Origin of the sequence: Marivita cryptomonadis, assembly GCF_002115725.1 — a bacterium.
GTDB lineage: Bacteria > Pseudomonadota > Alphaproteobacteria > Rhodobacterales > Rhodobacteraceae > Marivita > Marivita cryptomonadis.
Genome location: NZ_JFKD01000022.1, coordinates 1 through 55,769 on the forward strand (window position 1 = coordinate 1; position 55,769 = coordinate 55,769).

52 protein-coding genes, 1 tRNA gene, 1 other RNA gene and 1 pseudogene are annotated in these 55,769 nt (G+C 60.0%); 18 read left to right on the top strand and 37 right to left on the bottom strand.

The genetic code is table 11. The annotated features are described in order from the left end of the window. Positions 1 to 60: 60 nt before the first annotated feature. From MCRY_RS18805 to MCRY_RS18890, 18 genes are all read right to left on the bottom strand, one after another. Positions 61 to 150 (bottom strand) — tRNA-Ser (locus MCRY_RS18805). Positions 151 to 219: 69 nt separating this feature from the next. After that, entirely contained in the window at positions 220 to 594 is a 375-nt protein-coding gene (locus MCRY_RS18810; protein WP_085632746.1) for a hypothetical protein, read from the bottom strand. Then, complete coding sequence (locus tag MCRY_RS18815) at positions 594 to 1,322, bottom strand: alanyl-tRNA editing protein (protein WP_085632748.1); 729 nt, start codon at positions 1,320 to 1,322, stop codon at positions 594 to 596. The genes MCRY_RS18810 and MCRY_RS18815 overlap by 1 nt, the downstream gene beginning before the upstream one ends. Continuing rightward, a complete protein-coding gene (locus tag MCRY_RS18820; protein ID WP_085632750.1) occupies positions 1,319 to 3,682 on the bottom strand; it encodes a DUF3772 domain-containing protein in 2,364 nt (787 codons plus the stop codon). The genes MCRY_RS18815 and MCRY_RS18820 overlap by 4 nt, the downstream gene beginning before the upstream one ends. Then, the gene (locus tag MCRY_RS18825) at positions 3,679 to 4,713 is read right to left on the bottom strand and encodes a cysteine synthase A (protein ID WP_085632752.1); all 1,035 of its coding nucleotides are present in this window, start codon (positions 4,711 to 4,713) and stop codon (positions 3,679 to 3,681) included. The genes MCRY_RS18820 and MCRY_RS18825 overlap by 4 nt, the downstream gene beginning before the upstream one ends. Before the next feature lie 53 nt (positions 4,714 to 4,766). Continuing rightward, complete coding sequence (locus tag MCRY_RS18830; RefSeq protein WP_085632754.1) at positions 4,767 to 5,903, bottom strand: NUDIX domain-containing protein; 1,137 nt, start codon at positions 5,901 to 5,903, stop codon at positions 4,767 to 4,769. A gap of 6 nt (positions 5,904 to 5,909) precedes the next feature. Further along, the gene (locus MCRY_RS18835; RefSeq protein ID WP_085632756.1) at positions 5,910 to 6,350 is read right to left on the bottom strand and encodes a TrgA family protein; all 441 of its coding nucleotides are present in this window, start codon (positions 6,348 to 6,350) and stop codon (positions 5,910 to 5,912) included. Position 6,351: 1 nt separating this feature from the next. Continuing rightward, positions 6,352 to 7,560, bottom strand: a complete 1,209-nt coding sequence (locus MCRY_RS18840; RefSeq protein ID WP_085632758.1) for an SAM-dependent methyltransferase — start codon at positions 7,558 to 7,560, stop codon at positions 6,352 to 6,354. Between the two features lie 176 nt (positions 7,561 to 7,736). After that, on the bottom strand, positions 7,737 to 9,152 hold the full coding sequence (locus MCRY_RS18845; protein ID WP_085632760.1) for a cryptochrome/photolyase family protein: 1,416 nt from the start codon (positions 9,150 to 9,152) through the stop codon (positions 7,737 to 7,739). Between the two features lie 132 nt (positions 9,153 to 9,284). Beyond that, a complete protein-coding gene (locus MCRY_RS18850; protein WP_085632762.1) occupies positions 9,285 to 10,484 on the bottom strand; it encodes an aminotransferase class V-fold PLP-dependent enzyme in 1,200 nt (399 codons plus the stop codon). A 117-nt stretch (positions 10,485 to 10,601) separates the two neighbouring features. Next, complete coding sequence (locus MCRY_RS18855) at positions 10,602 to 12,245, bottom strand: BCCT family transporter (RefSeq protein ID WP_085632764.1); 1,644 nt, start codon at positions 12,243 to 12,245, stop codon at positions 10,602 to 10,604. A 79-nt stretch (positions 12,246 to 12,324) separates the two neighbouring features. Beyond that, positions 12,325 to 12,738 carry a universal stress protein gene (locus MCRY_RS18860; RefSeq protein ID WP_085632766.1) on the bottom strand — a complete coding sequence of 138 codons (414 nt, stop codon included), beginning with the start codon at positions 12,736 to 12,738 and terminating at the stop codon, positions 12,325 to 12,327. A 290-nt stretch (positions 12,739 to 13,028) separates the two neighbouring features. Then, positions 13,029 to 14,909, bottom strand: a complete 1,881-nt coding sequence (locus tag MCRY_RS18865) for a BCCT family transporter (RefSeq protein ID WP_085632768.1) — start codon at positions 14,907 to 14,909, stop codon at positions 13,029 to 13,031. Positions 14,910 to 15,087: 178 nt separating this feature from the next. After that, positions 15,088 to 16,077, bottom strand: coding sequence for an acryloyl-CoA reductase (gene acuI / locus MCRY_RS18870; protein WP_085632770.1), 990 nt, complete (start codon positions 16,075 to 16,077; stop codon positions 15,088 to 15,090). Positions 16,078 to 16,158: 81 nt separating this feature from the next. Then, positions 16,159 to 17,262, bottom strand: a complete 1,104-nt coding sequence (locus MCRY_RS18875; RefSeq protein ID WP_085632772.1) for a dimethylsulfoniopropionate demethylase — start codon at positions 17,260 to 17,262, stop codon at positions 16,159 to 16,161. 80 nt (positions 17,263 to 17,342) lie between these two features. Next, positions 17,343 to 17,861, bottom strand: coding sequence for a DinB family protein (locus tag MCRY_RS18880; RefSeq protein WP_338087189.1), 519 nt, complete (start codon positions 17,859 to 17,861; stop codon positions 17,343 to 17,345). 1 nt (position 17,862) lies between these two features. Further along, a complete protein-coding gene (locus tag MCRY_RS18885; protein WP_085632774.1) occupies positions 17,863 to 18,546 on the bottom strand; it encodes a DUF1326 domain-containing protein in 684 nt (227 codons plus the stop codon). A 12-nt stretch (positions 18,547 to 18,558) separates the two neighbouring features. Next, positions 18,559 to 19,314, bottom strand: a complete 756-nt coding sequence (locus MCRY_RS18890; RefSeq protein ID WP_238939443.1) for a DUF2182 domain-containing protein — start codon at positions 19,312 to 19,314, stop codon at positions 18,559 to 18,561. A gap of 70 nt (positions 19,315 to 19,384) precedes the next feature. Between MCRY_RS18890 and MCRY_RS18895 the strand changes: the two genes are divergently transcribed. Beyond that, positions 19,385 to 20,110, top strand: a complete 726-nt coding sequence (locus tag MCRY_RS18895; RefSeq protein WP_085632776.1) for a FadR/GntR family transcriptional regulator — start codon at positions 19,385 to 19,387, stop codon at positions 20,108 to 20,110. Positions 20,111 to 20,224: 114 nt separating this feature from the next. On the opposite strand, the gene MCRY_RS18900 is transcribed toward MCRY_RS18895, so the two are convergent. Next, the gene (locus MCRY_RS18900; RefSeq protein ID WP_085632778.1) at positions 20,225 to 20,977 is read right to left on the bottom strand and encodes a cytochrome c biogenesis CcdA family protein; all 753 of its coding nucleotides are present in this window, start codon (positions 20,975 to 20,977) and stop codon (positions 20,225 to 20,227) included. A 114-nt stretch (positions 20,978 to 21,091) separates the two neighbouring features. Between MCRY_RS18900 and MCRY_RS18905 the strand changes: the two genes are divergently transcribed. Then, positions 21,092 to 21,313, top strand: a complete 222-nt coding sequence (locus tag MCRY_RS18905) for a sulfurtransferase TusA family protein (RefSeq protein ID WP_085632780.1) — start codon at positions 21,092 to 21,094, stop codon at positions 21,311 to 21,313. Between the two features lie 64 nt (positions 21,314 to 21,377). On the opposite strand, the gene MCRY_RS18910 is transcribed toward MCRY_RS18905, so the two are convergent. Continuing rightward, on the bottom strand, positions 21,378 to 24,248 hold the full coding sequence (locus MCRY_RS18910; RefSeq protein ID WP_085632834.1) for an Rne/Rng family ribonuclease: 2,871 nt from the start codon (positions 24,246 to 24,248) through the stop codon (positions 21,378 to 21,380). Positions 24,249 to 24,703: 455 nt separating this feature from the next. On the opposite strand from MCRY_RS18910, the gene MCRY_RS18915 reads away from it, so the two are divergent. The 4 genes from MCRY_RS18915 to MCRY_RS18930 all read left to right on the top strand — a co-directional run bounded on the left by MCRY_RS18915 (position 24,704) and on the right by MCRY_RS18930 (position 27,625). Further along, a complete protein-coding gene (locus MCRY_RS18915) occupies positions 24,704 to 25,171 on the top strand; it encodes a YbaK/EbsC family protein (protein ID WP_085632782.1) in 468 nt (155 codons plus the stop codon). A gap of 108 nt (positions 25,172 to 25,279) precedes the next feature. Beyond that, positions 25,280 to 25,699 (top strand): DUF2852 domain-containing protein, encoded by a 420-nt coding sequence (locus MCRY_RS18920; protein ID WP_085632784.1) that lies wholly within the window; start codon positions 25,280 to 25,282, stop codon positions 25,697 to 25,699. Positions 25,700 to 25,772: 73 nt separating this feature from the next. Then, positions 25,773 to 26,222 (top strand): RDD family protein, encoded by a 450-nt coding sequence (locus MCRY_RS18925; protein WP_085632786.1) that lies wholly within the window; start codon positions 25,773 to 25,775, stop codon positions 26,220 to 26,222. Positions 26,223 to 26,407: 185 nt separating this feature from the next. Beyond that, positions 26,408 to 27,625, top strand: coding sequence for an aminopeptidase P family protein (locus tag MCRY_RS18930; RefSeq protein ID WP_085632789.1), 1,218 nt, complete (start codon positions 26,408 to 26,410; stop codon positions 27,623 to 27,625). Between the two features lie 42 nt (positions 27,626 to 27,667). Here MCRY_RS18930 and MCRY_RS18935 read toward each other — a convergent pair whose 3' ends face one another. The 8 genes from MCRY_RS18935 to ssrA form a co-directional block, all read right to left on the bottom strand. Continuing rightward, positions 27,668 to 27,901 carry a ribbon-helix-helix domain-containing protein gene (locus tag MCRY_RS18935; RefSeq protein WP_085632790.1) on the bottom strand — a complete coding sequence of 78 codons (234 nt, stop codon included), beginning with the start codon at positions 27,899 to 27,901 and terminating at the stop codon, positions 27,668 to 27,670. Then, positions 27,898 to 28,071 (bottom strand): DUF4169 family protein, encoded by a 174-nt coding sequence (locus tag MCRY_RS18940; protein WP_085632836.1) that lies wholly within the window; start codon positions 28,069 to 28,071, stop codon positions 27,898 to 27,900. The genes MCRY_RS18935 and MCRY_RS18940 overlap by 4 nt, the downstream gene beginning before the upstream one ends. Before the next feature lie 44 nt (positions 28,072 to 28,115). Beyond that, positions 28,116 to 28,883: a class I SAM-dependent methyltransferase gene (locus tag MCRY_RS18945; protein WP_171046158.1), complete on the bottom strand. Its 768-nt coding sequence runs from the start codon at positions 28,881 to 28,883 to the stop codon at positions 28,116 to 28,118. Between the two features lie 92 nt (positions 28,884 to 28,975). Then, positions 28,976 to 29,575: a ferric reductase-like transmembrane domain-containing protein gene (locus MCRY_RS18950; RefSeq protein ID WP_085632794.1), complete on the bottom strand. Its 600-nt coding sequence runs from the start codon at positions 29,573 to 29,575 to the stop codon at positions 28,976 to 28,978. A 169-nt stretch (positions 29,576 to 29,744) separates the two neighbouring features. Next, positions 29,745 to 31,139, bottom strand: coding sequence for a class II fumarate hydratase (fumC, locus tag MCRY_RS18955; protein WP_085632795.1), 1,395 nt, complete (start codon positions 31,137 to 31,139; stop codon positions 29,745 to 29,747). Positions 31,140 to 31,217: 78 nt separating this feature from the next. Continuing rightward, a complete protein-coding gene (locus MCRY_RS18960; protein ID WP_085632838.1) occupies positions 31,218 to 31,718 on the bottom strand; it encodes an SspB family protein in 501 nt (166 codons plus the stop codon). Positions 31,719 to 31,813: 95 nt separating this feature from the next. Then, positions 31,814 to 32,470 carry a DUF1194 domain-containing protein gene (locus MCRY_RS18965; protein ID WP_085632797.1) on the bottom strand — a complete coding sequence of 219 codons (657 nt, stop codon included), beginning with the start codon at positions 32,468 to 32,470 and terminating at the stop codon, positions 31,814 to 31,816. A 386-nt stretch (positions 32,471 to 32,856) separates the two neighbouring features. Further along, positions 32,857 to 33,209: a transfer-messenger RNA gene (gene ssrA / locus MCRY_RS18970) on the bottom strand. A 58-nt stretch (positions 33,210 to 33,267) separates the two neighbouring features. Here ssrA and MCRY_RS18975 point away from each other — a divergent pair. Continuing rightward, positions 33,268 to 33,870 (top strand): HD domain-containing protein, encoded by a 603-nt coding sequence (locus MCRY_RS18975; RefSeq protein WP_171046157.1) that lies wholly within the window; start codon positions 33,268 to 33,270, stop codon positions 33,868 to 33,870. A gap of 20 nt (positions 33,871 to 33,890) precedes the next feature. On the opposite strand, the gene MCRY_RS18980 is transcribed toward MCRY_RS18975, so the two are convergent. Further along, complete coding sequence (locus MCRY_RS18980; protein WP_085632799.1) at positions 33,891 to 34,508, bottom strand: DUF2306 domain-containing protein; 618 nt, start codon at positions 34,506 to 34,508, stop codon at positions 33,891 to 33,893. A gap of 188 nt (positions 34,509 to 34,696) precedes the next feature. Between MCRY_RS18980 and MCRY_RS18985 the strand changes: the two genes are divergently transcribed. The 3 genes from MCRY_RS18985 (at position 34,697) to MCRY_RS18995 (ending at position 36,450) form a co-directional block, all read left to right on the top strand. Further along, complete coding sequence (locus MCRY_RS18985; protein WP_085632801.1) at positions 34,697 to 35,293, top strand: Crp/Fnr family transcriptional regulator; 597 nt, start codon at positions 34,697 to 34,699, stop codon at positions 35,291 to 35,293. 67 nt (positions 35,294 to 35,360) lie between these two features. After that, on the top strand, positions 35,361 to 35,552 hold the full coding sequence (locus tag MCRY_RS18990; RefSeq protein ID WP_085632803.1) for a YgaP family membrane protein: 192 nt from the start codon (positions 35,361 to 35,363) through the stop codon (positions 35,550 to 35,552). Positions 35,553 to 35,649: 97 nt separating this feature from the next. Beyond that, positions 35,650 to 36,450, top strand: coding sequence for a DUF1194 domain-containing protein (locus MCRY_RS18995; RefSeq protein ID WP_085632805.1), 801 nt, complete (start codon positions 35,650 to 35,652; stop codon positions 36,448 to 36,450). On the opposite strand, the gene MCRY_RS19000 is transcribed toward MCRY_RS18995, so the two are convergent. Next, positions 36,432 to 36,806 (bottom strand): DUF4345 family protein, encoded by a 375-nt coding sequence (locus tag MCRY_RS19000; RefSeq protein WP_085632843.1) that lies wholly within the window; start codon positions 36,804 to 36,806, stop codon positions 36,432 to 36,434. The two genes, MCRY_RS18995 and MCRY_RS19000, sit on opposite strands and share 19 nt — an antisense overlap. Positions 36,807 to 36,928: 122 nt before the next feature. On the opposite strand from MCRY_RS19000, the gene MCRY_RS19005 reads away from it, so the two are divergent. The 3 genes from MCRY_RS19005 to MCRY_RS19015 all read left to right on the top strand — a co-directional run bounded on the left by MCRY_RS19005 (position 36,929) and on the right by MCRY_RS19015 (position 40,551). After that, entirely contained in the window at positions 36,929 to 38,191 is a 1,263-nt protein-coding gene (locus MCRY_RS19005; protein ID WP_085632807.1) for a hypothetical protein, read from the top strand. Beyond that, positions 38,188 to 39,564, top strand: a complete 1,377-nt coding sequence (locus MCRY_RS19010; RefSeq protein WP_085632809.1) for a cytochrome P450 — start codon at positions 38,188 to 38,190, stop codon at positions 39,562 to 39,564. Before MCRY_RS19005 ends, MCRY_RS19010 begins: the two co-directional genes overlap by 4 nt. Before the next feature lie 99 nt (positions 39,565 to 39,663). Continuing rightward, positions 39,664 to 40,551 (top strand): fructose bisphosphate aldolase, encoded by an 888-nt coding sequence (locus MCRY_RS19015; protein ID WP_085632811.1) that lies wholly within the window; start codon positions 39,664 to 39,666, stop codon positions 40,549 to 40,551. 39 nt (positions 40,552 to 40,590) lie between these two features. Here MCRY_RS19015 and MCRY_RS19020 read toward each other — a convergent pair whose 3' ends face one another. The 3 genes from MCRY_RS19020 to MCRY_RS19030 form a co-directional block, all read right to left on the bottom strand. Next, positions 40,591 to 41,709: a DUF418 domain-containing protein gene (locus tag MCRY_RS19020; RefSeq protein ID WP_085632813.1), complete on the bottom strand. Its 1,119-nt coding sequence runs from the start codon at positions 41,707 to 41,709 to the stop codon at positions 40,591 to 40,593. A gap of 53 nt (positions 41,710 to 41,762) precedes the next feature. Then, positions 41,763 to 42,341 carry a DUF924 family protein gene (locus MCRY_RS19025; RefSeq protein WP_085632815.1) on the bottom strand — a complete coding sequence of 193 codons (579 nt, stop codon included), beginning with the start codon at positions 42,339 to 42,341 and terminating at the stop codon, positions 41,763 to 41,765. 128 nt (positions 42,342 to 42,469) lie between these two features. Then, entirely contained in the window at positions 42,470 to 43,768 is a 1,299-nt protein-coding gene (locus tag MCRY_RS19030; protein WP_085632817.1) for an MFS transporter, read from the bottom strand. 343 nt (positions 43,769 to 44,111) lie between these two features. Between MCRY_RS19030 and MCRY_RS19035 the strand changes: the two genes are divergently transcribed. Next, complete coding sequence (locus MCRY_RS19035) at positions 44,112 to 45,773, top strand: thiamine pyrophosphate-dependent enzyme (protein ID WP_085632819.1); 1,662 nt, start codon at positions 44,112 to 44,114, stop codon at positions 45,771 to 45,773. 12 nt (positions 45,774 to 45,785) lie between these two features. Here the strand turns inward: MCRY_RS19035 and queA are convergent, their stop codons facing one another. After that, positions 45,786 to 46,832 (bottom strand): tRNA preQ1(34) S-adenosylmethionine ribosyltransferase-isomerase QueA, encoded by a 1,047-nt coding sequence (queA, locus tag MCRY_RS19040; protein WP_085632821.1) that lies wholly within the window; start codon positions 46,830 to 46,832, stop codon positions 45,786 to 45,788. An 892-nt stretch (positions 46,833 to 47,724) separates the two neighbouring features. Beyond that, on the bottom strand, positions 47,725 to 50,952 hold the full coding sequence (locus tag MCRY_RS19050; protein ID WP_244897937.1) for a DUF3971 domain-containing protein: 3,228 nt from the start codon (positions 50,950 to 50,952) through the stop codon (positions 47,725 to 47,727). A 151-nt stretch (positions 50,953 to 51,103) separates the two neighbouring features. Between MCRY_RS19050 and MCRY_RS19055 the strand changes: the two genes are divergently transcribed. From MCRY_RS19055 to MCRY_RS19070, 4 genes are all read left to right on the top strand, one after another. After that, positions 51,104 to 51,571, top strand: a complete 468-nt coding sequence (locus MCRY_RS19055) for a peroxiredoxin (RefSeq protein ID WP_085632823.1) — start codon at positions 51,104 to 51,106, stop codon at positions 51,569 to 51,571. Positions 51,572 to 51,724: 153 nt separating this feature from the next. After that, positions 51,725 to 52,534: a ferritin-like domain-containing protein gene (locus MCRY_RS19060; protein WP_085632847.1), complete on the top strand. Its 810-nt coding sequence runs from the start codon at positions 51,725 to 51,727 to the stop codon at positions 52,532 to 52,534. Positions 52,535 to 52,748: 214 nt separating this feature from the next. After that, complete coding sequence (locus tag MCRY_RS19065; protein WP_085632825.1) at positions 52,749 to 54,062, top strand: M23 family metallopeptidase; 1,314 nt, start codon at positions 52,749 to 52,751, stop codon at positions 54,060 to 54,062. Then, positions 54,052 to 54,549, top strand: coding sequence for a bactofilin family protein (locus MCRY_RS19070; RefSeq protein WP_085632827.1), 498 nt, complete (start codon positions 54,052 to 54,054; stop codon positions 54,547 to 54,549). The genes MCRY_RS19065 and MCRY_RS19070 overlap by 11 nt, the downstream gene beginning before the upstream one ends. Positions 54,550 to 54,604: 55 nt before the next feature. Here the strand turns inward: MCRY_RS19070 and MCRY_RS19075 are convergent, their stop codons facing one another. Both MCRY_RS19075 and MCRY_RS23430 read right to left on the bottom strand, forming a co-directional pair. After that, complete coding sequence (locus MCRY_RS19075) at positions 54,605 to 55,522, bottom strand: DMT family transporter (protein ID WP_085632829.1); 918 nt, start codon at positions 55,520 to 55,522, stop codon at positions 54,605 to 54,607. A 70-nt stretch (positions 55,523 to 55,592) separates the two neighbouring features. Beyond that, a pseudogene (locus MCRY_RS23430) lies at positions 55,593 to 55,769 on the bottom strand (peptide ABC transporter ATP-binding protein); the annotation flags it as partial.

The window sequence follows — 55,769 nt, forward strand, 5'->3', positions numbered from 1 at the left end:
AAATTTAAATCTAAGCAACTGTGAACAATCCAGAAATCGATCAGCTTACTTAAAGATTTATGGCGGACAGGAAGGGATTCGAACCCTCGAGACGGTCACCCGCCTACGCACTTTCCAGGCGCGCGCCTTCGACCACTCGGCCACCTGTCCGAGGCGGTGTTTAGAAGAAAGCGTTGGGGGGATGCAAGGGCGATTGTTGAGATAGATGGGAAGTTTTGCTCAAACCTTGCGCAGGCGCATCCACAGGCCGAGAAACACCAGCGCGATCACGACCTCCAGTGCGGCGGCTCCTAGAATTGCCGGTCGGGCGACGTTGCTGTGCCATGCCTGCACACCCGTTGCTGCGACGCCGAGGAACGCAAGCGCGCAGATCAGACAGAGCGTGGCAAGAAACGGACCCGGTTCAAGCCTGCGCGCAACGAGCACAAGAGCGCCCAACGCCATCACTGCAGGCGCAAATCGGCGCGCCGGGAAATCCATTCCCGGCACATAGGCCACGGCGTAGAGCTTAAAGTACGTGTCCGGTGCCAACAGCAGCACCACTCCGACACAGACGACGAAACCGCCAACCACCAGAAACGCCACCCGGTGCATCACGCCTCGAGCGCGATGTTCACACGGCGGTTCTGTTTGCCTTTGTTTTCGATCTTGCCGAAGACAACCCGCCCAATCTCGCCGGTGCGGGCCACATGGGTGCCACCGCAGGGTTGCAGGTCGACCTGGTCGCTGCCCTCGCCGATCCGCACCAGACGCACCTGGCCGCTGCCACGCGGGGGCTGCACGGACATGGTTTTGACCAATGATGGGTTGGCATCCAGCTCGGCATCGGTGATCCAGCTGTCGCTCACGATCAGGTCACGGTCGATCAACCGGTTCAGCGCATCTTCAATCGCGTCTCTGTCTTCGGGCGGCTCGGGCATCATAAAGTCCAGCCGCCCACGGCCGGGCCCGATGGCCCCACCGGTGACCGGCAAAGGGATGACCACTGACAACAGATGCAGCGCGGTGTGGACGCGCATGTGTTTGTACCGGCGGTCCCAATCCAGTCTTTGCACCACGTGTGCACCAACCGGAGGCAACCTGGCGGGTTCAGCAGGCACCAGCACGCTTTCGCCCGCAGGCCCCTTGACCGTCGTCGCGACGGCCAGTGACACGCCGTCCCAGTCGATCCATCCGCTGTCGCCCGGTTGGCCACCACCGGTTGGGTAGAACAGCCCCGTATCAAGGATGATCCCGCCCTCGTCGGTATAGCCGGTGACGCGGGCCGCAGCTTCTCGGGCATAGGCATCACTACGATAAAGCGGAGAGACAGTCTCTGTCACGATGTGGGCTCCTCTGGGTCATTGGACGGCGCGGTCGCAGGCCGCGCACCCTGCAGGCTTTCGGGGTTACGCAGCCAGATATCCCGCTGGGCAAAGGGTATTTCGATGCCTTCAGCCTTGAAGGCCTCGGTGATCTGGTGATTGATCTCGGTCCGAACCACAAGGATTTTGGTCACATCCCGCAGGATCATGCGCACGTCGAAATCCAGCGCATCGGCGCCAAATCCTTTGAAATGCACAAAGGGTTCGGGGTTCATCAGGACCATCTCGTGGTTGCGTGCGATCTTGTAAAGAATGTCCTCGACCTTGCGCGTGTCGCTGCCATAGGCGACGCCCACATCCACCACCAGACGACCCAGCGTGTTGCCGCGGGTGTAATTTGTCACCGAGTTCGACACGAGGTCGGCATTCGGGACAATCACCTCGGTCCGGTCGAAGGTTTCGATCCGGGTCGAGCGCACGGAGATATCGCGCACTGTGCCGTGCTGGCCGTTTACCTCGATCCAGTCGCCCTCGGAAATCGGGCGTTCGATCAAAAGGATGATCCCCGACACGAAGTTCTGAACGATGTTCTGAAGCCCGAAACCGATCCCGACGGACAAGGCACCAGCTACAAAGGCCAGCGCCGTGAGGTCGATGCCTGCCGCAGTGATGGCGACAATGACCGACAGGAAAATCCCAAGGTATCCGGTGCCCGATACGATCGCGGTCTGACCGCCTTTGTCGAGCCGCGTTTTCGGCAGCACTGACCCGCGCAAGCCCCCTTGCAACAGGCGGGTCAGAATATAGCCAATGACAAAGACAAAAGCGAAGGTCAGGAAATCGGTGGGCGAAATCCGGGTATCACCGAACGAAAACCCAGCCTGAAACCGCGACCAGAGCTCTGTCAGATCAGCCATCCGCGCGCCCCAGATCAAGGCAAGGACCGGCATTGCGACAAGTGTCAGAATGCTGCCCGACGCGACAGGCAACAGGCTTTGACTTTCATCCAGCGGTGATCCGGTGAACAGATGATACAGATCCCGGATCAGGCGCTGCAGCATCAGCAGCAGCGCAAACAGCCCCAGCGTCAGGATGGTCGGAAAGATCAACGCCTCTGCAATGTTGAAATACCCGATGGCCGACAAGAGCGGCCCGACGACGCCCACCAGCATCGCGCCCTGCCCCGTCAGCCGGGCCAACCGGGACGGAAAGGACAGTTGCGCCACCTCGTCCGCGCCGCCCATCGCGCCCGGTTCGGTCTGCGGACCGGTGTGGCGCAGGATTTGCCCAAGCCGGAACAGGATCAGTCCACACAACAGATGGATCACAAACCCAAGTACAACCTGGGTTTCGTTGGCCAATTCGCCGATCTCGATCAGGTAGGCGAAAAACGTGTTCAAGGCGAGAAGCCAGGACAGCGAGTTCACATAGTAGCGGGCTTCGGTGCGGCGTTGTTGAGACAAGGCAATCGTGTTGATGTCGTCATCACTCGAAAAGGTCTCGGCAGCCAGCCACCGCGCGACCAGCACGACGAACAGCATCAGCGGCAAGACAAAGATGATCTGCGTGCCGCGCGTTCCCAACAAACCGCTCATGTTGAACGCCAGCACAAACAGCAGCAGACCACCAGTCGGCAACAAAAGCCGCAAGAGTGACAGCAACGTGCTCCAGACACCGGTGCCACGGCGTGTCTTGGCCCGCAACCACGACCCAAGCCGGTCGATCAGCTTCGGCGCGCGGAAGACCAGAAGAACCGACATGCCAAACAAAAGCAGGATGACCGGCAATTGATCAAGCAGCGCCTTTCGACGGACCTCGTTTGACCAATTGTCCTTCACTTCGCTGGCGATTTCGTTGAACGGCACAAACAGGCTGGTGACCGCCGGTCCCCACAGCCTTGGGTCCAGAGGCCCGGAATCGCGCTGCAGCAATCGTTCCGTCTCGCGCGACCTGATGATTTCATCTATGGCGTTGATCAGACCATCTGCGCGACTATACGCCTCTTCTGCGCGCAACAGCGGCGCTTGAAGCTGGGTGATCTGGCGCTGCAACTCTTGCCTGCGCTGCGAAATCTCTTCGGGTTCCGAGCCGTCCTCGGGGGCCGGCCCCAACGCCTCGAGCTGCGATTGCAGCGTCGACAGTCGGGGGTCGCCAGCATTCTGCAATCCCAGCAACCGGTCGCGATACGACGACACGTCCGATCTGAGCGCCTCAAGCGCCTCTGTCGACGCGTCCCGCGACTCGATTGCCGTTTCGGCGCGTGACGCCACCTGTTCCCACGCCGTGTAATCCATTGGGGTGGATTGCGCCCAGACTGTCTGAACCGCGAGCAGGAAAAGAAACGTCGCCGTTCTTAGCGCTGCGAAGTGGCGGGTCATTGGTCCTCGAAGACCTTGGGAATATCCAAAGGCGCTGCATCAAGCCATTTTGGCACCGGCAGACCCTTTTCCTTGAGGAAAGCCGGGTTGAACAGCTTTGATTGATAGCGGGTGCCATAGTCGCACAGGATCGTCACGATGGTGTGGCCCGGCCCGAGATCCTTGGCCAGACGCATCGCACCCGCGATGTTGATGCCCGACGACCCGCCGAGGCAAAGGCCTTCTTCGGCCAGCAGATCGAACACGATGGGCAGCGCGTCATGATCAGGGATCTGATAGGCAAAATCGGGTGTGAACCCTTCAAGATTTGCGGTCACGCGCCCCTGCCCGATCCCTTCGGTGATCGAGCCACCTTCGGATTTGAACTCGCCGGTGGTGTAATAGGAATAAAGCGCAGCCCCCATCGGATCAGCCAGACCGATCTTGACGCCCTTGGGTTGCAACACCTCGGCCACACCGGCCAAAGTTCCACCCGAACCGACGGCACAGATGAACCCATCGACCTTGCCATCGGTCTGTTCCCAAATTTCGGGACCGGTGGTTTCGATATGCGCCTGACGGTTCGCAACATTGTCGAACTGGTTAGCCCAGATCACACCCTCGTTGCTGCGCCGCGCCATTTCTTCGGCCAGACGACCGGAATACCGCACGTAATTGTTCGGGTTTTTGTAGGGCGCCGCAGGCACCTCGACCAATTCTGCACCCGCAAGGCGCAGCATGTCTTTCTTTTCCTGACTTTGCGTTTCGGGGATCACGATCACGGTCTTGAACCCCATCGACGCCCCCACCAGCGCAAGGCCGATCCCGGTGTTGCCCGCAGTGCCCTCGACAATTGTGCCGCCCGGTTTCAACGTACCTTTGGCGATCGCATCCTTGATGATGAACAGCGCCGCGCGGTCCTTGACCGATTGGCCCGGGTTCAAGAACTCCGCCTTGCCCAGAATGGTGCACCCGGTCGCTTCGCTGGCCTTGCGCAGCTTGATCAAAGGAGTGTTGCCGACTGCTTCGGCCAGTTCGCCTGCAAAACGCATGGTGCCCCCGTCAGATGTGTTTCCTCAGGGTGTAGGCCCGCCGGAGAAGGAACTCAAGCCGACGCGCGCAATCTGCCACGTTCTGCCCCCAGCCAGTACAGCATCATGATCAACGGCCCCGCGTTGATCTCTCCGCTCTGGACAAGGCCCATCGCCGTCTCGAACGGCAGCACATGACTGCGAATGTCCTCATGCTCGGAGGCGAGGCCACTGCTTGATGCGGTAAATTCAGAAAGATCGACAACGCCCAGAAAACAATGGAAAAATTCCGTCGAATATCCGGGGGACGCATAGACCTGCACCATCGGCTCCAGATCACCCAGCTTCAGCCCACTTTCTTCCAGCGCCTCGCGCCGGGCGGTGTCGGCGGGGTCTTCGCCCGCATCCACAAGCCCCGCGATGGGTTCGAACACCCAAGGCTGCGGATCATCGCGCCACAAGGGGCCAAATCGCAATTGCTCAATCAGCAGAATGTGATCTGTCGCTGGATCGTAGGGCAACACCAGCGCCGCGTCGAACGCAAGAAACGCCTCGCGGGTAACACGCCGGCTTCGCGTGCCATCAAATCTCTTGTGATCGAATTGGAATTCAGCCAGTTCGAAAAAGCCACGATACCCCTCTTCGCGCTTATGGATCGTCACATCCCCGTCGGCTCTGCGAAAGCGCCGCGTGGTCTGGCCTGCATCCCGGCGCGCCATCATCCGCGACCAGTGCCGGGCCATCAGGAAAGGCCGCAGGTTCGAAGCGGTATCGGCATCATACCGCGCGCGCCGCGCCATCACATCGCGTGCAGCCCCCACCGCCATCTCACCCCAGCCTCGCACCCAGTCGGCCAGAACCCAATCCGTTCCACGAATCTGATCTTGCGACATCGGATAAAAACACAGCGCTGTGACAGGATCAAAGTCGGTACGGACCGTCACTTCGCTAAGATGATAGGAAAATGCGCCTTCGTAATATCTTAGCCGCTCTTCTTCATCTTCCGTCACAGCATCTAGAAGGACACCAACAGCGGAGGAGCCGAGGGCTTTCTCGATCATCGGATAGGGTTGGTCCTTGACCCAGAAGACAGCGTGATCGGCAAGTGCACCCGGTCGCAACCGATCTGACAATGCCCCTGATGCGACACCCAGAACCGCTTCGAGCAGCGGAATATGACACAAGGTGCCGTAGAAAAACAGCGTCGACAAAGCGACCTATTTCCAGCTTCGTGCTGCGTATTCGGAAAAGTAGCCAGTCAGCAGCGCTCCGATCAGCAGCGTCGAGATCATCATCGGGTTCATCAGCAAGCCCGCATATTCGATACCGATTTCGAAAATCGCCGAAAACGCCTCGACCGGTCCGTCATACCGCCGCTTCATCGACAGGTTGAACATCTCAAGGCTGGCATGCACGAAGACGCACCAGAAGATCAGTGCCGCCACACCTGTCAGCCCGTTGGCGATGGCATCCTTGGTCCCGCGCCCAGCGCGCGTTCCAACGACGATCCACCCGACAACAGCCCCGATGACCGCGTTGTAGATCGAGAAATTACCGAAATACGTGCTGGCCGGCAAAAGCGTCTTCAAGACTTCCGAGGCCAGATACCCCAAAGCTGCGAGGCAGAGAGCTGCGACGGCTTTGGCGGCTGTGGGCATATTAGCTTGGTCTCGTAATGGTGATCTGCGTCACATCACAGTTTCCGCTATGGAAGGTCGCCGCGCAAGAGGTCAGATAAAAATTCCACATTCTGCGGAAGCGGTCGTCAAAACCCAGACCCGCCACCTGATCCCACTTTTCGTTGAAGGTCTCATGCCAGCGACGCAGCGTCTGGCTATAGCTTTCACCAAACTCGATAGATTGCGCGACCTTGAGCCCCGCCGCTTCGATTTCCTGCCGCAGCACGCCCGGACTGGGCAGCATGCCACCCGGGAAGATATATTTCTGAATGAAATCAACGCCTCGATTGTAAATCTCCCAGCGCGATTCCTCGACCGTGATGATCTGCAATGTCGCGTGTTTGCCGGGTTTCAGGCAGTTTTTCACCGAATTGAAATAGGTTGGCCAGTATTTTTGGCCCACGGCTTCAAACATTTCGATCGACGCGATCCCATCGTACTGGCCTTTTTCATCGCGGTAATCCTGCAACTTGAAAGTCACACGATCCGACAAACCGGCTTTGGCGATCCGGTCCACGGCATACTTGTACTGCTCTTCGCTGATGGTCAGACCGGTGACCTTGAGCCCCCGCTCCTTGGCCGCGTATTCCGCGAAACCGCCCCAGCCACAACCGATTTCCAGCACATGATCGCCAGGCTGCGCACCCATCTGGTCGACCATGCTCTTGTACTTGGCGATCTGCGCCTTTTCGGTGCTTTCTTGACCGGTCTCGAACAAGGCCGAGGAGTACGTCATCGTGTCGTCCAGCCAAAGCGAATAGAAATCGTTGCCCAGATCGTAGTGGTAACTGATGTTCTTCTTCGCCTGCCGTTTGGAGTTTGACTGCATCCAGAAGCGCAATTGTTCATACCAGCGGACGAATGTCATACCGGGAAAGCTGTCGTAGACATCGTTGTTCTCGCCATGCACGAAATCCATGAAGGCCTGCAAATCAGGTGTGCTCCACCAGCCTTCGAGATACGCATCGCTGAACCCCAGATCGCCATCGCGGATCAAGCGGGCAAACAGGTCGTTGTTGTGCACATGCACCTCTGCCACCGCGCCCGGCTCTGCGCCTTCAGCCCGAAAATGCCGCCCGTCGGGCAAGATGAAATCCACACGCCCTTTCCGAAGCCGGTCTGCCATCGCAAACACCTGTGCGAAATAGCGCGGCAAATTGGGTTGGTTTTCGGTCGATGTCAGGATCATGCAGGTCTTCCGCTGTCTGGGTCAGGTGACACTATTCATAGCCGCGCAAGGCAGGCAAGTGTTAACCCTAGGTAGTCCAGCCCTGCCAAAGACAAGATATACCGGACGTTAAGTAACGGATTTTATTCAGCTTGCGATAAATTTACGTAGTCCACCGCAGCCAGGCAGTTACTGCGTCAAAAATCCCGGTTTTCATAGGCTGACAGCGCCCGTTTGCGCCCCACGTCTGGCGCCACGATAGGCTCGGGATACGCATCATCCGGCGACATCGACCACGACCGCGGGATCGCGGCGTAATAGGACAGCGCATCATCGTGCGGTGCGCTGTAGTCTTCCGCCAACCACCGGCTGACATAACCACGATCCTTGTCGAACTTGTCGAGCTGCGTCACCGGGTTGAACACCCGAAAATAGGGCGTCGCATCCGGGCCTGATCCTGCCGACCATTGCCAGCCCATCGCGTTTGACGCCGGATCCCAGTCGATCAGACAGTCTTCAAACCATTTGAGCCCGATCTTCCAATGGCACATCAGGTGCTTGGTCAGATAGCTGGCCACGATCATCCGGCCCCGGTTGTGCATCCGACCCGTCACATACATCTCGCGCATTGCCGCATCGACAAAGCGGATGCCGGTGCGCCCCTGCTTCCAAGCTTTGACCTCGGCGCAGCGTTCATCTTCGTTCCACGGGAACGCCTGCCATTCCTCGCGCCAGTTGTCAGTCAGGATGCGCGGCGTGTGCCACATCAGGTGATAAGCGAACTCGCGCCAGACCAGCTCTTTCAAAAAGGTCTCCGCCCCGGCCTTGCCATCCTGCATCGCACGCTGACCGGCATGCCAGCACTGCGCCGGGCTGATCTCGCCCAAAGCAAGGTTCTCCGACAGGTTCGAAGTTCCGTCTATGCCGGGCAGATCCCGCGTCCGCACGTAGTCCGCCACTTTAGACGCCATAAACGCCCCCAGTCGTGACTGCGCTGCCTGCTCACCAAGCTGCACAAACGGGCGCACCACATCTGCCCCCCGGTCCATCGCGGCCCCTAATGCCCAATCCTCCAACGCCTCGCTCTCGGGCCATGTATCAGTTGCGGGCAAAGACGATGGCGCAGCCAAAGGCGCGTCCACCGACCGATCCCGCACCGATTTCCAGAACGGCGTATAGACCTTGTAAAAGGTCCCCTGCCCAGTCTCGACCGTCCACGGCTCGAACATCAGATGCCCGACATAGCTCTTGGCCTCAACGGCCGCATCCGTCAGCGCCGCCTTCACATCGGTATCCCGCTCGACCGAGTCAGGATCATAAGCGCGCTGCCAATAGACCGCGCCCGCGCCGACCTCCTTGGCCAGTGCCGGGATCACGTCCCGCGCATCGCCCGAGCGCAGGATCAGACGGCTGCCTTTGTCGGCCAGCGCGTCAGCAAAGCACTCCAGCCCCAGCCCCAACCGCCATTTCGGCGCGGCCCCCAGCCCGTCCACAAGATCATCACGCAGGAAAACCGGAATGACCGGACCACCGCGTTGCACCGCCGCCGTCAGTGCCGCGTGATCGCTCAACCGCAGATCGCGCCGGATCCAAACCAGTGTCGGTGATGTCATTGCCCTGCCCTTTGCCGGATTATTTCCGCGCGACCTAGCCGCGCCGCGTCAAAGGTCAAACGCGCGCGATGTCTTCTTCGTTTCACAAATACCCCAAGGGAGTCCGCCAAGGGCGGACGTGGGCAAAGCCCCCTATAGCACCGCGTCTAACGCCTCGATGGCCTTGGCGACCTCGGCCTCCGAGGTGTAATGCACGAAACTCAGCCGCAACACCCCCTTGCCAATGTCCACACCCATCGCCTCGAGCGCGCGGACAGCATAGAAATCACCACCGCCACACATGACCCCGTGCTGCGCCAGTTCGGCCGCCACCTCTTCCCCGGGACGGTTCAGCGCCAAAGCCACTGTGGGCGCACGCACGCTTGCGTCCGAAGGGCCGATCAGCCGCACGGAATTGCGGTCCTTCACCGCATCAAGCAGCGGCTGCAATAGCTTCACCTCATGCGCGCGCATCACATCATGCACACCGCGCGCAGACACCCCATGATGGGTCGCCAATGCGTCCATGTAGTCCGCCATCCCGGCACAGGCCGCCACCTGAGCATGATCCGGCCCCGCAGGGGTAAACCGTTTATACAAGCTACCCGCATTGAAATAATGCCCTTGGTTCGGCAAGAGCTGCCCCAAGGCGCGCCGGATCACCATAATGCCCTGATGAGGCCCGTAGGTCTTGTAGCTTGAAAACAGATAGATATCCGGCCCCAGATCGCCCACATCGACAAACCCATGCGGCGCATAACTGACCCCATCGACGCACACGAAGGCCCCCGCTGCGTGACACATGGAGGTGATATCGAGCACCGGATTGATCTCGCCCACCACGTTCGAGCAATGCGGGAAACAGACCAGCCGCACGGACTCGTCCAACAGGTTTTCCAGATCATCGGTTTCCAGATGCCCGGTCTCGGGGTTCACCGTCCACTCGCGAACCTCGATGCCCTCATCCGCCAACCGCCGCCACGGCCCGGTATTGGCTTCGTGATCCTGATTGGTGACAATGATCGCCTCGCCCGGTTTCATGAACTGTCGGAACGCCTGCGCCAGCACATACGTGTTCTGGGTGGTGGACGGACCAAAGCTCACCTCGTCCGTCTCGACCCCCAACAAGGCCGCCAATCGCGACCGCGCCTCGTCCATCTCTTCTCCGCCCAGACGCGACGCGTCATAGGGCGCATAGGGTTGCACCTTGCGCTCAAGGTAGAACCGCGTCAGCCGGTCGATCACCTGCCGACACGTATATGAGCCACCAGCGTTTTCGAAAAACGCCTGCCCCTCAAGGGCAGGTTGCGAAAACGCGGGGAAATTCGAACGCACAAAGTCGATATCGAGCATGGTCTTGGTATTCCTCGAAAAAAGCACACCGACCTCGGTCGGAAACCGGTGCCACTAGGCCACAAAAAATCCGCCCCGACCAGAGCCGGGGCGGAAGATATCTTGTCGTCGGTCAAATCAACGCGCGCGACGTTCGGCCTGAAGTCCTTTCCAGATCGCAACACACATCGCCAAAAGAACGACAGTGAATGGCAAGCCGGTGGAAATGACCATGGATTGCAACGACTGCAAGCCGCCTGCCGACAGCAAAAGCACGATGGCCACCGCACCCTCGAAGATGCACCAGAACACCCGCTGCGGCACTGGCGCATCGACCTTGCCGCCTGCCGTGATCGTGTCGATCACCAATGACCCCGAATCCGATGAGGTCACGAAGAAAACGATCACAAGGATAATGCCGATAAAGCTGGTGATCGAAGCCAAGGGCAACCCGTCCAACATCTTGAACAGCTTAAGCTCAAGCGGAGCGTCCTGCGCCGCTGTGTAGCCGTCCTGCAAAACCTGCTGGATTGCCACGCCACCAAAGACCGACATCCACAGCACGCAGACCAGCGACGGGATCAACAGCACGCAGATAATAAACTCGCGCACGGTACGGCCCCGGCTGACGCGCGCAATGAACATGCCGACAAACGGCGACCAGCTGATCCACCACGCCCAGTAGAACGAGGTCCAGCCCTGCATGAAGTTGGTATCTTCGCGGCCCACCGGGTTCGATAGCGCCGGCAGATAAGTCAGGTAAGCGGCAAGGTAGTCGACAAAGCCAGTCAGAATGGCCAGCGTCGGACCCGCGAACAACACGAAAAACAGCAGCAAGGCCGCCAGCCCCATATTGATCTCCGACAGCACTTTTACGCCGCCATCAAGGCCCCGCATCACTGAAATCAGCGCCACGGCGGTGATGCCCGAGATCAGGATCACTTCGGTGGTCGATCCGATCGGCACGCCGAACAGCTCGTTCAACCCGGCATTGGCCTGCGTTGCGCCCATGCCCAGCGATGTCGCCAGACCGAACAGCGTAGCGAACACCGCCAAAATGTCGATCACGTGCCCTGGCCAACCCCAAACGCGGTCGCCAAGGATCGGATAAAACGCAGACCGGATCGTCAGCGGCAGACCCTTGTTGTAAGAAAACAGCGCCAGCGCCAAGGCCACGACTGCGTAGATCGCCCAAGGGTGCAGCCCCCAGTGAAAGATCGTCGCCGCAAAGGCCAGCCGCACAGCCGCCTGCTCATCTCCAGCAGCCGCGCCCAAAGGCGCCCAATCTGAGCGCGCGCCGTCTTCGGCAGCCGTCCCGCCAAGGGAAGACGCGAAATGGCTCATCGGCTCGGACACGCCGTAGAACATCAGACCGATGCCCATACCCGCCGCGAACAGCATCGCGAACCAGCCCACATAGGTGTAATCGGGCGTCGCTTCATCGCCGCCCAATCGCACTGACCCGACCGGCAGCACGATAAGCAGCAGGCAGAACAGCACAAAGATGTTGGCGGCGCTGAGAAAGAACCAGTCAAACCCCTGCGTCACGGCGCTGAACATCCAGCTAAACGCCGCCCCCGCCTGCTCTGGCAAGGCGAGTGTGTAGAACACGAACGCAATGATACAGACCCCCGAAACCATGAAGACGGGGTTGTGAATATCAAGCCCGAATGGCCCGATCTGGGTTTCAATATTGTCCTGACCGATTTCGTAATCGGTCTCGATGATCTGGGAAGACCCCTCTGGCTCAGGTATTCCCTGACTTGCTGAAGTATCGGTCATCAACCGTCCCCTTTTGTTGGAATTGTTTTTTTGGCCACCCTGACAAACGCACAATGCTGTCGCGGGTTCCCTGAAAAGCTTAACGAACCACCATGGCCGACACGCTGGCCCGCTTGGCCACGGTGCCGCCATTGGACGGCCAGATATAATCGGTGAGGTTCGGCACATGGCTTGCCATGACCACAAGGTCCGCCCCGGTCTCCTCTATCGCCTTGAGCAAGGTCGGATCAAGATCGGTGGTCGGATCGTGGCTGGTCAGCGCCAGCCCTTCGGCCGCCACACCCCGCGCCCGCCCTTGCTCTGCTGCAAAATCCGCCATCTTCTGCGCGAATTCCTGCGGTGTGTGCGCCACCGATCCCGGAGTCGCAGCTGCCACACCCACATACACCAATGTAGCGCTGTAATGCTGTGCCAGATCCGAGGCACAGCGCAGCGCCCGCTCCAGCTTGTCCACATGCGCCAGATCCACCGGCACCATGATACGATTGAACATCGTGTGTCCCTCCTGCGTGTTGTGCCATCGCGCGCGGCAATGGTCTTTGTGTGTCCGCCAAACATGGCGCGGTCCTTGGCACCAAGCACTCGGACAGACACAACGGGCGTCGGGTTTTCCCACAACGCGACAACACCCTAAAGGAAACCGCCGCCCCGATGCAAACCGAAGCGGCGGAAAATGTCGCTTTTGCAACATTAAAGTGGTCCCAGAACCCCCAACTTTAGCGGGGTTTTCACCGGTTCAACTTGCAAACATGTCGCTTTTGAACCCAACTGGAGCCGCAAAAATCAGGGTTCTGCGACAACCTGATCCGTCGGAATACTGGCACGGGACGCCGCCAGATGCGCCGATGTGGCAGGCACACCCGCTTTCTCTCGGCGACTGTCACGCCAGATCGCCTTGAGCACCGAAATCCCCATCAGCACCATCACAACCGAGAACGGCAAGGCGCCGATCACCATGGCTGTCTGGATCGCACTCAGGCCACCAGCCACGATCAACCCGCCAACGACCAGCGCAAGCGCCGCCCCCCAGAACAGGATATGCGGCCGCGCCTTTGGGCCTTCGTCACCCGCCGCGTTGATCGTATTGATGATCAAAACAGCCGAGTCCGCAGACGTCACCAGATAGGTCAGCAACAGGATTACGACGATCACGGACATGATCCATGCAAGGTTCTCGGACAACATGAAGGCCAGCATCGCAAACAGCTGGTCCGACTGACCTGCCCCCACAATGGCCCCATCAGCGCCGCCATTGAGTTCCAGATCAATCGCAGTGCCACCCACGATGGCAAACCAGACAAAGCACATGAAGGCCGGAATCACGATGGCCCCCAGCACGTATTCCCGAACGGTGCGCCCCTTCGAGATACGCGCAAGGAACACGCCCACGAACGGCGCAAAGGCGATCCACCACGCCCAGTAGAAGATGGACCACGCCCCCTGCCAACCGGACAGACGGCTGTCCGTTGCGGCAGCATAGGTCGCCGCGATGTCAGCTTCCGACAGCGATGCGGCGGCCGCAGGCAAACCTTCGGTAAAGGACTGAAGCGACCCCCACGGGCTGGTGGCAGAGCCATAGACCGTCGCAAGGTCTTCCGGCGACAACGCCTGTGCAGCGGCAGGAACCGAGGCCATGAAGGCGTCCATCGGCACGGGCGACCAGACCGTCAGGATATTGCCGGGGATCGAGATGATGTAATCCCAGATGCCCAGCACCAAGGCTTGCAACCCAAAGAAGGTCGAGCCAAAGACCAGAAAGAAGGCAAGAATGAAGAAACTCAGCCCCATATTGATGTTGGACAACCACTTGATGCCCTTGCCCACGCCAGACAGCGCCGAAAGCGTCGACGCCCCCATGATCACCACCAAGGCGGTAACAATCGCCATGGTCGACATCTTCTGTCCACCGTCCTCGGTGGCGGTATAAAGCCAATCGCCAAAGCCGATCCGCGACAGGCCGGACACGAATTGTTCGACCCCGAAACCCAAGGTCTGCGACACGCCCAGCACCGTTGCCACAACCGCAACCACATCGACCACATGGCCTGTGGTGCCCGACAAGGACCGGCCAAAAATCGGCACCAAGGCCGAGCGAATGGTCAACGGCAAATCACGACGGTACGAGAAATAGGCCAGTGACAGCCCAACGATGGCATAGGCAGCCCATGCGGCAAGCCCCCAATGGGTAAAGGACCAGACATAGGCCTCGCGAACGTTCTCCGCGCTGCTGCCCGCGGTCAGGCCCTGAATGGTGCTTGGATTGCTGCCCCAGTGATACAGCGGCTCTGCCGTGGCAAAGGTCAGCATCCCGATGCCGATACCGGCACCGAACATCATGGAGAACCAAGAAAAATTCGAAAACTCTGGTTTGTCTTCGTGATGCCCCAGCTTCAACCGCCCCGATGCCGGAAGGACCGCAAGGATCAAACAGACCGCGACAAAGAACGCCATCACCACGATATACCAATAATTGAACGTCGCCAGGATCACACTGTTGATCCCTGACAAGACCGCGCCGGACTGTTCGGGAAACGCAACAGCCCAAAGGATCAGCGCGCCGACCAACAGTTTTCCGGTGATGGTGACCAGCTTCGCAAAGCCTTTGTAGAACCCGTCATCTGCCGTCTTGATCGGAAGCTCCATAAGGGGCGGTTTCAATGCCATAAGTTCAGTCCTCCCAAAAATTTCTCATTATTATTAAGCAAAGCCTAGCATGAAGGCCGCTTTACGTCACCCTCCGGCTGGGAAAACCACGGGGCTGGTCATTCCCTTGGGGGGCCGCAAAAGAAAACCGGGGCAGCACAGGCCACCCCGGTCGGTTGGTTCAGCAAGGTTCGAGCGATCAGCCCGCAGCCACGTCGACCACAACACGGCCCTTGACCTGACCTTTGAGAATGTCTGCCCCAAGACCCGGCAAATCAGCAAGCGTCGCCGGTGTCACCATCGCCTCCAGCTTATCCATCGGCAGGTCTTTGGCGATCCGCTGCCATGCCCGTACGCGGTTGTCATAGGGTTGCATGACGCTGTCGATCCCCAACAGGTTCACACCGCGCAGCAGGAACGGGATCACCGTCGCCGGAAGGTTCGCACCGCCTGCCAGACCGACGGCGGCAACAGACGCACCATATTCCATCTGCCCCAATACGCGGGCCAGCATCGCACCCCCCACAGCATCGACACAGCCGCCCCATGTCTCGGCCTCCAACGGCCGCTTGACGGTCTCGTTCAGCTCGTCCCGCGCCACGATCTGTGTCGCACCAAGCGACTCCAGATAGGCGGCTTGCTCAGGCCGACCGGTCACCGCCGCAACCTTGTGACCCAACGCGGCAAGGATCGCCGTCGCCACCGAACCCACGCCACCGGCAGCCCCGGTCACCAGAACCGGCCCCGGCTTGATGCCATGGTCCTCCAGCGCCATCACCGCCAGCATTGCGGTAAACCCGGCAGTGCCCACCGCCATCGCCTGACGTGTATCCAGCCCCTCGGGCAGCGGCACCAGCCAATCGGCCTTCACCCGCGCCTTCTGGGAATACCCGCCCCAATGCGCCTCACCAACACGCCAGCCGGTCAGGACCACCTTGTCACCGGGCTTGTAGCGGTCGTCCTCCGACGCCTCGACCGTTCCGGCAAAGTCGATGCCCGGCACATGCGGATATTTCCGCACCAGCCCGCCACCGGGACCGATGCACAAACCGTCCTTGTAATTCACCGTCGAATACTCGACCGACACTGTCACCTCGGCCTGGGGCAGGTCATCGAGCCCGATCTCTTCCACCGCCGCCAAAGTCTTGCCGCTCTCTTCGTCCTTGCGAACCATCAATGCCTTGAACATGCCTTGCTCCTTTTCATCTTGCCAAAAAAACTCCGGGGAGTGTGAGGGGCTGGCCCCTCACTCCCCAACTCCACAACGCGCTCAGACCCAGAAGGTCTCCCAAACCTGCGCCGCGCGCACCTCGTTCGGCAGCACGACATCAAGGTCGGTGCCCTCGTCCCAATGGGTCATGCGCACCATGCCGATGGCCACGTTGGTGCCAAAATCCGGGCTCCACGCAGCACTTGTGACCTGACCCACCTGCGTGTCCCCCGCCATCAGCGGCCACGGCCTGTCACACGAAGGCACGCGCTCGCCATGAATTTCAATGGCCCGGATCTGCCGGATAGGCCCTTCTTGGGCCACACGCAGCAGCGCATCGCGCCCAACACAGCCGATGGCCGTCTGCGTGTTGCAGAACTTGCCCAACCCGCACTCATGCGGTGTGTTGTTGTCGGTCATATCATTGCCGTAGCTCAGCAATCCACCCTCGATCCGTTCGATCAGGTTGGGACAGCCCGCATGCACGTCCAGATCACGCCCCGCCTCCATCAGCGCGTTCCAAAGCGGCATGCCCAGATCGCTGCCCTCGACATAAATCTCGAACCCGCCCTGACGCGAATAGCCCGACCGCGCCACAGCAAGCGATCGCCCTTGGAAATCCAGCATCTTGTAACGGAAAAACCGGATATCACGCACCTGATCGCCAAACACCCGCGCCATCAGATCGTCCGACTTCGGTCCCTGCACAGCGAGCGGCGACACGTCCGGTTCATCCACCAGCACATCCAACCGGAAGCCATAGGCCAATCCCTTGACCCAGAACAGCAGATCGCTGTCAGCAATCGAAATCCACCAACGGTCTTCGGCCAGCTTGACCGCCACCGGATCGTTCAGCATCCCGCCGGTCTCATCAACAATGGGCACATAGAAACACTGCCCCGGCAGCATCGACCGCAAATCGCGCGGCGTGAGCATCTGCATCAATCGCCCCGCATCAGGACCGCGCAGCTCGACCTGCCGCTCGCAGGCCACGTCCCAGACCTGCACCGCCTCTTTCAGATGGCGGTAGTCTTCCTCGACCGACCGGAACACCGTCGGCAGAAGCATATGATTATAAACCGTAAACGCACTGACCCCGGCGGCTTCGACGCCATCGGAAAACGGGGTCCGCCGCAGTCGACGGGAAGGGGAAATCAGAGCCATGCGCACACCTCATGCACAGAACTCGGGATGGTGGGCGGGGCGATGCGCATCGCGCAAGCGCCGACCAGCAGACCGAAAGGTTACAACCAGGGCCCGTCTTCGGGCATGATGAAAAGATCGGTCACGGGCGCTGTTGCCCCCGCAGCCGTCAGCATCGCGTGGATCTGCCCGCGATGATGGGTCTGGTGATTGAAGAAATGCATGATGCAAAGATCAATCGACTTGACCAGGTCGCACCCCAATGCCCCGGAATACCAGCGAAGATCGCCTTTCAGATCAACGGCGTTCAGCCCTTCAGCCCAACGCAGGATGCGCGCGTCCATCCTGTAGCGGTCTCCGGCCCAGACTGCCGGGGTCGGTGTCAGGTCGACGCTGTCGGAAATCCCGGCCTCTGGCCTTGGTCCGCCATCGAAACGCGACATCCAGATCATGTCGCCCCATAGAAGATGGTTGGCCGTGCTGAAGATCGACCCGAAAAACGCCTTGCGCTCCTTGCGCAGCTCGACTTCGGACAGCGTGTCGAACGCCGCCCGCAGTTGCTTGTTCTGCCACGCGTTGTATCGCGCCATCGTCACGCAATATTCCGGGAAGATCATCATCTTACTTGGGTCCGTGCCAGTCGATCTGGCAAATCTCGGCGCTGCGTCCGTCAAAATCCCAGACCCGGCCATAGGCGCGCACCTTGCCCTTGGTCGCGGTGGCGACGGTGATGTCCGGCCCCATCCAGTACTGCGTGTTCTTGACCACGAGGTCTTCGTCAGCATTGGCCCCACCGACCGGGTGGACAACCCCTTGGATCTTGCGACCCACGGTGATGTGACGGGTCTTGCCCTCGGTCTCGTAGGTGACGGGCTGACGCTCGGCCCCCAGGAATTCGCCCACGAGTATTTGGAACAAACCCGTTGTGCCCTTGGCAGCGCCGCTGAACACCTTGACCAAAGCGTCAAAGGTCGGATCGTCCGCGCGGTCATCGACAAACAGACCGACTTTCCAGTTGCCCCGGCTCATCATGCCCGGGATCTCGATCAACAGGCCGATGTTCAAACCTGACAGGTCGATATCGCCGTAGTGACCGGAATCGATCCGCACCCCGCCCCATGTCTGGCAATGCCCTTCCGTGGGCGGATGCTTGCCAAGACTGATCACACAGGGGCAGAACACCGTACAGTTACAGTTGAGGATCAGCTCCCCCTTGATGGCCCAAGGCTGAATCTCCGGCCCGGGCCGGTCCGTGGCCGGATGGCGGTTGTCCAGCTTCTCCGCCACGTCCAAACGATCACTCATTGCATCTCTCCCTTAAGATCCCAAAAGCGCCACAACGAGGCCGGTCCCGATCAGGACACCCCCCAAAGGCCGGGTGATCCAAGCCCCGGCGCGCAATTTCTCCAACGTCATCACCACCGTCGCGAGCCCCATGAAGCCCAGCGACATCACACCGCCGACAAAGCCCAGCAACATCAGCGCCCAGCAGCATCCAAGGCACACCGCGCCAAGACGCAACCCGTTGCGCCATGCGCCTTCATCCCAATGCGCCATGAAAAACGTGATCGGCATCCGGCACTTGGCCAGACACGCCTCTTTCAAGGCGCTGAATTGGTAAGCCCCGGCCAGCACCAGCAATCCTCCCGACAGCAGCGCCGAGCGGCTGTCGCCGAACGCGCTGACCCAGCCAAGGCTGAAAAGCCCGATCTGCAATCCCGCAGCCAAGGCGGAAAATCCAAGCCAGACCGCCAGATACCCGGCCAGTAGCCCGCCCAGATCGGTCTGGGTCGACCGTCCCAGATCGTCATACGCGGCCAGCGCAGGCAGCGCCGTCGGCGCCATCATCGCCCCCGACATCAGGCCCCACATGACCCAAAGCCGCAAGAAACCGGCCGCGTCCGGTGTCGTGGTGCAAAATGCCTCCCAGAAATCGCCGCCGAACACCCGCGCCATGTCGCGCAAGTCCGCAGGCACCGCCATCAGCGCCAAAATCAACCAGCACAGCAGAACCAGCCCATAAAGCGCAAGCCAATGCGGCGCGCTCATCTGTCTGATCCGGTCTGCCAGCATGCACATTCCTCCACTCAGCCGCGACTCGGGGCTTGCCAAAATAATTGTCAGACATTTAAATGCCTGACAAATGAAAAATGCACAGCCCGAGAAAAGCCTGTCCGCCCAGATCGCGGACGCCATCCGCACCGCGATTGTCGACGGGCGGCTGCTGGTGGGCGACCGCCTGCCCTCCGAGGCGGAACTCGCCGATCAGCACGGCGTGTCCCGCGCAACGGTACGCGAGGCACTGAAACGGCTGGCGGCGCAATCGCTGATCCGCACCGAACGCGGCGCGTTTGGCGGGGCGTTCGTCAATCACCTCTCCTACGAAGGGGCCCGCGCGCAGCAGGTCACGACATCAACGCTTCTTCTGGGCATGAACGCGATCAGCTTTCAGGTTGCGTGCGAGGCGCGCTATGCGTTGGAACGCAGTTGCACGGCCCTTGCTGCAGAACGGCGCACAGAGGCACTTTTGGATGCGATGCGGACCGAGATCGAAACACAATCTGCCCCTGACCTGTCGGACGAGTCGTTCTGCGCCTCGGACGTCGCTTTTCACCGGGCCTTGGTCGATTGCGCAGGCAACGAGGTGCTCAGCTACCATCTGGCAGGCAGCGTCGAGGCGATGCAGCCCTTGATGAACATGACTACTTTCACCGCGCGCAGCCGCGCCGAAATCATCGACCTGCACCGCGCTATTGTGACGGGGCTGGAGCGCCGCGATGTGGCGTCTGTTGACAGCGCGCTTGCGACGCTCGAGGCGTACACGATCACGTTGGGTCAATCGGTGCTCAAGGCCCGCGCCACGCGGTAAACCCTTCAAAGGGTTTCTTCACATCCTTCAAAGGATGTGGCTCTCACCTCTCCATTGCGCGCAATAACATCCTTCAAAGGATGTCCTTCGATCCTTCAAAGCATCGAACCCGCCTCAGCCCAACAAGGCAAGCCCCGGAAAGGTCTCTAACAGCCAGAACGCAAAGGACGTGAACGCCCCCGTGACCAGTGCGATGCCGACGATCACCAACAGACCGCCCATGGCCAGTTCGATCTTGCGCATGTGCTTTTTGATGCGGTTCATCACACCCATCGCACGGGTCAGGAACATCGCTGCCAACAGAAACGGAATGCCCAGCCCCGCCGCATAAACCGCCAGCAGCAACGTGCCCCGCGTCACCGACGCCTCGCTTGCGGCCATTGACAGGATCGCTCCCAGCTGCGGCCCGATACAGGGCGTCCAGCCAAAGGCGAAAGCCAATCCAAGTACATAGGCCCCAAAGGCCGACCCACCCTGTTGACCTGCCTCCAAACGGGCTTCCTGATCCAGAAACGGAATGCGGAACACTCCAAGAAAATGCAGCCCGAAGATGATCACAACCACCCCAGACACCTGCGCCAATTGTGTCTGGTACTGAAGGAACAACGATCCAAAGGCGGAAGCAGTGAACCCCAGCAGGATAAAGATCGTCGACAGGCCAAGCACAAAGAACAACGCCGCGAGAATGCCTTTGCGGCGACCTTCACCGCCCGCTTCGATATCGGCCACACTCACACCTGACATGTATGCCAGATAAGGCGGCACGATGGGCAGCACGCAGGGGCTGAGAAATGACAAAGCCCCCGCCAAAAGTGCGATGCTCATAGCCGGGAAGAGGGCGGCGTCGATGATCTGGAATTCCAACATAGAACCGACATATGCCAAGCCTTGGGCGCTGTCACGCGACGCGGGGTCACATCATCGTGCCATCCTTGCACCCGCACTGTGGACAGCGGCACCAGACAGGCCTAAATCGCGCGTATGAGTGAAGATTTGGATGCCACCGGGCTGCTGTGCCCCCTGCCCGTTCTCAAGGCGCGCAAGCGCTTGATGGGGCTTTCGTCGGGCAGCGAATTACGGGTGCTGACGGATGATCCGGCAGCCATCGTCGACATGCCCCATTTTTGCAACGAGGCCGGACACACCCTTGTCAGCAGCGACACACAGGGCGACGCCATGCTTTGGGTGATCCGCAAAGCCTGACCGCGAAACGCAAAACGCCCACGCAGTATATGCAAGGGCGTTTTGAACTGTCATTTGCTGCGGCTTAGCGGCCCAGAGACCACCATCCACGCCGTTTCTTCTTGGCACTGTCCGCGTCGTCCCCTGCTTCGGCATCGGCCCCAACAGGTTCGGGTTCTGGCGCAGCGACCGGCGCTTCAGCTTCGGGTTCAACCGCTTGTTGCTCCGTCACTTCCGGTTCGGCAGCAACCTCCGGCACCGGCGCGGGCTCTGCCACGGGCTCGGGCGCAGGCTCATCTGCCGCCACAGGTGTCACAACTTCCGGCACAGGCGCGATCTCTTCCGTCGGGATCACGGCAACAGGCTCTTCAGTCTTTGCAGGCTTCTTGGCACGGGTCCGTTTTACAGGCGCCTTCTTGGGTTTGGGCGCAGCCTCTTCGGCATCTGCCACCACCTCAGAGCCTTCCGGCGCCTCAGCGGCTGGTTCGGCCTTCTTGCGGCTACGGCTGCGCGGCTTTTTCTTGGGCGCGTCCTCTACCGCCGGAGCCGCATCAGGTGCTGCAACCGCATCTGTGGACACGGCATCTACCGGAGCTACCGCCTCGACGGCTGCAACCTCTGTCTCCGCTGCGCTGTCCTTGGCGGCTTGTGCAGGCTTGCGCGACCGGCTGCGGGTCCGTTTGGGCTTGGCCTGAGCCGCATCCTCTTGGGGAGCTGCGTCAGTCGCCGCTTCGGCGACAACAGCCTCTGCCGCGACAGGTTCCGATGGTGTTGCCTCGTCCCCGCTATCCGCGGTCTCGTTTGTGTCCGCGTCGGTATCCGTATCCGCCTCACCGTCATCTTGACGATCACGGTTGCGATTGCGGCCACGACCTCCACGACGTGACCGGCGACGGCGCTTCTTGGGCTTGCCATCGTCCTCTTCGGACGTCGGCGTTGTGACGACCTCAGCTTGCTCTTCGTCCTCTTCGTCCTCGTCTGCGGCGTCCTCGTCCACCTGATCCATGAGCGACGTGTCAACAGACACGACATGCACAGGAGCTTCGGGCACGACACGGGTCGCGGTCTTGAACTTCTCCATCGAGAAATCCGGGCTGACCAGATGCACATCGCCTTCGATGCGCACGGACAAACCATAGCGGGTCTCGATCTGGGCCACGTGTTCGCGCTTCTGGTTCATCAGGAAGTTGGCGATAGAGACCGGGCACTTGACCAGAACCTCACGCGACCGGCGGCGCACGCCTTCTTCTTCGATCTGACGCAACACCTGCAGCGCCATGTTGTCATCCGACCGGATCAAACCAGTCCCGTGACAGCTTGGGCAGGGCTGAGTCGTTGCCTCGATCATGCCGGGGCGCAGACGCTGGCGCGACATTTCCATCAGGCCAAAGCCGGAAATCCGGCCCACCTGAATGCGCGCACGGTCGTTCTTGAGCTTGTCTTTGATCCGCTTTTCAACAGAAGCGTTGTTCTTACGCTCGTCCATGTCGATGAAGTCGATCACGATCAGACCCGCAAGGTCGCGCAGACGAAGTTGGCGTGCCACCTCTTCTGCCGCTTCAAGGTTGGTCTTGAGCGCGGTTTCCTCGATCGAGCCTTCCTTGGTGGCCCGACCCGAGTTCACGTCGATGGCCACAAGCGCCTCGGTCACACCGATCACGATATAACCGCCGGACTTGAGCTGCACCGTCGGATTGAACATGCCCGACAGGTAGGATTCCACCTGATGGCGCGCGAACAGCGGCATTTGGTCGGCGTAATGCTTCACGTTCTTGGCGTGGGACGGCATGATCATCTTCATGAAGTCCTTGGCGATGCGGTAGCCGCGTTCGCCCTCGACCAGAACCTCGTCGATGTCGCGGTTATAGAGATCGCGGATCGACCGTTTGATGAGGTCGCCTTCTTCGTAGATCTTGGCCGGCGCGATGGATTTCAGCGTCAGTTCACGGATCTGTTCCCACAGGCGCTGCAGATATTCATAGTCGCGCTTGATCTCGGTTTTGGTGCGCTTGGCACCTGCCGTCCGAATGATCAGGCCCGCGCCTTGCGGCACGTCGATCTCATTGGCGATCTCTTTGAGCTTCTTGCGGTCAGGTGCGTTGGTGATCTTGCGGCTGATGCCACCACCGCGTGCGGTGTTGGGCATAAGCACGCAATAGCGGCCCGCCAGCGACAGATATGTGGTCAGCGCTGCGCCCTTGTTGCCGCGCTCTTCCTTGACGACCTGCACCAGAAGGATCTGGCGCACCTTGATGACTTCCTGGATCTTGTAGCGCTTGGGGCGTGGCTTGCGACGCGGTCTGATATCTTCGTGTGTGTCATCATCGGCGACGGATTCGATGTTTTCATCGCGGTCCGCAGGTTGGGACAGATCGTCGACGTCGTCGTCCTCATCATGCAGATCGGTCGCGTCAGCGCTGTCCGCCTCATCGGGTTCTTCGACCGGAGTTTCCGCCACCGTTTCCATCGGTGACAGCCCTTCGGCCTCGTCCTCGTCATCATCGCCACTGAAGTCGATGGTCTCCATGCCAGAGATGTCGTCCGACACCTCTTTGGTGGTCACGGCATCATCACCTTCGGCTTTGGCTGCACGTGACCGGTTGCGGCCCCGGCCCCGACGCGACTTGGGCTTTTCGTCTTCATCCTCGCGCCGTGCCAAGCTTTCGGCATACGCGCGCTCTTCTTCCATCAGCGCTTCACGGTCCGCGACAGGAATCTGATAGTAGTCGGGATGAATTTCCGAGAACGCAAGGAACCCGTGGCGGTTGCCGCCATAGTCTACAAACGCCGCCTGAAGCGACGGTTCGACCCGTGTTACTTTTGCGAGATAGATGTTGCCAGCAAGCTGGCGTTTGTTTTCGGATTCAAAGTCAAATTCCTCAACCTTGGTTCCGTCGACCACCACAACGCGGGTTTCCTCCGCGTGGGTGGCATCGATAAGCATTTTCTTAGGCATAAATTCCGTGCGCACAACCGCCGCCGCCCCCACCTTTCGGGTAGGAACAGGGATCGGGTGTGTCTTGTCATGGCGAGTAGGTGCGCAGCGGCTGGCCGGGGTGAAATGCCCCGTTGCTCTAGCCTCATGTCCTGCGCGCGTTTCATCGCGTTTCTTCTCCGACGCATGTCACAGGGGTGACTGCATCCGTTACGAACCTGATGTTCGGATAAACCGCAGGTGTTTGTAGAAGGCCTTACGGCCATACCAGCGTGCTCTGAACTCAGGACATTTTGCCGACGCACAGAACAGCGAAACTCTTTGGCCCGCACTCCGCGAAACGGATTGGGCTAACGACCACAATAAGGGCAGAGCCGTCCATTGCACAATGGGCAATCTTACCTTTTCTGCATATGTTCTCTGTCTTATGACACCATGAGGATCCAAAGAGCGCCCAAATCAAGGGAAACCACCGCATGAGCAAAAGCCTCGCCCGCGTACGCACAGCCCTCGAAACATTGGGACTGCCCGCAGATATCCACGATGTCGGACAGGCCCGCACCGCACAAGAGGCCGCCGACAGTGTAGGCTGTCACATCGACCAGATCGCCAAGTCGATCATCTTCCGCGCCGAAACCAGTGGCGATGCCGTGCTGTTCCTGACTGCAGGTGGCAACCGCGTCGATTCGATAAAGGCGTCCGTCTGCGCGGGCGAACCGTTGGGCAAGGCGGATGCAAACCTTATCCGCGCACAAACCGGCTTTGCCATCGGCGGCGTGTCCCCGATCGGACATCTTAATCCGATCCGCGCGTGGCTGGACCCCCGGCTGCTGGAATTCGACGTGGTTTGGGCCGCTGCGGGCACACCGCGGCATGTTTTCCCACTCGATCCAGCAGTTCTTCCAAAAATCTCATCCGCTCAAATATTTGATTTCACGCCATAAAATAAGTAAATGTAAAAAACATTCACATTCTCTCTTGCAAACGAGGTCAACAATTCCGATCTGTTCAATGTGAAAGACATTCACATCAAACAAACAACGGAGTTGATAATGAGCACGATCGCCGCCCCCGCTTCTCTTCCGGCCCGCATGGGTTGGTTTTCCCGCGCCGAGGCGTGGCTGGACAACAAAGGTAAAGGCGCTTGGATCGCCGCTATGGTCCTTGGCTTTATCTTCTTCTGGCCGGTCGGCCTCGCCCTTCTTGCCTACATGATCTGGAGCAAACGCATGTTCAACAAATCCTGCAACAGCCGCCGCATGTCGACCAAATTCACCACGATGCGGTCATCCGGCAATACCGCCTTTGACGCCTACAAGACCGAAACCCTGCGCCGCCTCGAAGAAGAGCAGGAAAATTTCGAAGCCTTCCTCAAGCGCCTGCGCGATGCCAAGGACAAGTCGGAATTCGACCAGTTCATGGACGAGCGTGCAAAATCCGCTAAGGAAAGCCGCGAAACCGCAGACGCGTAAACCTTGCACAACCCACCGGTGGCCCCATATCGGGGCCACGCCCCTCATTCAGTGAAAGAACGGTTTTTCGACAATGTACGCCACCGACGCCTATCCCAACCTGCCCGACCCGATGGTCCAGCCCGAATTCTACGACAGCGTCACGATCAAGCGTGGTCTGGCCTGGTTGATCGACGCAGCTTTGATCGCGGCGCTTCTGGTGCCGGTCGTCGTGATGACGGCGTTCATCGGGCTTTTCTTCCTGCCGTTCCTATTCTTCGTCACCGGCTTCATCTACCGCGTGGCCACCATCACCGGACGCTCGGCCACGTGGGGCATGCGCCTGATGTCGATCGAATTCCGCGACAGCCGTGGCGAACATTTCGACTTCAGCCAGGCCTTCATGCACACGCTGGGCTACACAGTGTCGATGGCGATTTTCCCGCTGCAACTGATCTCGATTGCGATGATGTTTCTTACAGAACGGGGTCAGGGTCTGACTGACATGCTTTTGGGCACTGTTGCGATCAACCGCCGCGCGTAACCGGATGCGTCAAATCCGTTGACAGACTCACCGTCATTTGGCATCGAAATCGCGATGTGCCGACGATGGCGTCGTTGGAGCAAGACCCACATCAAGCTTTCCACAGAAAGCGTATCGTCCTGAACGCCCGGATGTGATGCCGGGCGTTTCGCATATGGTCCCGGCAGATGCTCGGAGACTTGACTATGTTCGATACCCCCAACCGTCCTCAGACCTTCACCTGCCACAACGGCGACAAGGCCCCCCTGCCCTTCGCAAAGGCCGAGTACGACCAGCGCGTCGCGAGCCTGCGGGCCATCATGGCCAGCCATGATTTGGACGCGGTGCTGCTCACCTCTATGCAGAACATCTCGTATTACTCGGGCTTTCTCTATTGCAGCTTTGGCCGTCCCTACGGCCTTGTCGTCACCCACGACACCTGCACCACCGTCAGCGCCAACATCGACGGCGGTCAGCCATGGCGCCGCGCGCATTGCGACAACGTCATCTACACAGATTGGGAGCGCAACAATTACTGGCGCGCGGTCGCGGCTTTGGTCGGCAAAGGCCGTCGCATCGGCGTCGAAGGCGACCACCTGACCCTTGCGGCCCGCGCCACGCTGGACACGTTTCTCAACACCCCCGAGGTGATCGACATCGCCCCCGACACGATGCGGTCACGCATGGTCAAATCCCCTGCCGAAATCGCCCTGATCACAGAAGGCGCACGCGTTGCCGATGTGGGCGGCTATGCTATCCGTGACGCCATCCAAGCCGGTGCCCGCGAGATCGACATCGCCATGGCAGGCCGTGACGCGATGGAGCTTGAGATCGCCCGCAGCTTCCCCAACAGCGAGATGCGCGACAGCTGGGTTTGGTTCCAGTCGGGTCTCAACACCGACGGCGCCCATAACCCGGTGACGATGCGCGCATTGCAGCACGGCGATATCCTCAGCCTCAACACCTTCCCGATGATCTCGGCCTATTACACCGCGTTGGAACGCACCCTGTTCCTGGGTGAACCCGACGCCGACAGCCTCCGCATCTGGAACGCCAACGTCGCGGCACATGAACTGGGCCTCAGCCTGATCAAACCCGGCATCTCCTGCGCCCAGATCTGTGACGAGATCAATCGCTTGTTCGCGCAGGAAAACCTGCTCCAGTACCGCTCTTTCGGGTATGGCCATTCCTTCGGCATCCTCAGCCACTACTATGGCCGCGAGGCGGGTCTGGAGTTCCGCGAAGACATCGACACAGTGTTGGAGCCGGGCATGGTTGTGTCTATCGAACCGATGCTCTGGATTCCCGAAGGCACTGCCGGGGCAGGCGGTTACCGCGAGCATGATATTCTGGTGGTGACCGAAGACGGTGCCATCAACGTCACCGGCTTCCCGTATGGGCCAGAGCACAATGTGATCGCGTAACAACCCAGCAAAACCGTGGTCCTTGGGCATGCCCCGAGGGCCTCACGACCCAGAGATCACCCTCTCGCGATACCAATCCAGCACATAGACCCGGATCGCAGAGGCCAGACCCACTTCTATGTCCCGCCCCTCGTCGATCTCTGCCGCCAGCGCGTTGATCGGCATGTCCCGCGCTTCGGCAATATCCCGAAATGCGCGCCAGAACGCATCCTCCAAGGACACGCTGGTGCGGTGCCCCCGCAGCGTCAGCGACCGTTTGACGGGCCGTCCGCTCATGTCGTGGATTTGCCGTCCAGATCACGCTTGGCCTTGTCGGCCCGCGCTTTCTCCAGATCCTTCTGCGCCTTGCTGCGCCCGAATTTTGCAGAGTTTTCGTCTGCCTTGGCGCGCTTGTCGGAACGTGCCTTCGTTTTGCGAAACTGGTTGAGGTTGGTGACATTGCTCATGGTGAGAACAGTACTATGCCCACCGCGAAATTCCAGCATTTCGCTCACATTGGTTTAGCCAGCCACCAAACCTGCTCATTCGGATAATTCTTGGCCCACTCGGCAGGCACAAAATCCTGCGAACCTTTCACGGGTTCGGGGGCGTAAAGCTCTTTATAATCGACCACGGCGAAACCGATCTTGCGAAACAGCGCAAACCAGTCGGTAATCGTCAGGTTGAAGGTCACGCCACTTGGATCGATCTCGACGTCGGTCCAATCAGCGCCCCACATATCGCGATACCGTCTGTGCAAGACTGGCTCGCAAGGCGCTCCATTCATCGGCGTGCAGATGATCGACAATGGGTGATTGCCCAGAAAAACAAGACGTCCCCCCGGTCGCAACAGCCGCCACGCTTCGCGCAGCCAGACTTCGGGCCGGCACCAGATCGCAGCCCCGTATTCGGAAATGGCAAAATCAAAAGACTCGTCCGGCAGCCCGGTCGCTTCGGCGTCGCCTTCAAGAAAGGTGATGTCTGCGCCATGCACCTGGGCCAACCGGCGCGCGGTGTCCAATTGCGCGGCGGTTACGTCGATCCCAGTGACCCGCGCACCCAGACGCGCCATCCATGCCGACACATAGCCAGTGCCACAGCCCAGTTCGATGGCATCTTTGCCGGTCATATCCTCTGGCAAAAGTTTCAGGTCGGCTTCTGGCGACCCCCAAATCCCCCATCTCGGGTCTGAGGCCCACAGCCGTTCGCCGGGCGCGACCCAATTTTCGGCATCCTTCTGCCAGACATCGCGGTTGGTCGAGATATGGTCTTTGGTCATTTCAAAATTCTTTGCGAGAAATAAATAAGCTGCCGCAATATCTCGCGGCAGCCTCATAAATCATAGCAAAAATGCTGAGCAGACCAATTCGGTCAAGCTGTGCGTGCGGTTGTTCGGGGTCGCACGTACCAATACCAGACCCGATATGCCTCGAGCGCGGCAAGTGGGCCGAAGTGGACAAGAGCCGCAGCAGGACTGCCCCAATCATGCAGCGAAGCCCAGTGTACCAACGTCAAAACGGCTGCCGGATAGGTCCAGCGCTGAAGGGTTTTCCAACGCGGCCCCATGACGCGCACGAAATAGTCAGTTGAGGTCACGGCAAGCGGAATAAAGATCACGAAAGCCAGCCACCCGGTCCAGATGTAAAGCCGGGGCAGTTCGGTGATGACCGTGTCCAAGGACGCCTTGTCGATCAGGTAGAAGGCGGTATGCGCGGCCGCATAGGCAAACGCCGCCACACCGAAATACCGCCGGTTCTTTTTGAGCCATCGCGGAAATGCGGCGGATTTGAAGAGCAAGATCAGCGGCGATGCCAGCATCGCGATGATCATGAACCGCGCGGCGAATTCGCCCGTGGGGTGAACTAGGATGTGATAAATTTTCGGGTTGGTTGACGTGGCAAGATCATACGTCATGCCAAAAGCCGGCAAGGCCAACACAAGCCAAAGCCAATAGGGATAGAAACGCGACATGGAACAGTCCTGAATAATGATGGTCACATGCCTAGACTCACGCAGGGCCAATTACTTTCCGTCGCAAAAAACCAAAAAAAAGAGGACGCACCAAGCGTCCTCTCCGTTTCTTTTTGCAAATGCTCCTGAAACATCCCCCTGAAAGGGCGATGCAAATGGCGCAGTTTGCTTACCCTTTCGGACCAATCATGTCCTCGGGACGGACCACGCGGTCAAAGGTTTCGGCATCGACAAAGCCCAGCGCAATCGCCTCTTCCTTGAGGGTCGTGCCGTTCTTGTGCGCCGTCTTGGCAACCTTGGTGGCGTTGTCATAGCCGATGGTCGGTGCAAGTGCCGTCACCAGCATCAGCGATTCCTTCATCAGCTTGTCGATGCGCGGCTCGTTCGCTTCGATTCCGAGCAGCATGCGCTCGGTAAAGCTGTCCGCCGCGTCGCCCAGCAATTGCATGCTCTGCAACAGGTTATAGGCCATCATCGGGTTGTAAACGTTCAATTCGAAATGGCCTTGGCTTCCGGCGAACTTGATCGCCGCGTCATTGCCCATCACATGCGCCGCAACTTGCGTCAGCGCCTCTGCCTGCGTCGGGTTCACCTTGCCCGGCATGATCGACGAACCCGGCTCGTTTTCGGGCAGGATCAATTCGCCCAGACCCGAACGCGGGCCAGAACCAAGGAAGCGGATGTCGTTGGCGATCTTGTAGCACGATCCCGCCACGGTCGCCAAAGCACCCGACATGAACACCATGGCGTCATGTGCGGCCAGTGCCTCGAACTTGTTGGGCGCAGTCACAAACGGCAAATCCGTAATTTCGGCCATATGCGCCGCTACGGTCTCACCCCAACCCTTTTTCGTGTTGAGGCCCGTGCCAACAGCGGTGCCGCCCTGCGCCAGCTCGTAAATGCCCGGCAGGCAGGTCTTGATCCGCGCGATGCCCTGACGGACTTGATGCGCGTAGCCCGAAAACTCCTGCCCCAGCGTGAGCGGAGTCGCGTCCTGAGTGTGTGTTCGGCCAATCTTGATAATGTCTTTGAATTCTTCGGCTTTTTGCTCAAGTCCCGCCGCCAGCTTTTCCAGCCCCGGCAGCAGCGTGTCGCGCACCATCATCGCGGCGGCAATGTGCATCGCGGTCGGGAAGGTGTCGTTCGACGACTGGCCCATGTTGCAATGATCGTTCGGATGCACCGGGTCTTTCGATCCGATCACACCACCCAGAATTTCAATCGCGCGGTTCGCAATCACTTCGTTGGCGTTCATATTCGACTGGGTGCCAGACCCGGTCTGCCAGACAACCAGCGGGAAGTTGTCGTCGAACTTGCCGTCGATCACTTCTCCTGCCGCCTGAATGACCGCATCGGCCAGACGTGCATCCAGATCGCCCGACGCCTTGTTCGCTTGTGCACAGGCTTTCTTGATCACGCCCAAGGCGCGGACAATGGCGATGGGCTGCTTTTCCCAGCCAATGGGAAAGTTCATGATCGAGCGCTGTGTCTGTGCGCCCCAATATTTTTCGGACGGCACCTCAAGTGGGCCAAAACTGTCGGATTCGGTGCGGGTCTGAGCCATCTGGGTCTCCTCGGTATGCAGTTGCATGCCGTTTAGCCGCAACCGGCACACAGAGCAATTGTCAAACTGGCGCAGGCGCTACTTGCGGAACGTGTCTAAGCTCACGACTTCGGCGTCTTTGCGATTGGTCTCAGACGCATCGTTCCCCTTGGACTTTGCGCGATCCTTGCTTTCTTTGGTCGGACGGGCCGTGGGCACCAAGGAACCCTCTTCCGGTCCCTCCCCTTCCATGCTCTCGAACCGCAGGCCGAATTCAACTGACGGATCGACAAACGTCAGCACCGCATCGAAGGGAATATACAGCCGCTCGGGTGCATCGCCGAAATTCAGGGTCACGGCAAAGCCGTCTTCCGCCACTTCAAGATTGTCGAACCAATGCTGCATCACCACCGTCATTTCACCGGGGTACCGGTCCGACAGCCAATCCGCGATTTCCACATCCGGGTGCCCGGTGTCGAACGTGATGAAAAAATGGTGATCACCGGGGAGGCCATCCTTCTGGACGTCCTCAAGAACGGTGCGGATCAATCCGCGCATCGCCTGATGCATCAAGCTGCCATAATTGATGCCAGTCGTCATCGCCGTCATCCCCTGAGTCTCCCCTGATCATATTGCATTAAATCGAAAACAAAAGGCTTGGCATGCTGCAATGTCATGCAAAGGGCGGAAATCCCTCAGCCGAAGACAGAACTGATTTCGCGCAGGATTTTGCGGCGGATCGCGCGGGCATAGTCCCTGTGCCCCCGCGCGGTTTCGACGAACCCGTCGGCGGTGATCACGTTACGCTGATAGAAATTGGTGATCGCCCGCCCCAGCCCTTCGATGGCCAGACCGTTGACCGTCACACCCGACCTTTCCGCCGCGCGGCGCATCTGCCGCACCTCTCCGCCCGCATTGGGGGTGCCGTCACCTGACATGTCGATCACCCGGCGCGCGCAGTTCGGGCCACTGTCGAAATGGCGCAGCGCATGGCGCAACGCTTCGGCCGGGGCTGTGTTGGACATCACAAAGGCGCGCGGCAGACGTTCGACAGCCGATGCAAACAAGTGCACATGGCTGGGACTGACCATCTGGGTCCAATCAAGACTGACCTCCTGCGCATCCACACCGGACCACTGGATCACGCTCAGCGCCACCTGATCGCGCACCAGAATCTCGGCGATTTCGGGATCACGCAGGGCGGCGGCAAGACCGTCGATCTGAAGCCGGTATTCCCCCGGATCGACCGATTGTGACACATCCATGGTCAGAATCAGCGCCGTGCGGCACGCATGCACCGGTTGGGCGAGACATAGACATATGAGAAAAGCGCGCCAAAGCATCAGGTGCATTGATCCCGTCCCGCGCGACAAGGTCAAGCGAAAGGCGCCCGCCCGGATTTCACAATGTCTTCAGGCAAGTGCCCCGCACATTCCCAGGGCATGCCTTGGCAAAGCGTAGATATGGGGCAATCGCGATGCTCGCGGCATTCTACCACGCGGCGCCGACCTACGGATAGTCCGTGTTCACGCTCTTGGACCGCTATTGGCGCGCAAGCCGGATCGGGGATGCTCAGCTTCAGTCCGCACCTGACGGTCAACTCCACCCTAGAGTCGCCCCGGTTCAGATAGCCGCCATATCTGCAATTCTTCAACGAGCGCACGGTCGTGACTGGTCTTTCAGAAGACTGAGCGTGGCACTACAGCGGCCACCGAGATTGGGTTTTTCGGGGGAGTAAAGTGCAGGCTTCTGTTGCCAGGTGCCTGCGAACCCCGCCTTACGCTGCTAGGCGCAAGGGCTTAATTTTCGATATTACCGACCGCTTACGCGGCAAGTGCTACCGGAGCATTGTTGTCATTTGCAACTATACTTTGTGAACCGATAACGGTGGTATCTCACCGAGACAAAGCAGACGTGTTTAGACGTTCGTCGATCCTGTTTCGACCCCATGATCCTGCAAATGACAGGGTGTTTGGTGGAGTCGCCGGGTACCGCCCCCGGGTCCGAGCCGCTTATTGAACGCGCGTTTATGTCTATAGTCCCCGAAGGAACATCATGAATATCGGAGTTTTGCCGCCCGAATTCAAGGGGCATCTGGCGCAATCGCCCGGACTGACGCAAGATGCGCGAAATCACAAGGATCACGCCAATGGACCAGAACCAGACAGTGTCGTTCACCCAGATGAAGGATGGCACCAAAGAAGACTACGAGCTTCTGGAAAAGCTGGAAAAGCCATACCTGTCCCTTACCCCGGATCGCATTCTTGATGAATTGCGCCGTCAGGGCGACGTCAGCCTTGAAGGCTACCGCATCACCCGCCTGCAACATGGGTTGCAATCGGCCACGCGCGCCGAAGCGGACGGGGCCGATATCGACTGGATCGTTGCCGCCCTTTTGCACGATGTGGGCGACGGGCTGGCCCCACAGAACCACGACCGCTTTTCCGCCGAAGTGATCCGCCCCTTCGTGCGCTGGGAAGTCGCATGGGTGGTCGAACATCACGGCATCTTCCAGATGCTTTACTACGGCCACCATTACGGCTGGGACCGCAACGCGCGTGACAGGTTCAAGGACCACCCCTGCTTTCGGTCCTGTGCTGATTTCTGCGAACGCTGGGATCAGTCGTCGTTCGACCCGGACTATCCGATGAAACCGCTCGACCACTTCGAGCCATTGGTCCGCGAGGTCTTTGCGCGCAAGGCCTATGACCCCACCGTGATCCGCGAAGGTGAGGTTGTCGGCCTGCCCTGAGCAACAGCGCCGTATTTGAATTACCGCCCGGTGGGAACGGCAGGGTGCCGTCGGTCCCGGGCCAGCCACCATTCCGCAATCAGGGCGTTCGGCACCCAGCATATCCATGCCAAGACGGGGGACGCATCCACGTAGCTCACCCCGTTCAGCATGTATCCCGCCAAGTATATCCGCAGCGTGACCCCCGCCAGCGTCAGCGCAAAAGACCGGATCATCCAGACACGATGCTGCGCAAATTCACGCCGCCGCGCGTGATAGACGGCTTTGGCCGTCGTGCCGATCCAAAGGACCGCAAGGATCATAAAGCCCAAACCCGGCACCCATCCGCCCGGCGCGAACAGCCCTAGCCAAAATCCAGCCACACCGCTCACCAAGACGCACAGCGCATACAGTCGCCCTGTCCAGCGATGCAGCACGGGACGCCGGGCGCGAAGTTTGGGCATGAATTGCAGAACACCCGCGACCAAGGCGACGGGTGCCAACGTCACATGAAGGGCGAAAACCATGCGCCGCGCTTCAAGGTGATCTTCAAAGCCCGGAAAAGACAGATCAAATCCAAGCCCAAGAAACCGCCACGATCCAAGCGCCACAAGACCGCTCAAGACAGCCATAAGGAAAAACGGGAGGCGGGTTGTCATGGCTTGGCACCTGCAAAAGCAATGTTCGATGCTAGGCACGCCCCCGACAGGAGTCGAGGAATTACGGGCCCACCCCCAAAAGCCACAGACGGACGCCTCAAAATAATGCACCCTTTCATGCAAGACGCGCCGCTTGCATCATTTGCGCGGGTGGTGTGAGCTTTGATCAACACAGATAAAGGGCTCCCGTGACACAGACCCGCCTCTTCACGGCCAAGCAAGGCCAGACGATATTTCAGCCCGGTCAGGAGTGCCCCGGTTTTCTGGACCTGACCAAAGGGTCGATCCGCGTCATGCTGACGGGGGCTTCCGGGCGTGAGGTTGTGCTGTACCGGGTACGCCCCGGCGAGGTCTGCCTGCAAACCTTTTCCTGCCTCGTGGACGGGCACACTTACGGGGCCGAAGGCATTATCGAGGCCGATATCGAAGGCACATTGATCCCCGCGAGCCTCTTTCGGCAACAGATGGAGGCGGACCCTGAGTTCCGCCAGAAAGTGCTCAGCTCCGTCGCGCTGCGCTTTTCCGAATACCAGCAACTGGTCGAGGATGTGGCGCTTACCAATTTTGATGCGCGGCTGGCCAAGGCGCTGTTGCGGCTGGCCGACGCGGACGGCACCGTTCACGCCACCCATGCCGCATTGGCCGCGGAAACCGCATCGGGCCGCGCTTATGTCTCACGCAGGCTGGCGGCGATGGCGCGCAATGGCGTCGTCGAACAACTGCCCGATGGCATCGCAATCATGGACAAACGCGCTTTGGAACAGATTGCCGCAGACCCCCGGTGACTCTGTCACCGTCACACAGCCCGTCCCTTTGCTAATCTCCCCGCAGGAGCATGAAAAGGAGACCACCATGACCAAGAACGAAGGAACCATCGACCGCGCCCTGCGTGTGATTGCAGGCCTTGTCCTGCTATCGCTCGTCTTTATCGGACCGCAGACCATGTGGGGTTTGATCGGTATCGTGCCACTGGCCACCGGCCTGATCGGCATCTGCCCGCTGTATTCGATCCTCGGCATCAACACCTGCCCGATGAAGAACTAAGCGAAAGGGACGGTCGTCTTTCCTGCGACCGTCCTTTTTCCACCAGTCACAAAAGTTGTGATTGGACCGACCATCCGCAGTTCGGCATCCTGACGGGATGAAAGCAGCCTTAGCCCTTTTGATCGCCGCCAGTCTCATCTTGCCTCGCGCTGCCACTGCCGAAGAGATCGAGGTCGATCTTGAACTGGTGCTGATGGTCGATGTGTCCCGGTCGATGACCGAACGCGAGTTGGAGATTCAGCGCAAAGGCTATGCCGAGGCGCTGCGCTCGGACGCGGTATTCGCCGCACTTCAGTCGGGGCTGCTGCAAACAGTGGCGGTGACCTATGTAGAATGGGCCGGCACGCAGGAAGTCGTGATTGACTGGCGCCTGCTCCAGACCCGCGAAGACCTTGACGCCTTTGCCGACATCCTCACCTCGCGTTTTGATCCCGCGCTGCGGCGCACGTCGATCTCCGAAGCGCTGATCTTTGGATCGCGCCTTATCGAAACAAACAAATACAAAGGCTTACGGCGCGTCATTGATATCTCGGGGGATGGTCCGAACAATCAGGGCCGCACCGTGACCGTCGCCCGTGATGCTGTTCTGGCCAAGGGCATCATCATCAACGGCCTGCCGCTTCTGACACGCGAAGGCATGGACACATCCTGGCACCTCGACAACCTCGACATCTATTACGAGAGCTGCGTCATCGGCGGGCCGGGATCATTTGTCATCCCGGTCTTCGATTGGGATGATTTTGCCGAAGCGGTGCAGCGCAAGCTGGTGCTGGAAATGGTCTCACGCCCGCCAGAGGCTCAGATCATGCAGGCGCAGGCCCCCCGGCTTGACCCAACAGACTGCCAGATCGGCGAGAAAATCTGGCAGGAGCGCCGCCGCTACTGGGACAGCCCCTGAGCACCCGGAAGGTTGACGATCAACAACCACGCCGCGAACACCGCCTCGAACAGAAAATAAAGATGCGCCTTGGGAAAGGGCGGCTTGTCGAGCAACAGGGACAGCCCCCGCCCCAGCCCAGCACCCAGATAGACAAACCCCATCATCGCATAAGCCCAAGGCGTGCCCAGCCATAGGCATGCAGCGCCCACGATCACGAACATGCCCCCAACCGAGGCCCTCAATTCCGACAGGCCCATCGTTGTCTCACCGGTCTGCAAATCCAGCACCCCGGCCGTATAACGCGGTGCCAGCATGCCAAACGCGCCCAGCGCGATGGTCAGAAGGGCAGCAACGATGTTCAGAATATCGATCATGGTCATCCTCGTGGTGTCCGGTGTTAACCGCACACATAGCCCACCTTTCCCGCGCTTCATCAAAAAATTGGCGCATTGTTCTGGCACTGATACACTCGCCCAAAAGCAAGAGCAGTCCGCCCATGCCAGCCCCGCCCCAAACCGTGCGCAGCCGCAAGGTGTTCTACATTCCTGGCTACGACCCCTTCCCGGCTCGCCGGTATCGCGAGCTGTACCGTACGGAAGGTGCAAAACAGGCCGAGATTTCGGGCTACGGGCTGCATGTCGAGGCCACAACCGGCGACGGCCCTTATGGCTGGCACGCCTCCGGCCTGATCGACGACACCAGCGTCACCGCCGATTTCGAGGTGCTGCTCTGGTCCGACATCGTGCGCGACAGCATGTCGAACAGCATCCCCAGCACCTATTGGCAACTGATCCGCACAAGCTGGATCTACATCGCCTCAGGCACCCTGCGCCGCCTTGCCGTGCTGCCCAAAGGCCCGCTGGCGGCGGCCCTCTACCCCATCGGCGTTCTGATCCTGCAACTTCTCGCGGCGGTGCTGGCGGCGCATCTGGTTGGCTGGGCTCTGTCTACGCTCTTTGGTGCTGCGACCCTTTGGGCCATCGGCCCCGGCGCAGTTCTCAGCTGGGGCACATCGCTGCTTTATTGGACACCGTTCTTTGCTATCGTGGTACTGGTCCTGCGCTGGTTCAAATCGCAGGACCGCCGGATCTACGCCTATTACCTGATGCACGATTACGCCTTCTCGGCCAGCCAGAACGGAGCCACGCCCCCTGCTCTGCAAACCCGCATGGACGAATTTCGCGGCACCATCGCGACATCACTCCTGCAGGATTATGACGAAGTGCTGGTGGTCGGCCATTCCTCGGGAGCACATCTGGCCGTGTCGATCCTCGCCGACATCCTGCGCGACACCCCCAACCGACCGGCAAGCCCGGCGCTATCCTTTCTCAGCATCGGCCACGTGATCCCCATGGTGTCTTTCCTGCCCGACGCTTGGGCCTTGCGCCGCGACCTACAATTCCTGTCTGAACTTGACGAACTCGTCTGGGTCGATGTCACCGCACAGGGCGACGGGTGCTGCTTTCCGCTGTGTGACCCGGTGGGCGTATCCGGTGTCTCGACCGCTGACAAACAATGGCCGTTGGTGTTCTCGGCGCAGTTCTCGCGCACGATGGCACCCGAGCGATGGACGGCGCAGCGGCGGCAGTATTTCAAACTGCATTTTCAGTATCTGTGTGCCTTCGAAAACCCTCTCGACTACGATTACTTCCAAATCACCGCAGGCCCGCTGACCTTGGGAAAGCGCTATGCCACCCGTGCACCATCTCCCAGCCGGATCGACGTGCCCGTGTCGAAATACACGAACACCGCGCCGTGACCCCACCCAAGCCCATATCGCGCCCGGATCGCGTGTCGCTTTGGCGGTATCTAAAGCTGTTTCGGCAGGACATTCTGTCCGCCCAACCAGACCGGCTTTACGGCGCGTGGATGGCCGAATTCCGTACACCGTTCTTTCGGTCCTACCTTACAAATGATCCCACTCTGATCCGGACCATCCTGAACGACCGGCCACGCGATTTCCCGAAATCCGACCGCATCGGCGAAGGGCTGCGCCCGCTTTTGGGTCAATCGGTGTTCCTGACCAACGGCCCCAAATGGGACCACCAGCGCCGCATCATCGACCCAGCCTTTGAACGCGGGCGTCTGACCCAAAGCCTGCCCGCCATGTGGGACGCCGGTCAAGCGATGGTGACCCGCGTGCTGGACCAGATCGGCACCGGAACTGACATCGAGATTGAGGAAGTTGCCAGCCACGCCGCAGCCGATGTGATCTTCCGTACGTTGTTTTCGATCCCCATCGAAGACAAGATCGCAGCGCAGGTCTTCCACGAATTCCGCACCTACCAGCGCAGCCAGCCGATCCTCAACCTTGCCGCCTTCGTCCCCCTGCCCCGCTGGTTCCCCCGCTTTCACCGGGCCGAGACCAAACGGGCTGCCGAACGCATCCGCGCGCTGATCACCCAGCTTGTGGACGCGCGACGGGACGCCATCGCCAAAGGCACTGCGCCCGATGATCTGGCGACCCGGATAATGACGACAGCAGACCCCGAAACCGGCCAATGCTTCACCGCCGCCGAGATGGTGGATCAGGTCGCAATCTTCTTTCTGGCCGGGCACGAAACCAGCGCCAGCGCGCTGTCGTGGGCGCTTTACTGTTGCGCGGCGGCCCCCGAGTGGCAGACACGCATCGCCGAAGAGGCCGAAGCACTCAGCGACCCAAAAGACGTCAAACGCCTGAAAACCAGCCGCGACGTGTTCCGAGAAACGCTGCGGCTCTATCCGCCTGTTCCTATGATGGTGCGCGAAACCACAAAGCCCGAGAGTTTCCGCAAACGCGCCATTCCAAAAGCCGCGCAGCTTGTCCTCAGCCCGTGGCATCTGCATCGCCACACGAAACTCTGGACCGACCCCGACACCTTCGACCCTGCACGCTGGCAATCCGACCAGACCCGCCAATCCGCCCGCGATGCCTATATGCCGTTCAGCGCTGGCCCCCGTGTCTGTCCCGGCGCAGGGTTCGCGATGGCGGAAGGCCCGCTTTTGCTGTCCATGCTTCTGCGCGCCACAGCAATCACGCCTGTGACAGGCAAAACGCCTCAACCTGTCGCGCATCTGACCGTCCGGGCGCGCGACGGGATCTGGCTTCGCGCCCAACCTCGGCGCAGCCCAGCCACAGAAGACGCGGCATAGCCATTAGGTTAGCGCTAACCGTTTGGCAAACCTCTATCTTTTTAGAATAGGCTGATCTAGGACAACGCCAACCACACCATTCCAGCTTGGGGATTTCACATGACCGACACCGCAATGGCAGACCGCATCAAAACAGGCGCAGGCTTTATCGCCGCCCTTGACCAAAGCGGCGGGTCCACCCCCAAGGCGCTGCGCCTCTACGGCATCGAGGAAGACGCCTATAACGGCGATGCCGAGATGTTCGCCCTGATCCACGACATGCGCTGCCGCATCATGACCGCCCCCGACTTCACCTCTGCCAAGGTCCTGGGCGCGATCCTGTTCGAGCGCACCATGCGCGACACGGTCGACGGCGTGCCGGTTCCCACGTACCTTTGGGAACAGCGCGGCGTGGTCCCGTTCCTTAAGATCGACAAGGGCTTGGAAGACAAAGCCGATGGCGCGCAGATCATGAAACCGATGCCGGGGCTAGAAGCGCTGCTGGCCGATGCCAAAGCGATGGGCGTCTTCGGCACCAAGGAACGCTCGGTCATCCACGAGGCCAACGCCGCAGGCATCAAGGCCGTGGTCGCGCAGCAGTTCGACGTTGCCAAAACCGTCTGCAAGGCGGGCCTCGTCCCGATCATCGAACCCGAAGTGGACATCAACAGCCCCTCCAAGGCCGAGGCCGAAACGATCCTCAAACAGGAAATCGCAGCGCATCTCGACACTTTGGGCGATGGCGAAACGGTGATGCTCAAACTCACCATCCCGACCGAAGACTGTCTCTATGTCGACCTTGCCGATCACCCAAAAGTGCTGCGCGTGGTGGCTCTGTCAGGGGGCTACAGCACCGACGATGCCTGCGAACGGCTTGCCCGGAACCCCAAGATGATCGCCAGCTTCTCGCGTGCGCTGGCCGAAGGGCTGACGCACCAGATGTCCGAGGCCGAGTTCAACACCGCCCTAGGCGCGAATATCGACAAGATCTTCAACGCATCGAAGTGATCAAGAATGTGACCGGCGGGTACTTGTCCTGCCGGTCGCTCAACGGCCGCCCTGCCCGGCATAGGTGATCCGCCGCAGTACCCATTCAAACGGCCCAAGCCGGAAGGCGCTGCGCCAGACCACCAGAGCCACGATCAAACCACATGTCACGGCGATGGCGATCAGAACAACCTGAGGCCTCGGCACCGCGTCCCACAAGCCCAGGCCATAGCTGGAAAACACCGTCGACAGGATGATCGACTGTCCCAGATAGACGCTCAGGCTTGATCCTCCAGCCACCAGAAACCGTGACAGGACCGGTCCCGGCGGTCGCGATATCGCGGCAATCGCACCAAGATACCCCAATGTCGACACCGGCGCCGCGATCAACAGCACAGCACTAGCTGCCGTGATACCATGCGCATGCAACAGCCATGACGCCAGCAGGCTGAAACTGACACCGGGCACAAGACACCAGCGCCGTGCCCGCGTCCAAACCGGGTCATCCGAATTGTCGATCAGTCCCGACTTTACAGCAGCCAGCCCGAGGCAGAACCAGCCCAAAGCAGCAACGCCCTGAAAAATCAGGACAAACGGCGACATGACGGCATAGGCAATGGTGCGGAACCCTATGGTTTCAACCAAGCTGCCAGTGGTCATCACCTGACGCTCCAGCGCCACGATGTCTTCAGGCATCTCGCCCGGCGATGACACGAAGGAGGCAAACGCCAAGGTTGGAAGGATCACCAGCGCAGCACCCAGCTTGGTCAGTCGCCCCGGCTGCCAATTCCGCATGAGGTACAGGATCGACCCGGTGACCGAATACACCAACAAGATATCACCGGGGAAAAACAGACACCCATGCAGCACACCGAACAGAAAAAGCCCGATCATTCGATTGCGATAAAGCTTGCTGAACGCATGGCCATTCCGCACGGCCGACCGCATCAGGAACCCCAGCCCAACCCCGAACATGAACGAAAACAGCGAATAGCTTTTAAAAAGCGCAAGGCCATCGACCAACCAAAGGGTCACCATTTCAGCGGTGGTTTCTGCAACCGGAGTGGCCAGACCACTGAGCAGCGAAAAGGCCATGAACTGGACATTGACCACAACGATCCCGAACAGCGCGATCAGGCGCAGATAATCCGGCATCAGGGCACGTGTTGGACCGACCATCGGCTGCCCTCTCAATATACGGATCAGTCAGACAGCCAAAACGGGCGGCGCGGTCATCCCGCCTTTTTCAACTCTTCCACTGTAGAGCCATACCCACCACCGCTGACATAATCAGTTTCGGTCGCTGACGAATGTCGGCCCAAAGCAGTGTTGCGATAGGGGAAACGTCCAAATTTGCGGATCACTTCACGATGCGCACGGGCGTGCAGCAGGTTGCTGGCCCCATGTTCCGGCATCCTGTCCAGCATCAGACGCACACAGCGGTCCTGATCGGCAAGGTTCTCGGAATGCATTAGCGGCAAGTAAAAGAACTGCCGCGCGGGTTCGTCGATTTTGACATCCCAATTCTTGCTGATCGCCTGCTTGGCCGCCGCGAGCGCAAACCGGTCGGATGCAAAGGCCTTTCCTGTGTTCCGGAACATGTTGCGCGGGAACTGGTCCAGCAAGACGACATAAGCCAGTGTTCCACTTGGATAGGTCAGCCACAGCGCGTGACGGCCTTCCATCGCGCCCTCCCAAGCGGCTCCGAACCGGTCACGGATTTCCTGATCCAGCGCCTCTTCAGATTTGTACCACCCACTTGGTCCGACCTCGTCGAGCCAGAAACTCAAAACGTCTTCAGGCGTGATCATCGCTCTCTCCCGATCCTACGCGCAGTCCCCCACTGTCTGGCAGAAGCTAGCCAAGAAACGAATCGTGAAACAGTCACTTTTCATGTCATTGCCGACACATGGTGCATTTCGTGCCTGAATGAGCGGCGTCAGACGGCGCCTGCCTCTTTTTTGGCCTCAGCCGCATCCTGCGCTTCCGCCTCAGCTTCGGCCTCGGCAGTTTCGATCGCCCATTCAGATGCGAATTCCACAGTTACAGGCGATGCGGTGGGCATCATGCCCTGATACGCGCTGGTCTCATCCGAGGACGGAGCCCGACGCTGTGTCATCCGGTAGAACGCGTAGCCCGTCAAAGCCAGCAGCACAAAGGCCAGCAGGATAAAGTATCCCGGCGGTCCCATGACCTGCATCGCGTAACCGATGATCACCGGACCCGCTATGGCCCCGACGCCATTGACGAACAACAACCCAGCCGAGGCCGCCGCCATATCCTCGTGTTGAAGGAAATCGTTCGTGTACGCGATGAGCAAGGAATACAGCGGGTTCGACAGCCCTCCGATCAGGAATGCAGCTGCGACCAGCACGTAGAAATTCCCGCCAAAGAACATCCCCATAAGCGACGCGAGACCCGCAATCAGCGCCGACAACGCAATCAAGACACGTCTGTCGAACCGGTCCGACAACCAGCCCACTGGATATTGGAAGATCAGCGCGCCCACATAAAACGCGGCAGTGAAAATCGGGATCTGTCCGATGCTTAGCCCCGCTTCGGTCGCATAGACCGCCGCCATCCCGAACTGCGCGGCAAAAACGCTGCCCATCAGAAACATGCCGACACACCCCAAAGGCGACACGTTGTACAGCTCGACCAGCGTCATCCGCTTGGTACTTTCAAACGCCGGAGTCGGCGAGATTGACAGCAGGATCGGTGCAAAGGCGATGGAAACCAGCACCGATGGGATCACGAACAAGAGATACCCCGACGGGTCCGGCACCACGAGCAAACCCTGCGCGATGATAATGCCCAGCATCTGAACGATCATGTAGGCCGACAGCGCCTGACCCCGGTTTTCATTGGTGGCTGAATTGTTCAGCCAGCTTTCGGCCGTCACGTAAACGCCGCAGAAACAAAAGCCGATCACCACACGCCCGATGATCCACGCTATCGGATCCTGAATCGTCGGAAACAGCAACAAAGCCGCGGACACGAATGACCCAAGCGCCGCAAAGACCCGCACATGGCCCACCCGCCGGATCATGTCCGGCGTCACCCGAGACGCCAGCAGGAACCCGGCAAAGTAAGCGGACATCACCAAGGACATCTCGACCGAGGAGAACCCCAGTGTCGAGCCGCGCACACCCAAAAGCGAGCCCTGCAAGCCATTGCCCAGCATCAGCAAAAGCATGCCCAACAGCAGCGGCCACGATGTTCGGATCACGGTTAACACTTCTTGTCCCTTCGGGTTCTTTATTTCTGTCGCAGTGGCGTCGGATCATTCCGGCGCACGAAGCCTGCCTAGTCTCACACAACGTCTCAGACCTACGCGCGCATTGCGACGGTCGCAATGACAGGGGCGACTTTTTTGGGACCAGTCACGAACGCATGAGTTTTCGCGACGTGCCAACATGCGCAGACACAGGCTGCAGGACCAAAAATTCAAACGCTCGCGATCTGTCTCTTGCCCGATCCCCCAACCTAAATCACTGAATTTCATTGTCACATCGCCATTCCAAGGGCAGGCTTGGTGCATTGCTACGGACAGATCCTTAAAAGGCGATTGAGAACTTCCAATGACAAAAATGATGACAGGCGGCGCGGCCATTGTAGACGCGATCTTGCAACATGACGTCGACACGGTCTTTGCATTGCCGGGCGTGCAGACCTACCCCTTGATGGACGCGCTTAAGAAAGCCGAACCCTCCATCAACGTCATCGGTCCGCGCCATGAACAAACAGCGGCCTACATGGCTATGGGCTATGCGCGGGCGACAGGCAAACCCGGTGTCTTCTCTGTGGTGCCCGGCCCGGGCGTTCTCAACACAGGGGCCGCCCTGTGTACCGCTGTCGCCGTCAATGCACCTGTCTTGCTGCTGACGGGTCAGGTGCCCTCTGCTTTCCTGGGGCGGGGCCGTGGGCATTTGCACGAAATCCCCGATCAGCGCGCAACGCTTGCATCGTTCATCAAATCGGCCGAACGTATTCCCAATGCGACCGCAGCCCCCCGCCTTGTCGCGGAAGCCTTCCACAGGATGACCAGCGGGCGACCCGGCCCCGTTGCATTGGAAATGTGCTGGGACACCATGGCCCAGCCTGCCCCCGTTGCCGAAACCGGTTCTGCACAACCTGCACAAGAGACCCCACCCAACCCCGCGGCCATCACCGACGCGGTCGCGTTACTCAAAGGGGCCAAACACCCGATGATCATGTTGGGGTCCGGCGCGCAACATGCCGGGGCCGAGGTGCTGGCCCTTGCAGAGCGCTTGAATGCCCCGGTCACGGCCTTTCGCGGCGGGCGCGGCATTGTCCCCGCCGATCACCCGCTCTGGGTCAATTCCGTCGAAGCCTATGAACTGTGGGGCGACACCGATGTGCTGATCGGGATCGGATCTCGCTGCGAAATGCAGGCGATGCGGTGGCGCGGCATGATGGATGCCTCCGACCGGATCACTGCCGGGCGCAAGCTGATCCGCATCGACATAGAGCCCGAAGAAATGCTGCGGCTCAAACCGGATGTGGGCGTTGTGTGCGACTCCGCCATCGGCGCTGCGGCCATCGCGGATGGGCTCGCGGCAGACGGTTTTGCCAGTTCGGAAAACCGCCAGCGGATCGCGGACGCGCGTAAAAGAGCCGCTGAATTGATCAACACCATCCAGCCACAAGTGTCTTATCTGGACGTCATCCGCAGGGTCCTGCCCCGCGAGGGTATCCTTGTGAAGGACATGTGCCAGGCTGGCTACGCGTCCTATTTCGCATGGCCAGTTTACGCGCCGCGCACCTACATCACCTCCGGTTATCAGGGAAACCTCGGGTTCGCCTATCCGACAGCCCTTGGCGCCAAGGTGGGATGCCCGGACAAACCTGTGGTGGCCATTCTGGGCGATGGCGGTTTCATGTTTGCGGCATCCGAGCTTTCCACCGCCGCGCAACATGGCATCGGCGTCGTGGCGATTGTGTTCAACAACGGGTCTTACGGCAATGTGGCCCGCGACCAGATCACGAATTTCGACGGCAGAACCATTGCAAGCGACCTGCCCGGCGTGGATTACGTGAAACTGGCCCAAGCACATGGCGTGACCGCGCATCGCGTCAGCACCCCGACCGAGCTGGAGCCGGTTCTCGCAAAGGCCATTGCGACAGGCGCGCCAGCCCTGATCGAGGTGCAGGTCGATCTGGCAGAAGAGACAAGCCCTTGGCCGCTCATTCTGCGCGCCGATCTTCCCTATACGCCTTAGTCCGGCCTGCTTTCAGGGGATCAAAAGCGAACTGTCGCCGTAGGAAAAGAAGCGGTAGCGCTCTTCGATGGCATGCGCATAGATCTCGCGCACCCGGTCTTGCCCCATCAGGGCCGAGACCAACATCATCAGAGTCGACTTGGGCAGGTGGAAATTGGTCATCAACCCGTCGGTGACCTGAAACTCGAAACCCGGGTAAATGAAGATGTCCGTGTCCCCTTCCCATTGCTGGATACTGCCGCCCCGTGCTGCACTTTCGATCAACCGCAGCGCAGTGGTGCCCACCGGGATCACCCGCCCGCCTGCCGCCTTGGTCGCCGCGATCTCGGCTGCGGCGGTCTCGGACACACGACCCCATTCGGCATGCATCTTGTGGGTGGTCACGTCCTCGACCTTCACGGGCAGGAATGTGCCCGCACCAACATGCAGGGTGACGAAACTCATGCCGACGCCACGGGCGTTCAACGCGGCCACCAGCGCCTCATCGAAATGCAGTGATGCGGTGGGTGCGGCCACCGCGCCTGAATTGCGCGCCCAGATCGTCTGGTAGTCTTGCTTGTCCTGCGCGTCCGCTGGCCGTTTGGCCGCAATGTAAGGCGGCAAAGGCATCGCCCCCGCCTCGGCCAGCGCCGCATCAAAATCGTCGCCCGTCAAATTGAACCGCAACAACGCCTGCCCGTCGCGGCGATCCTCAAGGCAGGCAGTCAGGTCCGACGAGAACACAACATCCTCGCCTTCGCGCAGTTTCTTGAGCGGCTTGACCAGCGCCGACCACGTCCCGTCTGCCTGCGGCTCGAGCAGCGTGACCTCAATCTTCGCCTCAGTCGCACCCGCCTCCCCCACACGGTGCCGCACCCCGAACAGCCGCGCCGGGATCACCTTGGTGTCGTTCAGCACCAGCCGGTCCGTGGGGCGCAGAATGTCGGGCAAATGGTTCACGATCCGATCGGCAATCACACCCGCCTCGACATGCAACAGCCGCGCCGAAGACCGAGGCGACGCAGGCCGCGTGGCGATCAGGTCTTCGGGCAGGTGGAAATCGAAATCGCTCAGTTTCATGGGGTCAGTCCGGCGCTGTATCTGTGGCCGCAGCCCATACCTAACTTGGGCGCGCAACAAAAGCAGGGAGCACGCATTTCGTTCAGAGTGACGCGAATGTCCGTTATGAGCCCAAACAAGCGATTTGCAGCAAGCCTGCAAACGTCTGACCTACCGTTGCGCGCGCAAATACATCAAAATTTTTGGGTGGCGTGCACTTGATAGAATTTGGCAAAAGGGTGTCCCTTCGACGCCAAATTGTTACGAGAATAAAACGGGTTAGCGACATTATCTCTCCGCATCGAATTGATTGCCAACAGATTGATTGGCAAAAGAATCGAGTGGAGTGCTAACACCGGCATCAAGTCGGCTCTAACGGCATACACTACGAAGGCGATGTTACTAGCAATGGCAATTAATCGAAGCCTCGACATGTCGCGCATGCAAAACGTCATGAGCACCAAAATACATGCAATTCCACCGATTAGGTCCGTCATAAATCACCATAAATTCAAATATTTCAGTAGTTTATTTTCAGGGCCGGTTCACAAAGCTTCGCGATGAGAACGCAGTAAAACCGAGACGAAACGCATGCGCCGCTAGTCAAATCTATTAGAGCACTGTGCCAATTGAAAAATTTACGTTCTTTCCTTCTACACTTGACGCAAAGTAAGCGCAGGTCCGGAAAACCTGACCCCCGGCCTGAGTTCCCGTGAATTAGGTGTGAAGTTCGGAGACTTGGACAATCTAAATTTGGTTTTCAGTTGCATTAAGGTCGGAGGTGACCAAAACATGGGCGCTTCTCACGGCTTTGGATAAGATTGAAGGCACTGGTTCGGCTGGGCAGTCAATGGCAGGTTTGTCCGCGCTCCCGACTTTGGCCTAATGCCAGATACACTTCAGCATACACCCCCTACTCCCCCACCACCGGCGGCGGCCTGCGGAAAATCTCGCGGAACATCCCCGGTGTCAGCGCCGAGAGCGGGTTCACACCGACATTGGGCTGGTTGGCAGGCCCTGTCAGGTTGAAGTTGAACCCGATCAGCCCCTCGCCCTTGCGGGTGAAGATGCTGCCGATACCATTGAGGAAAAAGATCGGCGACAGAACCCCCTGAAAATCCAGCGTGCCCGCGCCAAGGTTGTAGGTGCCGTCCATCGAAATTCCCATCGACGGGCCAGTCGCGCTTGACCGGGTCAGAACCAGTTGATCCGGTGTCAGACGGAACCGCGCCTCAACCTCAGAGAACAAAATGCCCGGCCCTTCCAACTGATCGAGCAACCCCACGATACTGATCGCGTCCAAGAGCGACGCAATCCCCGGCGCATCCCGCAATCGGGTGTTCACCACATCCAACGCCCCGTCATAGGTGCCCGGCTGCCCCGCCACCGGGGCCAGCGCCAATGTCATGTCTCCTCCGGCCACGGTTTTCAGAATACCCGCCTCGCGGATCACCTTGCCCGCGTCATTCGACCGGATGCGAAACGCCGTCGACCCCGCCTGCGGCAAAGCTTCTCCGGTAATTGGGGCAGCCCCGTTGACGCTGGCCGTGAAATTGCCCGTCAGGCCACCACCTGACCGCAAATCGCCCCGGAAATCGGTCAGACGGATGCTGTTGGACACCTGCAACTGGTCCAGAGCAAGCGTCAAAGGCACCGGTCCCCCCCGTGCCGCACCACCTCCTCCTGCCCGACCGAAAGGGGCGTTTCGCAAATCAACGCTGCCGCCCGTGATCCGCACGGCGGGTGGCACCCCGGCGCCACGCCCAGTCAAGATGACTGGCGCATCCAGCCACCCCCCGGCCCGCACCCGGTCAAGGTCGATGCTGCCCAATGACCCGTCCGCGTTCAACGTGATCGCCCCGCGCGCCTCGAGACCCGGAGCGTCCAGCACCAGCCGGTCAATGCGCGCGGGCTGTGCCAACACACCTGCCACCTCAAGCGTACCCGAGGTGCCGCGCGGCAAAGTCCAACCCAAAGGTGGCAGCGACAGACCGACACCGCTCAAGCGCGATGTCAATGTGAACTCGGGCGGAGCGCCGCGCCGCAAGTCGACCCGCAGATCGGCAGGGCCAGAGCCGCTCACGGTGCCCTCCGGCAACGCCACACCGAAGGCCCGCGCCGCGGCATCCGACAGGGTGACCGTGCCCTCGACCGTGCTGCCGGTCTGCGGCTGGCCCGGCTCGGGTATGGGCAAGGTCCAAGACCCCTCAAACGGCACACCGGACAGCGACGCCTGACCTGACACGCGCAGCATGTCATTGGTCACCGAGACGTCCAGCGCCCGCGCCGTCAGGCTGCGATTGGGAATGATCTGGTCGCTCGCCACCTCGACCGCACGCCCGCGCACCTCGAGCGTCATGTCCGGCAGGCGCAACCCCCGCCGCAAGGGCAGCTGAAGCGTCCCTTCGAACCGCACACGGCCCGACAACAGGTCCACCGGGCGTCGGGCCTTTTGCATGATCTCCAATGGCGGGCTGTCGAGATAGGACAGCAGCGCCTCGACCGCACCTTCGCCAACAAGGGTGACCTGACCATCCGCCGGGCGTTGCCGCGTGTCGGGAATGACGAAACTGCTGCCGTCCACCGTGATCGGTCCACCTTGCTTGGGCTGAATACGTCCACTGGTCAGCCGCACGGCCAATCGGTCATCATTCAAGGTCAGTGTCCCGGTGCCCTGCTCCACCACTGGCAGGGTGCGCGTATATCGCACCTGCGCCTGATCGAAGGCTGCATTGAGATAAATCACCGGGCGCGGTCCCTCCTGCGAGCGCAGCGCGAACTGCCCGCTCTGGATCACGCCACCCTGAATATTGTCCACCACCCAATTGCGGGTGCGCGGCGCCATCGCCACTGGCCAAAGATGCAAGAGCGCCTCGGGCGTGAGACCCCCGAAACTGCCGTCAAGCGCATAGTCCCACGCATCGTCGGACGCGCGCAGCTTGCCCGTCATGCGCAGCGGAACCTGCGGATCGTCGATCCAGACCCGTCCCAGATCCAGCTCGAATGGATCAAGGCGCAGGCGGAAGTCCAGCTCGGCCCGGTCCAAGGACAACGGCACATCGAACAGAGTGTCGGGCGCTGCTTCCAACCGGCTGAACCGCACCTGCCCCAACATCTGCGACGGGATGCCGTCGCGCAGATCGGTCAGGGTTGCCCGCCCCTCGGCCACCGCGCGGACAAGATCGCTGTCCACCGATAATTCGGTAAAGCTGATTTGCGACCGGTCAGGATCAAAGGTGAAATAGCTCTGCGCCGAATTGAACGGGATCGGCGGCGTGTCCGGTGTCGGCTGCACCACGCCCGCGTCGATCTGAAGTGTCGCGTTCAGCGCCCCCAACGATCCGTCCGCGCGCATCGCAGCGCGCAATGACCCCGAAATCGGCGCTCTGAGTGCGCCCAGCCACGCCAGCGCCGGACCCTGCGTGGCGATGTCCTGCGAGGGCATGTCGTCAAGCGACACCCCAAACGCCACTTCGGTCTCGCCGATGGTCGAGGACGCATCGAGCTGCAATCGCGTCGCGGTCGCCCCACCGCCCAGCAACGCGAAATCCCCCGACAGGCGCAAAAGGTCGTTCTGGCGTTCCAGTCGCAGCCGCCCGCCATCCACCGTCCAGCCACGTCGTGCGCGGGCATCCTCGAACCGCAGCGTCAGCGCATCGGCTTCGACCGATTGCAGCCGTGACAACCGGTCATCCATCAGCAGCCGATCCACCTGCGCCACCAGCGTCGGCACATCCGGCGCTGTGCCATCCAAGGCAAACGCATCCCCCAGCGCCAGCCCTAATTGGCCCGCCCGGTTGCGGGTCAGGGTGACGAAAGCGCCACTGACACTCAGATCACGCAGCACCACACGGCGGCGGATCAGGTCATGCAGCGCCAGACCGATCTCGATATCCGACAGCACCGCGACAGGCGCACCAGTTGCGGTCTGCACATCCACATCCAGCAGGATGACACGCGTTCGACCATCCTGCTCCAGCCGAAGCTGCACATCGCCGAACAACACCTCATAGCCCGGCAAGGCCGCCGCCAGCCGTTCTTCGACCGTGTCACGCACCCAGTCCGGGGCCGACAGGCTACGCCCGACCATGGCCCAACCGGTGCCCAGCACGATGAGCAGCAGCACCAATCCGACGCGCACAGCCCAGCGTCCCCGCCGTCTGCGGGGCGACACGGCTGTCGACGTCTGCGATTGTTCCTGCTCGGTCACTGGAAGCGGCGCCTTTTTGCGTTATTCTTTCCCGAAGCGGGGAATTCCCCGATCCGTCTTCATCTTCTTAAAGGATAGCGCCATGAGCGATACACTGGAATTGGCTCCGGATTTCACCCTGCCGGTCCACGGCGGCGACCACGGCGAAGTTTCGCTGAAGGATCTGCGCGGCACTCCGTTCGTGCTGTTTTTCTACCCCCGCGATGACACCTCGGGCTGCACCAAGGAAAACGAAGCCTTCACGGCGTTGGAAGGGGAATTCGCACAGATCGGCGTCAAGGTCTTCGGCATTTCCAAAGACAGTCTTGAGAGCCACGAGAAATTCATGGCCAAGAAAAAGCTGACCGTGCCGCTGATCTCGGACGAACACGGCACCGCGTCCGAGGATTTCGGCGTGTGGAAAGAGAAGTCCATGTACGGCAAGAAATTCATGGGGATCGAGCGGTCGACCTTCCTGATCGACGCCGAGGGCCGGGTCGCGCGCGAATGGCGCAAGGTCAAGGTGCTGGGACATGCCGAAGAGGTGCTCGAGGCGGCAAAGGCGCTTTGACGGGGTCGTATCGGATCGGGCCGCGCCCGATCCGACAGGGGCGCGCCTGCGGCGCGCATGAGGGCTCTTCCCTCATACCTCTGAGGTTTTGTGAAACAAACAAGCAAAGGGCTTTGTCTTGAACTCCGAAGCGTCATGCGCGATGAGCCAGACATGATGACTTTGTGTGACATGGCGGTGGATGTTCTGACCACCGCAGAAGGACGTGAAAAAACGGCCAAGTCCCGGGACTATGCGGCGCACTGGTTTGCCGCGCGCAATGCCGGTACGCCGATCCCGATCGGCACTGCCGCACCACCGCTGCGCCCATCTCGGCCCGATGCGCCGGAACTGCTGGATCCCCGCGATGTGCCCAAGCGCAAACCCGGCAGTCCGCAGGGACGGATCGCACTGCTGCACGCAGTGGCGCATATCGAATTGAACGCGGTGGACTTGCACTGGGACATCATCCCACGTTTTGCCCATGTCCCCATGCCGATGGGGTTCTATGATGACTGGGTCAAGGCGGCGGACGAGGAATCCAAGCATTTCAACCTGATGTGCGACTGCCTTGAAGAACAGGGCGGCTTTTATGGTGCCCTGCCTGCCCATGCGGGCATGTGGCGTGCAGCCGAAGATACGGTGGACGATTTCATGGGGCGGCTTGCCGTTGTCCCCATGGTTCTCGAGGCGCGCGGTTTGGATGTAACGCCCGGCATGATCGAGATCTTCCGCAAGGCCGACGCCACCAGCGCGGTTGCTGCATTGGAAACCATCTATTCCGAAGAGGTGTCCCACGTCGCCTATGGATCGAAGTGGTTTCACTTCTTGTGCGGGCGGCACGAACACGACCCGAAAGATGCGTTTCACACCCTTGTGCGGCGTTATTTCAAAGGCGCGTTGAAGCCGCCGTTCAACGAGGAAAAACGCGCCGAAGCCGGCTTGCCGCCTGATTTTTACTGGCCTCTGACCGAAACAAACTGACTTGCCCTGCCCTTGTGGCGCGTCAGCATCGTTTTGTAAGCCCCGAAAAGATCGGCGAAATCTTGCCAATTCGGCGTCAGATCGCCCGCTTGGGCAAGCGATTGGTCCAAAAACGTTGCCAATTCATGAATCGGTCGGTAAGGCCGTAACAGATACGCGCCCGGAGTTGGGGCTCAAGAGGCGCGACCTAGGGACGGGAAAGAGGAACATACAGGTGCGCACACGTCTTGCGATCAAGCTGCATGGCATACTCGAACGCTTTTTTCCGGAACGCCGTTTGTTTCTGCGCTCCGACACTGACACCCGGTTCATCCGACTGAAATCCAGCACACAGGCGCTCGCGTTCGGCGGCGCCTCTCTTGTTCTGGCATGGAGCATCATCGCCACGGCCGTGCTTTTGATGGACTCGATCGGCTCTGGCAATTTCCGCGAACAGGCCCGGCGCGATCTGGAAACGTACCAGATGCGCCTGAATATCCTGTCGGAAGAACGCAACGCCCGTGCCGCCGAGGCAATCGCCGCGCAGGAACGCTTCAACACCGCTCTGGAGCAGGTGTCAGTGATGCAGACCAGCCTGCTCGACGCTGAAACCCGGCAGGCCGAACTGGAATACGGGCTAGAAGCGGTGCAGCTGAAACTGCGCGACGCAATCCGCGCCCGCGAAGATGTCCGCACCGAACTGGCGTCCCTCATGACCGAGATTGAAGCGGGCGGCACTGGCCTTGCCTCTGCGGGCGCAATCGACAACACAACGCTTGATTTCCTGTCGGCCGCGTTGACCCGCACCGCAGAAGAGCGCGACCAGGTTGTTGCCGATGCACAGGACGCATTGATCCGCGCCGACGAGATGGCAACCGAGATCAAACTGATGGAAGAAAAGAACGACACCATCTTCCGCCAGCTTGAAGAGGCGATGACCGTGTCGGTCAAACCGCTCGACAAAATGTTCGAAGCGGCGGGCATGAACCCCGACACGATCCTTAATCAGGTGCGTCGCGGCTATTCCGGCCAAGGTGGCCCATTGATGCCACTGAGCTTCTCGACACGCGGCGAAGACACGTCGGAAGACGTGCTGCGCGCCAATCGTATCCTGAACCAGATGGACAGGCTGAACCTGTACCGGATTGCGGCCGAAAAAGCGCCCTTCGCGATGCCGATCAAAGATTCGTTCCGCTTTACCAGTGGATTCGGATATCGCTGGGGACGCCTGCATGCGGGCACCGATTTTGCCGGTGCACATGGCACGCCGATCTACTCCACAGCGGACGGTGTTGTGACGTTCGCGGGCTGGCAGTCAGGATATGGTAGGCTCGTCAAGATACAGCACGAGTTCGGCATCGAGACACGCTATGCTCATAACTCAAAACTCTACGTGACTGCGGGCCAAAGGGTCTCGCGCGGTGATCGAATTGCTGCTATGGGGAACACTGGACGCTCCACTGGCACACATCTTCACTACGAAGTCCGTGTCGGCGGCAAACCTGTCAACCCCATGATCTACATCAAGGCTGCAAACGATGTTTTCTAAAAGCAAAATCAATGAGCCCGGCCCCAAGGCGGACGAGGCAAGCATCCCGAAACCGGCCATGCCCGATCCGTCGCGGACTGCAACTGAATTCAAGGCCTCCGCGCCCAAGGCCAAGCCAGCGGCCTCGATCCTGTCAAGCGATCTGCACATCACCGGCAATCTCAAGACAACCGGCGACATCAATGTCGAAGGCACCGTCGAAGGCGATATCCGCGCGCACCTGCTGACCGTTGGCGAAAGCGCCACCATCAAGGGTGAAGTGGTTGCCGACGATGTGGTCGTGAATGGCCGTGTCGTAGGCCGCGTGCGTGGCCTCAAGGTTCGCCTGACCGCAACAGCGCGCGTCGAGGGTGACATCATCCACAAGACCATCGCGATTGAATCCGGTGCCCATTTCGAAGGCTCGGTGCAGCGTCAGGACGATCCGCTCAACGGTGGCAAAAAGCCCGTTGCAGCCGCCCCTGCCCCTGCCGCGTCGAACGGCTGAGTTTAGACGTTACCTCGTCGGACAGGGCCGCCTTCGGGCGGCCTTTTCTTTTGGGTCAGCTGCGTGTCTCAGGTCGCTGAAGCGGTCGGCGCGCGCGGCGCTCGCGGTAGACAATCATCAGCCCTCCGATGACGATCAACAGCGCCCCGGGCCAGAGGTCATCCACCGGCGCTTCGTCAAAGAACAGCCAGCCCAGTGCAAATGCGATGGGGATGCCGAAATAGCTGAACGGTGCCAAGTTGCTGGGTTCGGTCATGCGGTACGCCACCACAAGGCACAGCACGGCCGATCCGCCAAACATCCCCATCAGAACAATGAAAGCCAGATCCTCGACACTGGCGATGGGCGAAAAGCCCCCAACAGCAAGGGCAAGGCAAAACGATCCCACGGCGGCAAACGCTGAACTGTGCAGGTTGAAAAGCGGTGTCGGAACCTCGGGGTCGATCAGCCGGGCGGTCACGCCGCTGAACGCATAGAGGAACGCCGCCGCAACCGGCAGCACCAGCGCCCACGTGAACGCATCCGTGCCCGGTTGCAGGATCATCATGACCCCGACGAACCCGATGGCCACCGCCAACCAGCGCACCCAGCCCACCCGTTCGCCAAGGATCGGCACCGCCAGGGCTGTGGTGAAAATTGCTGTGGTGTAGGAAATCGTCGTGGCGGTCGCAAAAGCCATGATCCCAAGCGACAGGTAGAACATGAGCTGCGCAAAGGTCACCGACAGGCCTCGTACTGCTGCCAGCTTCCATTGCCGGATGCGCAGCGACCGCGTGCCTTTGCGCCAGCTTGCCGTCATCCAAAGGGCGATGAGGCTGGGGACCAGTCCGAACAGATTGCGATAGGCTGAAAGCTCTGCTGCGCTGTAGCGGCCTGACAGGTGTTTGATGATCAGTCCCATCAGGTCGAACAAGACCAGGGCAGCGATGCTGATCAGAATGGCGAGCACCGCCTTGTCCGACTGTTTCTGCATGGAGACCTTTTCCCAAACGTCTCTTCCAAGGACCACGTTTCCACGCCCCTGTCGACGCAATTGCGCCCGCTCACAACACCCGTTTTAGAAACGCCCGCGTGCGGGGCTCTTTCGGGTCGGAAAACAGGGTCTCGGGTGGACCTTCCTCAAGAATGCGCCCGGCATCAAGGAAACAGACCTTGTCCGCCAATTCGCGGGCAAAGGCCATTTCATGCGTGGCCAAGATCATCGTCATGCCTTCGGTTCT

Bases quoted from the DNA above. Each gene is read 5' to 3' on its own strand.
- MCRY_RS18810 (WP_085632746.1), bottom strand. From the start codon at position 594: ATGCACCGGGTGGCGTTTCTGGTGGTTGGCGGTTTCGTCGTCTGTGTC.
- MCRY_RS18820 (WP_085632750.1), bottom strand. From the start codon at position 3,682: ATGACCCGCCACTTCGCAGCGCTAAGAACGGCGACGTTTCTTTTCCTG.
- MCRY_RS18825 (WP_085632752.1), bottom strand. From the start codon at position 4,713: ATGCGTTTTGCAGGCGAACTGGCCGAAGCAGTCGGCAACACTCCTTTG.
- MCRY_RS18835 (WP_085632756.1), bottom strand. From the start codon at position 6,350: ATGCCCACAGCCGCCAAAGCCGTCGCAGCTCTCTGCCTCGCAGCTTTG.
- MCRY_RS18840 (WP_085632758.1), bottom strand. From the start codon at position 7,560: ATGATCCTGACATCGACCGAAAACCAACCCAATTTGCCGCGCTATTTC.
- MCRY_RS18845 (WP_085632760.1), bottom strand. From the start codon at position 9,152: ATGACATCACCGACACTGGTTTGGATCCGGCGCGATCTGCGGTTGAGC.
- MCRY_RS18850 (WP_085632762.1), bottom strand. From the start codon at position 10,484: ATGCTCGATATCGACTTTGTGCGTTCGAATTTCCCCGCGTTTTCGCAA.
- MCRY_RS18855 (WP_085632764.1), bottom strand. From the start codon at position 12,245: ATGACCGATACTTCAGCAAGTCAGGGAATACCTGAGCCAGAGGGGTCT.
- MCRY_RS18860 (WP_085632766.1), bottom strand. From the start codon at position 12,738: ATGTTCAATCGTATCATGGTGCCGGTGGATCTGGCGCATGTGGACAAG.
- MCRY_RS18865 (WP_085632768.1), bottom strand. From the start codon at position 14,909: ATGGCATTGAAACCGCCCCTTATGGAGCTTCCGATCAAGACGGCAGAT.
- acuI (WP_085632770.1), bottom strand. From the start codon at position 16,077: ATGTTCAAGGCATTGATGGTTCGCAAGGACGAAGAGAGCGGCAAGACT.
- MCRY_RS18875 (WP_085632772.1), bottom strand. From the start codon at position 17,262: ATGGCTCTGATTTCCCCTTCCCGTCGACTGCGGCGGACCCCGTTTTCC.
- MCRY_RS18880 (WP_338087189.1), bottom strand. From the start codon at position 17,861: ATGATGATCTTCCCGGAATATTGCGTGACGATGGCGCGATACAACGCG.
- MCRY_RS18885 (WP_085632774.1), bottom strand. From the start codon at position 18,546: ATGAGTGATCGTTTGGACGTGGCGGAGAAGCTGGACAACCGCCATCCG.
- MCRY_RS18890 (WP_238939443.1), bottom strand. From the start codon at position 19,314: ATGCTGGCAGACCGGATCAGACAGATGAGCGCGCCGCATTGGCTTGCG.
- MCRY_RS18895 (WP_085632776.1), top strand. From the start codon at position 19,385: ATGAAAAATGCACAGCCCGAGAAAAGCCTGTCCGCCCAGATCGCGGAC.
- MCRY_RS18900 (WP_085632778.1), bottom strand. From the start codon at position 20,977: ATGTTGGAATTCCAGATCATCGACGCCGCCCTCTTCCCGGCTATGAGC.
- MCRY_RS18905 (WP_085632780.1), top strand. From the start codon at position 21,092: ATGAGTGAAGATTTGGATGCCACCGGGCTGCTGTGCCCCCTGCCCGTT.
- MCRY_RS18910 (WP_085632834.1), bottom strand. From the start codon at position 24,248: ATGCCTAAGAAAATGCTTATCGATGCCACCCACGCGGAGGAAACCCGC.
- MCRY_RS18915 (WP_085632782.1), top strand. From the start codon at position 24,704: ATGAGCAAAAGCCTCGCCCGCGTACGCACAGCCCTCGAAACATTGGGA.
- MCRY_RS18920 (WP_085632784.1), top strand. From the start codon at position 25,280: ATGAGCACGATCGCCGCCCCCGCTTCTCTTCCGGCCCGCATGGGTTGG.
- MCRY_RS18925 (WP_085632786.1), top strand. From the start codon at position 25,773: ATGTACGCCACCGACGCCTATCCCAACCTGCCCGACCCGATGGTCCAG.
- MCRY_RS18930 (WP_085632789.1), top strand. From the start codon at position 26,408: ATGTTCGATACCCCCAACCGTCCTCAGACCTTCACCTGCCACAACGGC.
- MCRY_RS18935 (WP_085632790.1), bottom strand. From the start codon at position 27,901: ATGAGCGGACGGCCCGTCAAACGGTCGCTGACGCTGCGGGGGCACCGC.
- MCRY_RS18940 (WP_085632836.1), bottom strand. From the start codon at position 28,071: ATGAGCAATGTCACCAACCTCAACCAGTTTCGCAAAACGAAGGCACGT.
- MCRY_RS18945 (WP_171046158.1), bottom strand. From the start codon at position 28,883: ATGACCAAAGACCATATCTCGACCAACCGCGATGTCTGGCAGAAGGAT.
- MCRY_RS18950 (WP_085632794.1), bottom strand. From the start codon at position 29,575: ATGTCGCGTTTCTATCCCTATTGGCTTTGGCTTGTGTTGGCCTTGCCG.
- fumC (WP_085632795.1), bottom strand. From the start codon at position 31,139: ATGGCTCAGACCCGCACCGAATCCGACAGTTTTGGCCCACTTGAGGTG.
- MCRY_RS18960 (WP_085632838.1), bottom strand. From the start codon at position 31,718: ATGACGACTGGCATCAATTATGGCAGCTTGATGCATCAGGCGATGCGC.
- MCRY_RS18965 (WP_085632797.1), bottom strand. From the start codon at position 32,470: ATGCACCTGATGCTTTGGCGCGCTTTTCTCATATGTCTATGTCTCGCC.
- MCRY_RS18975 (WP_171046157.1), top strand. From the start codon at position 33,268: ATGGACCAGAACCAGACAGTGTCGTTCACCCAGATGAAGGATGGCACC.
- MCRY_RS18980 (WP_085632799.1), bottom strand. From the start codon at position 34,508: ATGACAACCCGCCTCCCGTTTTTCCTTATGGCTGTCTTGAGCGGTCTT.
- MCRY_RS18990 (WP_085632803.1), top strand. From the start codon at position 35,361: ATGACCAAGAACGAAGGAACCATCGACCGCGCCCTGCGTGTGATTGCA.
- MCRY_RS18995 (WP_085632805.1), top strand. From the start codon at position 35,650: ATGAAAGCAGCCTTAGCCCTTTTGATCGCCGCCAGTCTCATCTTGCCT.
- MCRY_RS19000 (WP_085632843.1), bottom strand. From the start codon at position 36,806: ATGATCGATATTCTGAACATCGTTGCTGCCCTTCTGACCATCGCGCTG.
- MCRY_RS19005 (WP_085632807.1), top strand. From the start codon at position 36,929: ATGCCAGCCCCGCCCCAAACCGTGCGCAGCCGCAAGGTGTTCTACATT.
- MCRY_RS19015 (WP_085632811.1), top strand. From the start codon at position 39,664: ATGACCGACACCGCAATGGCAGACCGCATCAAAACAGGCGCAGGCTTT.
- MCRY_RS19020 (WP_085632813.1), bottom strand. From the start codon at position 41,709: ATGGTCGGTCCAACACGTGCCCTGATGCCGGATTATCTGCGCCTGATC.
- MCRY_RS19025 (WP_085632815.1), bottom strand. From the start codon at position 42,341: ATGATCACGCCTGAAGACGTTTTGAGTTTCTGGCTCGACGAGGTCGGA.
- MCRY_RS19035 (WP_085632819.1), top strand. From the start codon at position 44,112: ATGACAAAAATGATGACAGGCGGCGCGGCCATTGTAGACGCGATCTTG.
- queA (WP_085632821.1), bottom strand. From the start codon at position 46,832: ATGAAACTGAGCGATTTCGATTTCCACCTGCCCGAAGACCTGATCGCC.
- MCRY_RS19055 (WP_085632823.1), top strand. From the start codon at position 51,104: ATGAGCGATACACTGGAATTGGCTCCGGATTTCACCCTGCCGGTCCAC.
- MCRY_RS19060 (WP_085632847.1), top strand. From the start codon at position 51,725: ATGATGACTTTGTGTGACATGGCGGTGGATGTTCTGACCACCGCAGAA.
- MCRY_RS19070 (WP_085632827.1), top strand. From the start codon at position 54,052: ATGTTTTCTAAAAGCAAAATCAATGAGCCCGGCCCCAAGGCGGACGAG.
- MCRY_RS19075 (WP_085632829.1), bottom strand. From the start codon at position 55,522: ATGCAGAAACAGTCGGACAAGGCGGTGCTCGCCATTCTGATCAGCATC.